The 53,658-nt window shown below is 68.4% G+C and carries 69 protein-coding genes and 2 pseudogenes (1 of these 71 only partly in view); 16 read left to right on the top strand and 55 right to left on the bottom strand.

Features of this window, described 5'->3' with window-relative positions:
* From ABZX61_RS00355 to ABZX61_RS00335, 5 genes are all read right to left on the bottom strand, one after another.
* Window positions 1-840, bottom strand: partial view of an alpha/beta hydrolase gene (locus tag ABZX61_RS00355; RefSeq protein WP_355190270.1) — the 5' portion only. The gene continues 213 nt to the left of window position 1, outside the view; 840 of the gene's 1,053 nt are visible here — the first part of the coding sequence; it begins with the start codon at window positions 838-840; its stop codon lies beyond the left edge, outside the window.
* Window positions 841-885: 45 nt separating this feature from the next.
* A complete protein-coding gene (gene alr / locus ABZX61_RS00350) occupies window positions 886-2,019 on the bottom strand; it encodes an alanine racemase (protein ID WP_350731453.1) in 1,134 nt (377 codons plus the stop codon).
* A gap of 82 nt (window positions 2,020-2,101) precedes the next feature.
* Window positions 2,102-3,559, bottom strand: coding sequence for an NAD(P)H-hydrate dehydratase (locus ABZX61_RS00345; protein ID WP_355190268.1), 1,458 nt, complete (start codon window positions 3,557-3,559; stop codon window positions 2,102-2,104).
* 9 nt (window positions 3,560-3,568) lie between these two features.
* Entirely contained in the window at window positions 3,569-3,919 is a 351-nt protein-coding gene (locus ABZX61_RS00340; RefSeq protein ID WP_350731030.1) for a holo-ACP synthase, read from the bottom strand.
* Between the two features lie 13 nt (window positions 3,920-3,932).
* Window positions 3,933-5,339, bottom strand: coding sequence for an alkaline phosphatase PhoX (locus ABZX61_RS00335; protein WP_350731028.1), 1,407 nt, complete (start codon window positions 5,337-5,339; stop codon window positions 3,933-3,935).
* 194 nt (window positions 5,340-5,533) lie between these two features.
* Between ABZX61_RS00335 and coaA the strand changes: the two genes are divergently transcribed.
* From coaA to ABZX61_RS00305, 6 genes are all read left to right on the top strand, one after another.
* Window positions 5,534-6,436, top strand: coding sequence for a type I pantothenate kinase (coaA, locus tag ABZX61_RS00330; protein ID WP_350731451.1), 903 nt, complete (start codon window positions 5,534-5,536; stop codon window positions 6,434-6,436).
* A gap of 170 nt (window positions 6,437-6,606) precedes the next feature.
* The gene (locus ABZX61_RS00325; RefSeq protein WP_355190265.1) at window positions 6,607-7,533 is read left to right on the top strand and encodes a DUF389 domain-containing protein; all 927 of its coding nucleotides are present in this window, start codon (window positions 6,607-6,609) and stop codon (window positions 7,531-7,533) included.
* A gap of 40 nt (window positions 7,534-7,573) precedes the next feature.
* Complete coding sequence (locus ABZX61_RS00320) at window positions 7,574-8,482, top strand: ABC transporter ATP-binding protein (protein ID WP_350731025.1); 909 nt, start codon at window positions 7,574-7,576, stop codon at window positions 8,480-8,482.
* A complete protein-coding gene (locus tag ABZX61_RS00315) occupies window positions 8,475-9,332 on the top strand; it encodes an ABC transporter permease (protein WP_355190263.1) in 858 nt (285 codons plus the stop codon). Before ABZX61_RS00320 ends, ABZX61_RS00315 begins: the two co-directional genes overlap by 8 nt.
* Window positions 9,329-10,243, top strand: coding sequence for an ABC transporter ATP-binding protein (locus ABZX61_RS00310; RefSeq protein ID WP_350731021.1), 915 nt, complete (start codon window positions 9,329-9,331; stop codon window positions 10,241-10,243). The genes ABZX61_RS00315 and ABZX61_RS00310 overlap by 4 nt, the downstream gene beginning before the upstream one ends.
* 115 nt (window positions 10,244-10,358) lie before the next feature.
* Window positions 10,359-11,075 carry an ABC transporter permease subunit gene (locus ABZX61_RS00305; protein ID WP_355190261.1) on the top strand — a complete coding sequence of 239 codons (717 nt, stop codon included), beginning with the start codon at window positions 10,359-10,361 and terminating at the stop codon, window positions 11,073-11,075.
* Between the two features lie 47 nt (window positions 11,076-11,122).
* On the opposite strand, the gene glmM is transcribed toward ABZX61_RS00305, so the two are convergent.
* From glmM to rplM, 3 genes are read right to left on the bottom strand one after another with little or no spacing between them, the layout of a single operon-like run.
* On the bottom strand, window positions 11,123-12,475 hold the full coding sequence (gene glmM, locus ABZX61_RS00300) for a phosphoglucosamine mutase (protein ID WP_350731018.1): 1,353 nt from the start codon (window positions 12,473-12,475) through the stop codon (window positions 11,123-11,125).
* Window position 12,476: 1 nt separating this feature from the next.
* Window positions 12,477-12,998, bottom strand: a complete 522-nt coding sequence (rpsI, locus tag ABZX61_RS00295) for a 30S ribosomal protein S9 (RefSeq protein WP_350731016.1) — start codon at window positions 12,996-12,998, stop codon at window positions 12,477-12,479.
* A 26-nt stretch (window positions 12,999-13,024) separates the two neighbouring features.
* Window positions 13,025-13,468, bottom strand: a complete 444-nt coding sequence (rplM, locus tag ABZX61_RS00290; protein WP_185070656.1) for a 50S ribosomal protein L13 — start codon at window positions 13,466-13,468, stop codon at window positions 13,025-13,027.
* Between the two features lie 386 nt (window positions 13,469-13,854).
* Here rplM and ABZX61_RS00285 point away from each other — a divergent pair, with 386 nt between their 5' ends.
* The 3 genes from ABZX61_RS00285 to ABZX61_RS00275 all read left to right on the top strand — a co-directional run bounded on the left by ABZX61_RS00285 (window position 13,855) and on the right by ABZX61_RS00275 (window position 17,915).
* On the top strand, window positions 13,855-14,535 hold the full coding sequence (locus ABZX61_RS00285; RefSeq protein ID WP_355190258.1) for a CAP domain-containing protein: 681 nt from the start codon (window positions 13,855-13,857) through the stop codon (window positions 14,533-14,535).
* Window positions 14,536-14,559: 24 nt separating this feature from the next.
* Window positions 14,560-15,843, top strand: a complete 1,284-nt coding sequence (locus tag ABZX61_RS00280) for a hypothetical protein (protein WP_355190256.1) — start codon at window positions 14,560-14,562, stop codon at window positions 15,841-15,843.
* A gap of 104 nt (window positions 15,844-15,947) precedes the next feature.
* The gene (locus tag ABZX61_RS00275; protein WP_355190254.1) at window positions 15,948-17,915 is read left to right on the top strand and encodes a hypothetical protein; all 1,968 of its coding nucleotides are present in this window, start codon (window positions 15,948-15,950) and stop codon (window positions 17,913-17,915) included.
* On the opposite strand, the gene truA is transcribed toward ABZX61_RS00275, so the two are convergent.
* The 45 genes and pseudogenes from truA to ABZX61_RS00050 all read right to left on the bottom strand — a co-directional run bounded on the left by truA (window position 17,880) and on the right by ABZX61_RS00050 (window position 45,684).
* Window positions 17,880-18,776, bottom strand: a complete 897-nt coding sequence (gene truA, locus ABZX61_RS00270; protein WP_355190252.1) for a tRNA pseudouridine(38-40) synthase TruA — start codon at window positions 18,774-18,776, stop codon at window positions 17,880-17,882. The genes ABZX61_RS00275 and truA overlap by 36 nt on opposite strands.
* Window positions 18,777-18,850: 74 nt before the next feature.
* Window positions 18,851-19,390, bottom strand: a complete 540-nt coding sequence (gene rplQ, locus ABZX61_RS00265; protein ID WP_355190250.1) for a 50S ribosomal protein L17 — start codon at window positions 19,388-19,390, stop codon at window positions 18,851-18,853.
* A 131-nt stretch (window positions 19,391-19,521) separates the two neighbouring features.
* Window positions 19,522-20,538, bottom strand: coding sequence for a DNA-directed RNA polymerase subunit alpha (locus ABZX61_RS00260; protein WP_350731004.1), 1,017 nt, complete (start codon window positions 20,536-20,538; stop codon window positions 19,522-19,524).
* A gap of 95 nt (window positions 20,539-20,633) precedes the next feature.
* On the bottom strand, window positions 20,634-21,260 hold the full coding sequence (gene rpsD, locus ABZX61_RS00255; RefSeq protein WP_185070645.1) for a 30S ribosomal protein S4: 627 nt from the start codon (window positions 21,258-21,260) through the stop codon (window positions 20,634-20,636).
* A 23-nt stretch (window positions 21,261-21,283) separates the two neighbouring features.
* Window positions 21,284-21,688, bottom strand: a complete 405-nt coding sequence (gene rpsK / locus ABZX61_RS00250; RefSeq protein ID WP_020542285.1) for a 30S ribosomal protein S11 — start codon at window positions 21,686-21,688, stop codon at window positions 21,284-21,286.
* 42 nt (window positions 21,689-21,730) lie between these two features.
* Window positions 21,731-22,111: a 30S ribosomal protein S13 gene (rpsM, locus tag ABZX61_RS00245; protein WP_125644650.1), complete on the bottom strand. Its 381-nt coding sequence runs from the start codon at window positions 22,109-22,111 to the stop codon at window positions 21,731-21,733.
* A gap of 222 nt (window positions 22,112-22,333) precedes the next feature.
* A complete protein-coding gene (gene rpmJ, locus ABZX61_RS00240) occupies window positions 22,334-22,447 on the bottom strand; it encodes a 50S ribosomal protein L36 (RefSeq protein WP_003956441.1) in 114 nt (37 codons plus the stop codon).
* A 25-nt stretch (window positions 22,448-22,472) separates the two neighbouring features.
* Window positions 22,473-22,694, bottom strand: coding sequence for a translation initiation factor IF-1 (gene infA, locus ABZX61_RS00235; protein ID WP_012887858.1), 222 nt, complete (start codon window positions 22,692-22,694; stop codon window positions 22,473-22,475).
* A gap of 292 nt (window positions 22,695-22,986) precedes the next feature.
* Window positions 22,987-23,388 carry a hypothetical protein gene (locus ABZX61_RS00230; protein WP_350731001.1) on the bottom strand — a complete coding sequence of 134 codons (402 nt, stop codon included), beginning with the start codon at window positions 23,386-23,388 and terminating at the stop codon, window positions 22,987-22,989.
* Window positions 23,389-23,491: 103 nt separating this feature from the next.
* Window positions 23,492-23,932, bottom strand: coding sequence for a DUF1707 domain-containing protein (locus tag ABZX61_RS00225; protein ID WP_355190247.1), 441 nt, complete (start codon window positions 23,930-23,932; stop codon window positions 23,492-23,494).
* A gap of 18 nt (window positions 23,933-23,950) precedes the next feature.
* Window positions 23,951-24,760, bottom strand: a complete 810-nt coding sequence (gene map, locus ABZX61_RS00220; protein ID WP_350730997.1) for a type I methionyl aminopeptidase — start codon at window positions 24,758-24,760, stop codon at window positions 23,951-23,953.
* 113 nt (window positions 24,761-24,873) lie between these two features.
* Complete coding sequence (locus ABZX61_RS00215; protein ID WP_185070637.1) at window positions 24,874-25,524, bottom strand: adenylate kinase; 651 nt, start codon at window positions 25,522-25,524, stop codon at window positions 24,874-24,876.
* Window positions 25,524-26,828, bottom strand: a complete 1,305-nt coding sequence (gene secY / locus ABZX61_RS00210) for a preprotein translocase subunit SecY (protein WP_355190245.1) — start codon at window positions 26,826-26,828, stop codon at window positions 25,524-25,526. Before secY ends, ABZX61_RS00215 begins: the two co-directional genes overlap by 1 nt.
* A gap of 166 nt (window positions 26,829-26,994) precedes the next feature.
* On the bottom strand, window positions 26,995-27,450 hold the full coding sequence (rplO, locus tag ABZX61_RS00205) for a 50S ribosomal protein L15 (protein WP_350730993.1): 456 nt from the start codon (window positions 27,448-27,450) through the stop codon (window positions 26,995-26,997).
* 2 nt (window positions 27,451-27,452) lie between these two features.
* Window positions 27,453-27,635, bottom strand: coding sequence for a 50S ribosomal protein L30 (rpmD, locus tag ABZX61_RS00200; RefSeq protein WP_080043226.1), 183 nt, complete (start codon window positions 27,633-27,635; stop codon window positions 27,453-27,455).
* A 2-nt stretch (window positions 27,636-27,637) separates the two neighbouring features.
* On the bottom strand, window positions 27,638-28,267 hold the full coding sequence (rpsE, locus tag ABZX61_RS00195; RefSeq protein WP_091090115.1) for a 30S ribosomal protein S5: 630 nt from the start codon (window positions 28,265-28,267) through the stop codon (window positions 27,638-27,640).
* 25 nt (window positions 28,268-28,292) lie between these two features.
* Window positions 28,293-28,676, bottom strand: a complete 384-nt coding sequence (gene rplR / locus ABZX61_RS00190; RefSeq protein WP_355190242.1) for a 50S ribosomal protein L18 — start codon at window positions 28,674-28,676, stop codon at window positions 28,293-28,295.
* Window positions 28,677-28,678: 2 nt separating this feature from the next.
* Complete coding sequence (rplF, locus tag ABZX61_RS00185; protein WP_350730990.1) at window positions 28,679-29,221, bottom strand: 50S ribosomal protein L6; 543 nt, start codon at window positions 29,219-29,221, stop codon at window positions 28,679-28,681.
* A gap of 16 nt (window positions 29,222-29,237) precedes the next feature.
* Window positions 29,238-29,636, bottom strand: coding sequence for a 30S ribosomal protein S8 (gene rpsH, locus ABZX61_RS00180; RefSeq protein ID WP_192789898.1), 399 nt, complete (start codon window positions 29,634-29,636; stop codon window positions 29,238-29,240).
* A gap of 155 nt (window positions 29,637-29,791) precedes the next feature.
* Window positions 29,792-29,977 (bottom strand): type Z 30S ribosomal protein S14, encoded by a 186-nt coding sequence (locus tag ABZX61_RS00175; RefSeq protein ID WP_020542298.1) that lies wholly within the window; start codon window positions 29,975-29,977, stop codon window positions 29,792-29,794.
* Between the two features lie 4 nt (window positions 29,978-29,981).
* Window positions 29,982-30,557, bottom strand: coding sequence for a 50S ribosomal protein L5 (gene rplE / locus ABZX61_RS00170; RefSeq protein WP_106253395.1), 576 nt, complete (start codon window positions 30,555-30,557; stop codon window positions 29,982-29,984).
* A complete protein-coding gene (gene rplX / locus ABZX61_RS00165) occupies window positions 30,557-30,850 on the bottom strand; it encodes a 50S ribosomal protein L24 (protein WP_350731450.1) in 294 nt (97 codons plus the stop codon). The genes rplE and rplX overlap by 1 nt, the downstream gene beginning before the upstream one ends.
* An 8-nt stretch (window positions 30,851-30,858) precedes the next feature.
* The gene (gene rplN / locus ABZX61_RS00160; protein ID WP_106253399.1) at window positions 30,859-31,230 is read right to left on the bottom strand and encodes a 50S ribosomal protein L14; all 372 of its coding nucleotides are present in this window, start codon (window positions 31,228-31,230) and stop codon (window positions 30,859-30,861) included.
* 196 nt (window positions 31,231-31,426) lie between these two features.
* Window positions 31,427-31,711 (bottom strand): 30S ribosomal protein S17, encoded by a 285-nt coding sequence (gene rpsQ / locus ABZX61_RS00155; protein ID WP_185070626.1) that lies wholly within the window; start codon window positions 31,709-31,711, stop codon window positions 31,427-31,429.
* Window positions 31,704-31,940 (bottom strand): 50S ribosomal protein L29, encoded by a 237-nt coding sequence (rpmC, locus tag ABZX61_RS00150; RefSeq protein ID WP_106253417.1) that lies wholly within the window; start codon window positions 31,938-31,940, stop codon window positions 31,704-31,706. The genes rpsQ and rpmC overlap by 8 nt, the downstream gene beginning before the upstream one ends.
* Window positions 31,940-32,359, bottom strand: coding sequence for a 50S ribosomal protein L16 (rplP, locus tag ABZX61_RS00145; protein WP_185070624.1), 420 nt, complete (start codon window positions 32,357-32,359; stop codon window positions 31,940-31,942). Before rplP ends, rpmC begins: the two co-directional genes overlap by 1 nt.
* Before the next feature lie 2 nt (window positions 32,360-32,361).
* Window positions 32,362-33,213, bottom strand: a complete 852-nt coding sequence (rpsC, locus tag ABZX61_RS00140; protein ID WP_355190237.1) for a 30S ribosomal protein S3 — start codon at window positions 33,211-33,213, stop codon at window positions 32,362-32,364.
* Window positions 33,213-33,566, bottom strand: a complete 354-nt coding sequence (gene rplV / locus ABZX61_RS00135) for a 50S ribosomal protein L22 (protein ID WP_020542306.1) — start codon at window positions 33,564-33,566, stop codon at window positions 33,213-33,215. The genes rpsC and rplV overlap by 1 nt, the downstream gene beginning before the upstream one ends.
* A 24-nt stretch (window positions 33,567-33,590) precedes the next feature.
* Window positions 33,591-33,869: a 30S ribosomal protein S19 gene (rpsS, locus tag ABZX61_RS00130; protein ID WP_192789896.1), complete on the bottom strand. Its 279-nt coding sequence runs from the start codon at window positions 33,867-33,869 to the stop codon at window positions 33,591-33,593.
* A gap of 11 nt (window positions 33,870-33,880) precedes the next feature.
* Entirely contained in the window at window positions 33,881-34,717 is an 837-nt protein-coding gene (gene rplB, locus ABZX61_RS00125) for a 50S ribosomal protein L2 (RefSeq protein ID WP_192789895.1), read from the bottom strand.
* A gap of 103 nt (window positions 34,718-34,820) precedes the next feature.
* On the bottom strand, window positions 34,821-35,123 hold the full coding sequence (gene rplW / locus ABZX61_RS00120; protein ID WP_350730984.1) for a 50S ribosomal protein L23: 303 nt from the start codon (window positions 35,121-35,123) through the stop codon (window positions 34,821-34,823).
* Complete coding sequence (rplD, locus tag ABZX61_RS00115) at window positions 35,123-35,773, bottom strand: 50S ribosomal protein L4 (protein WP_355190234.1); 651 nt, start codon at window positions 35,771-35,773, stop codon at window positions 35,123-35,125. The genes rplW and rplD overlap by 1 nt, the downstream gene beginning before the upstream one ends.
* Entirely contained in the window at window positions 35,770-36,423 is a 654-nt protein-coding gene (rplC, locus tag ABZX61_RS00110) for a 50S ribosomal protein L3 (protein WP_355190232.1), read from the bottom strand. Before rplC ends, rplD begins: the two co-directional genes overlap by 4 nt.
* Before the next feature lie 14 nt (window positions 36,424-36,437).
* The gene (rpsJ, locus tag ABZX61_RS00105) at window positions 36,438-36,746 is read right to left on the bottom strand and encodes a 30S ribosomal protein S10 (protein WP_012887830.1); all 309 of its coding nucleotides are present in this window, start codon (window positions 36,744-36,746) and stop codon (window positions 36,438-36,440) included.
* A 257-nt stretch (window positions 36,747-37,003) separates the two neighbouring features.
* A complete protein-coding gene (gene tuf, locus ABZX61_RS00100) occupies window positions 37,004-38,197 on the bottom strand; it encodes an elongation factor Tu (protein WP_350730980.1) in 1,194 nt (397 codons plus the stop codon).
* 111 nt (window positions 38,198-38,308) lie between these two features.
* Window positions 38,309-40,408 (bottom strand): elongation factor G, encoded by a 2,100-nt coding sequence (gene fusA, locus ABZX61_RS00095; protein WP_355190230.1) that lies wholly within the window; start codon window positions 40,406-40,408, stop codon window positions 38,309-38,311.
* A gap of 39 nt (window positions 40,409-40,447) precedes the next feature.
* Window positions 40,448-40,918 (bottom strand): 30S ribosomal protein S7, encoded by a 471-nt coding sequence (gene rpsG / locus ABZX61_RS00090; RefSeq protein ID WP_043623423.1) that lies wholly within the window; start codon window positions 40,916-40,918, stop codon window positions 40,448-40,450.
* Window positions 40,919-40,920: 2 nt separating this feature from the next.
* Window positions 40,921-41,295 carry a 30S ribosomal protein S12 gene (gene rpsL / locus ABZX61_RS00085; RefSeq protein ID WP_020542315.1) on the bottom strand — a complete coding sequence of 125 codons (375 nt, stop codon included), beginning with the start codon at window positions 41,293-41,295 and terminating at the stop codon, window positions 40,921-40,923.
* A gap of 202 nt (window positions 41,296-41,497) precedes the next feature.
* On the bottom strand, window positions 41,498-42,625 hold the full coding sequence (locus ABZX61_RS00080; protein ID WP_355191434.1) for a M20/M25/M40 family metallo-hydrolase: 1,128 nt from the start codon (window positions 42,623-42,625) through the stop codon (window positions 41,498-41,500).
* A 377-nt stretch (window positions 42,626-43,002) separates the two neighbouring features.
* Window positions 43,003-43,134 (bottom strand): hypothetical protein, encoded by a 132-nt coding sequence (locus ABZX61_RS00075; protein WP_355190228.1) that lies wholly within the window; start codon window positions 43,132-43,134, stop codon window positions 43,003-43,005.
* Window positions 43,131-43,631, bottom strand: a complete 501-nt coding sequence (locus tag ABZX61_RS00070) for a YcaO-like family protein (RefSeq protein WP_355191432.1) — start codon at window positions 43,629-43,631, stop codon at window positions 43,131-43,133. The genes ABZX61_RS00075 and ABZX61_RS00070 overlap by 4 nt, the downstream gene beginning before the upstream one ends.
* Window positions 43,624-43,866, bottom strand: coding sequence for a YcaO-like family protein (locus ABZX61_RS00065; RefSeq protein ID WP_355191430.1), 243 nt, complete (start codon window positions 43,864-43,866; stop codon window positions 43,624-43,626). The genes ABZX61_RS00070 and ABZX61_RS00065 overlap by 8 nt, the downstream gene beginning before the upstream one ends.
* A 232-nt stretch (window positions 43,867-44,098) precedes the next feature.
* Window positions 44,099-44,317: pseudogene (locus ABZX61_RS00060) on the bottom strand (TOMM precursor leader peptide-binding protein); the annotation flags it as partial.
* Window positions 44,274-44,753 (bottom strand): hypothetical protein, encoded by a 480-nt coding sequence (locus ABZX61_RS00055; RefSeq protein WP_355190226.1) that lies wholly within the window; start codon window positions 44,751-44,753, stop codon window positions 44,274-44,276. The gene ABZX61_RS00055 and the pseudogene ABZX61_RS00060, both read right to left, overlap by 44 nt.
* Before the next feature lie 811 nt (window positions 44,754-45,564).
* Window positions 45,565-45,684, bottom strand: a complete 120-nt coding sequence (locus tag ABZX61_RS00050) for a thiomuracin/GE37468 family thiazolyl RiPP peptide (RefSeq protein WP_355191428.1) — start codon at window positions 45,682-45,684, stop codon at window positions 45,565-45,567.
* On the opposite strand from ABZX61_RS00050, the gene ABZX61_RS00045 reads away from it, so the two are divergent.
* The 7 genes from ABZX61_RS00045 to ABZX61_RS00015 all read left to right on the top strand — a co-directional run bounded on the left by ABZX61_RS00045 (window position 45,625) and on the right by ABZX61_RS00015 (window position 48,703).
* Complete coding sequence (locus tag ABZX61_RS00045) at window positions 45,625-45,768, top strand: hypothetical protein (protein WP_355191469.1); 144 nt, start codon at window positions 45,625-45,627, stop codon at window positions 45,766-45,768. The two genes, ABZX61_RS00050 and ABZX61_RS00045, sit on opposite strands and share 60 nt — an antisense overlap.
* Before the next feature lie 97 nt (window positions 45,769-45,865).
* Complete coding sequence (locus ABZX61_RS00040) at window positions 45,866-46,231, top strand: helix-turn-helix domain-containing protein (RefSeq protein ID WP_355190224.1); 366 nt, start codon at window positions 45,866-45,868, stop codon at window positions 46,229-46,231.
* 75 nt (window positions 46,232-46,306) lie between these two features.
* A complete protein-coding gene (locus ABZX61_RS00035) occupies window positions 46,307-46,597 on the top strand; it encodes a hypothetical protein (RefSeq protein WP_355190222.1) in 291 nt (96 codons plus the stop codon).
* Between the two features lie 12 nt (window positions 46,598-46,609).
* Window positions 46,610-46,753: a hypothetical protein gene (locus ABZX61_RS00030; protein ID WP_355190220.1), complete on the top strand. Its 144-nt coding sequence runs from the start codon at window positions 46,610-46,612 to the stop codon at window positions 46,751-46,753.
* A 103-nt stretch (window positions 46,754-46,856) separates the two neighbouring features.
* Window positions 46,857-47,912: a cytochrome P450 gene (locus tag ABZX61_RS00025; RefSeq protein ID WP_355190218.1), complete on the top strand. Its 1,056-nt coding sequence runs from the start codon at window positions 46,857-46,859 to the stop codon at window positions 47,910-47,912.
* Window positions 47,909-48,136, top strand: coding sequence for a hypothetical protein (locus ABZX61_RS00020; RefSeq protein ID WP_355190216.1), 228 nt, complete (start codon window positions 47,909-47,911; stop codon window positions 48,134-48,136). Before ABZX61_RS00025 ends, ABZX61_RS00020 begins: the two co-directional genes overlap by 4 nt.
* A 144-nt stretch (window positions 48,137-48,280) precedes the next feature.
* Complete coding sequence (locus tag ABZX61_RS00015; protein WP_355190214.1) at window positions 48,281-48,703, top strand: hypothetical protein; 423 nt, start codon at window positions 48,281-48,283, stop codon at window positions 48,701-48,703.
* A 396-nt stretch (window positions 48,704-49,099) separates the two neighbouring features.
* Here ABZX61_RS00015 and ABZX61_RS00010 read toward each other — a convergent pair whose 3' ends face one another.
* Window positions 49,100-52,975, bottom strand: coding sequence for a DNA-directed RNA polymerase subunit beta' (locus ABZX61_RS00010; protein ID WP_350730968.1), 3,876 nt, complete (start codon window positions 52,973-52,975; stop codon window positions 49,100-49,102).
* A 17-nt stretch (window positions 52,976-52,992) separates the two neighbouring features.
* Window positions 52,993-53,658 (bottom strand): annotated as a pseudogene (locus ABZX61_RS00005) (DNA-directed RNA polymerase subunit beta); the annotation flags it as partial.

The raw sequence follows: 53,658 nt of genomic DNA, 5'->3' as shown, positions 1-53,658 counted from the left end.
GGAGAGCTTGTCGTGGTTCATCAGCGCCGGGTAGAAGTCGGCGAACACCTCGGTCGGCGTGGCCCTGATCATCGACTCGGCGAAGTCGACCACGGTCGGGCTGACGTTCTTGGAGTCGCCGAAGCCCATGTAGCGGGTCATCAGGAACGCGATGTCGCTGCCCGCGTGGCGGGTGCGGTCGACAAAGGCGCCGCCCTTGCCCAGGATCGAGATCGTGGACGGGGCGATCTTGTGCACCGCCTTGGACACCATCGCCGGCATGCCCAGCGTGAGCTCGGCCAGCTTGCCCGCCGAGGTCGCGATGAGCGCGACGCCGCGGATCTTGTCCGCGAACAGCTCGGGGTGGCTGTCGGCCAGCGCCATGATCGTCATGCCGCCCATGGAGTGGCCCACCAGCACGCACGGGCCCGGCACGAACTTCTCGATCACCTCGGCCAGGTCGGCGCCCAGCCGGTCGATGGTGCTGCCGTCGGCGCCCGCGCGCTGCGAGCGCCCGTGCGAGCGCTGGTCCCACAGCACCATGCGGTAGTTTTCGCGCAGGTCCTTGCGCTGGTAGTGCCAGGACTCCAGGTTGAGGCAGTAGCCGTGGCAGAAGACGACGGTCAGCTCGGCGTCCTCAGGTCCGTCGATCTCAAGGTGCAGCGCCTTGCCGTCGGAGGTGACGAGCGTGCGCTCCCTGCCCCGCAGCTCGCCGAACGGCTCGCTGGCCTCGGTGTCGGGGCGCAGCCTGATCCTGCCGACCGCGTACCGCTTGGCCAGCGCCGCCGCCGCGACGCCGGCGGAAGCCGCACCGACGAGCGCGCCGGCGATGCCTACCCTGCGCCGTGTTGTCGTCGTCATCTCCCCGATCCTTCTCCGCTCATGCCCGCCGCGAAGTACCCGTCGTCACTCCGAGCGCCTGTGCTCGTAGACCCGCGGCACGCGCGACCCGATCCTGGTCACGATCTCATGCGTGATCGTGCCGAGATTATCCGCCCACTCCTGAGCGGTCGGCTCGCCCCCGTCACCGGGCCCGAACAGCACGACCTCGTCGCCCGCCGACAGGGGGTCGTCGCCCATGTCGATCATGAACTGGTCCATGCACACCCGGCCCGCGATCAGTCTGCGCCGCCCGCCGGCCAGCACCTCGACCCGCCCTGTGGCGTGCCTGAGGATCCCGTCGGCGTATCCGAGCGGCACGAGGCCGAGGGTGGTCTCGCGGTCGGTGACGTACAGGTGAGCGTATGACACGCCCGAGCCCTCCGGAACCCGCTTGACCAGCCCGGCCTGCGCCACGAGCGTCATCGCCGGCCTGAGCCCGAAGTCGCCCAGCTCGGGGATGGGGCTCAGACCGTACATCGCGATGCCGGGCCTGACCAGGTCGTAGCGGGCCTCAGGAAGCGTCACGGTGGCCGCGGAGTTGGCGAGGTGCCGGATCACGTGGGAACCCGCCGCGCCGGCCCGCTCGGCCAGCTTCAGCGCCGTTCCGAACGCCTCCTGCTGCTGCTCGATCGACGGGTGGCCGGGGATGTCGGCGCAGGCGAAGTGGGACCAGAGGCCGACGATCTCGACGACGCCCTCGGCCTGGAGCTTCAGCGCCCCGTCGAGGAGCCCCTGCCAGGCGGCCAGCGGAGAGCCGCCCCTGCTCATGCCGGTGTCGGCCTCCAGGTGAAGCCTGGCCGTGCGCCCCGTGCGGCGGGCCGCGGCCTCGATCTCGCCGAGCAGCCCCGCGTCGGAGGCCGACAGCTCGATGTCCTTGTCGAGGGCCTCGTCCAGCGGCTCGCCGGGGGTGATGAGCCACGACAGGATCGGCGCGGTCACCCCGCCCGCGCGCAGCTCGAGCGCCTCCCGGACGAACGCGGTGCCCAGCCGGCTCGCGCCTCCCTCGATGACGGCCTCGGACGCCGGCACCAGCCCGTGCCCGTATGCGTCGGCCTTGACGGCGCCCATCAGCTCCGCGCCGCCGGCCCGCTCCTTGAGCAGGGCCACGTTGTGCCTGATCGCGGCCAGATCGACCCGCGCCTGGGCCGGTGTGGCCATCGAGGAGTACATCCTTCTAGTGTGGCAGCTCACGCGGGTGGTCGAGCGCGATTTCCGCCCCCGCCCCGACGACCCGCCACCCCTACGACGAGCGGCCCCCGCCGGTCACCGCGCGGATGGCCGCCGGCACCGCAGCGGCCACGTCGGCCGCGGTCAGCGGCGCGCCCTCGGCGGCCCGCCACCCGGCGAGCCCGTGCAGGAACGCCCCGCAGGACGCCGCGTCGTAGCAGCTCAGCCCCTGGGCGAGCAGCGCCCCGGCCACCCCCGCCAGCACGTCGCCGGTCCCCCCGGTGGCCAGCCAGGACGTGCCCGTGACGTTCGCCCGGACCGGCCGCGACTCCTCGGCCACCACCGTGGTGGAGCCCTTGAGCAGCACGGTCACGCCCAGCTCGGCCGCGGCCCGGCGGACGTGCTCCAGCCGGGCGGCCTCGATGGCGTCCCGGTCGGCGCGGATGAGCCGCGCCAGCTCTCCGGCGTGCGGCGTGATCAGGACGGGCGCCGACCGCCGCAGCAGCCCGCGGTCCCGGGCCACCAGCGTCAGTGCGTCGGCGTCGATCAGCACGGGCACGTCGGACGCCAGCACCTGGGCGGCCACCTCGTGGGCCCACTCCCCGGTGCCCAGCCCCGGCCCGAGCACCCACGCCTGCACCCGGCCCACGTCTTCGAGGGAGGGCCGGTCCAGCTCGGTGACCACGGCCTCCGGCCAGTGCGCGCGCACCTGGGCGACCGGCGCGCCGGGGCCCGCGTACCGCACCATGCCGGCCCCCGCCCGCAACGCGCCGCCCACGGCCAGCACGGCCGCGCCGGTGAACAGGTCGCTCCCCGCGGCGACGCCCAGCACGCCCCTGCGGTACTTGTCGGACTCGTTGCCGGGCCGCGGCAGCAGGACGTCCACGTCGCCGCCGGTCAGCGCCGCGACGTCGGGATCGGGCAGATGGGCCCCGAGCCCGATGTCCACCAGCTCGACCGTGCCCGCGTGCTCGGCGCCGGGATCGACGAGCAGGCCCGTCTTGTACGCCCCCATGGTCACGGTCACCCGGGCCCGCACCGCGAGGCCCTCCACCCGGCCGCTGCTCGCGTCCACACCGCTCGGCACGTCCACCGCGACGATCGGCCCGCGGGCCGCGTTCGCCTCCTCGACGAGTGTCCGGTACGGCTCCCGCAGCGCCCCTGAGGCCCCGATCCCGACAAGCCCGTCGATGGTCAGGTCCGCGCGCTCCAGGGCGTCCCGCTCGACGACCCGCCCGCCGGCCTGCCTGAGCGCGGCGAGCCCGGCCTCGTGCGTCTTGGACCCGGCAAGGACCGCGCCCACCCACGCCCCGCGCCTGGCCAGCCGCTCGCCCGCGTAGAGCGCGTCACCGCCGTTGTCGCCGCTGCCGACGAGGAGCACGACGCGTTTGCCGTAGACCCTGCCCAGGAGGTCGGCGCAGACGGCGGCGAGCCCGGTGGCGGCCCGTTGCATGAGCGTGCCCTCGGGCAGCCGCGCCATCAGCTCGTGCTCGGCGCCCCGGATCTGGTCGGCGGTGTAGGCAGTCTTCACGATCCGAAGCTATCCCTCCGCGATCACGTAGGCCACGGCCACGCCCGCGTCGTGGCTGAGCGAGACGTGCCAGCGCTTGACCCCGAGGTCGTAGGCGACCTCCGCGGCCTTGCCGGTGATCCGCAGCTCGGGCTTGCCGTGCTCGTCGCGGCGCACCTCGGCCTCCAGGTGGGCCATCCCCCTGGGCGCGCCGAGCGCCTTGGCCACGGCCTCCTTGGCGGCGAACCTGGCGGCCAGCGACCGCACCGGCAGCTCTATCTCGGCCTCGGTGAACAGCCGCTCCTTGAGCTGCGGTGTGCGCTCCAGCGCCGCCTCGAAGCGGTCGATGTCCACGACGTCAACGCCGATGCCAAGGATCATGACCCCAGCGTACTCAGAACAGCCCGCGCTCCCACGGACCCCAGATCGCGAATGACCTGCCCTGTTTCGCCTGGACGTTGACGTAGAGGGTGTGACCGCCGGGTCCGAACGTCGAGCCCGCGAACTCCGCCCCCGGGTCGTCGGGGATCGGCTCCAGGCGGCAGAAGTCGAAGATCTGCCCCGCCTTCGTGAGCCCGCGCAGGTAGTTGTCGCCGTCGCCGTCCTCGCACAGCACGAGCGTGCCGCGCCTGCTGGCCGTCACGTTGTCGGGCAGGTCGAGCACCGCCGAGCGCGGCGACTCGTAGGCGAGCCTGAGCCGCCCGCTCCACGTCTCGTACGCCCACACCTGTCCCCGCCCCTTGCCGAACCCGGAGGGCGGCGTGTCGCCGGCCGCCGTGGCCCCGCCCTGGGTGGAGACGAAGTACACGACCCCCTGGTGGAAGACGGCCCCCTCCAGCCGGGAGAAGATCGCCGCGCCCTGCTCCCGCCCTTGGCTGCCCACGGCCTGGACGGCCTGGTCGTAGGCGGGCCTGCCGGTGAAGGTCGGGTCGGGGTCCTCGATGTCCACCCAGACGGTCTCGTACGTGGCCGCGGGCTGCTGCCCCACGGACAGGTCCTTGCGCTTGGCGCCCTTGACGGCCAGCATCTGCAGCCGCCCGCCGTCGAGCAGCCGCCCCGCCTGGACGGGGTGCTTCGGCGGCAGGTAGCGGTAGAAGCCGGAAGGGTAGGAGAAGTTGTCCTCGGTCATGTAGAGCGCGCCCGTGGAGGGGTCGAACGCCACCGACTCGTGCGGGAACCGGCCGGCCGACTTGATCGGCCTTGCGGTGGCGGCGCGGTTGACCGGCACCTCGAAGATGTAGCCGTGCTTGCGGGTGAGCTTGGCGTTGTCGCCACCGGAGAAGTCGTCGGCCACGTCGGGCCCGTTGACCGTCTCCTCGCAGCTCACCCAGGCCCGCCACGCCATGGGGCCGCCCGAGCAGTTCATCATGGTGCCGTTGAGCGAGGGGGCGGCCTGGATCACCTCTCCGTAGCGCGTGACGCGCAGCGTGGAGGTGCCGCCCCCGGCCATCGGGTCGTACGCCCTGGCCTTGTCGCCGAACGCGCCGACGGGGCCGTTGACCTCGTGGTTGCGGATCAGGATCGCGCTGTCCTTGGGGCCGGAGAACGCCGCCATGCCGTCGTGCCTGCCCGGCACGGCCGACCCGTCGCTGAACTTCTCGCCGGCGGCGCTGAACGAGCGATATTTGAACCCTTCGGGCAGGTGCAGCCGCACCTTCCCGTCACGCAGGTCCGGCACGGGCTTCAGCCGCCCGTAACCCCCCTGCACCGGCTTGACGCCCCCTTGCACTCCCGCGCACGCGACTCCGGCGAAGGGGCCGGCGACGGCGATCACGTTCGTGATGAAGCGACGACGGTCCATCAGACCTCCCAGCCCTGCACAGTAGCCGCCGACACATGTTCATACGCGTGATTCGGCAAGACGGATCTTCCTTCCCCGAACTGAGTCTCGGTAATCCCACGTGTTTATCCACAGGCTGTGGATCTCGCTGCGCACACCCGGCCATGATCCGGTTCACCGCTCATCGCTACGCTGCCAAGGTGAACAACGGCTACGTGGAACTGAGCAGGGAGCAGTGGAGCGAGCTCCGCAAGAACACGCCCTTGACTCTCACCGCAGACGAGCTGGAAGAGCTTCGCGGCCTCGACGACCCCATCGACCTCACTGAAGTCACGGACATCTATCTCCCCCTGACCCGGCTGCTGAACCTGCACTTCACCGGATCCAAAGAGCGCAGCAGCGTGCTGAGCGCGTTCCTCGGTCACCCCGAGCAGCGCGTGCCGTACATCCTGGGCATCGCGGGCAGCGTCGCGGTCGGCAAGTCGACGACGGCGCGGCTCCTGCACACCCTGCTGGCCCGCTGGCCCGAGCACCCGCACGTGGAGCTGATCACCACCGACAGCTTCCTCTACCCGAACGCGGTGCTGGAGGCCAAGGGGATCATGCACCGCAAGGGCTTCCCGGAGAGCTATGACCGCAGGGCGCTGGTCAGGTTCGTGGCGGAGGTGAAGGCCGGGGCGCCGGAGGTGCGCGCGCCGATCTACAGCCACCTGGAGTACGACATCGTGCCCAAGGCAAGCCAAGTCGTGAAAAGTCCGGATATCTTGATCATCGAGGGGCTCAACGTCCTCCAGCCGGCCCCGCCCACGTCCCTCGCGGTCAACGACTACTTCGACTTCTCCATCTACGTGGACGCCAAGGTCGAGGACATCCGCACCTGGTACGTCGACCGCTTCCACAAACTCCGCCGCACCGCCTTCGAGGACCCGAAGTCGTACTTCCGGTACATCGCGGAGCTCTCGTACGAGGAGGCCACGGCCTTCGCGGTCAACGTCTGGCGCGACATCAACGAGCGCAACCTGGTCGAGAACATCGCCCCCACAAGGGGCCGGGCCGACCTCGTGCTCAAGAAGGGCGCCGACCACTCGGTACGGCGGGTACGGCTCCGCCAGACCTGAGCACCTCCTCGAACAGGTAGAGGGCCAACCTGCCCCCGCACTCCTGGTCGTCCACCGCGGCGAACCAGCACTCCTCACCATGGTCGTGACATCGGTATCGGATCATGCACGTCAGCCTCACGCAGATGTGTCAAAACGCCATCAACGTCCGATAGACGACAATGGCCCCTGTGCTACATCTGCGACTGATCAGCCCGGCCGCGCGGACCGACGAGGCGACGACGGTGTTGGAGGACTGCCCGGGCGTCACCAACATCGTCGTCCTGCCGGGCGCGGCCCGCGAGCCGGCGGGCGACGTGATCCTCTGCGACGCGGCGCGCGAGTCGGCCAACGAGGTGCTGAACCGGCTCAAATGGCTGGAGACCGAGGGCTCCATCGCCATCGAGCAGGTCGATCTGTCGCTGTCCAGGGTCGCGACCGACGCGGTCGAGGAGGCGCCCGGCGATCCCGACGACGCCGTGGTGTGGGAGGAGCTCGCGCACCGGGTGCACGCCGACTCCCGCATGACGTGGGCGTACCTGGCCTTCCTGGCCATCGCCACGCAGCTCGCGGGCATCGGCATCCTGCAGAACTCCCCCATCCTGATCGTCGGCGCGATGGTGCTCGGGCCGGAGTTCGGCCCGGTCGCGGGCATCTGCTTCGGCCTGCTGCGCGGCGGCTGGCACCTGGTCACCGCGGCGCTGAAGACGCTGGTCGTCGGGTTCACGGTGGCGATCGCGATCACGTTCGCCTGCGCGCTCGTCTCGAACTGGCTGGGCTGGATCGGCATCGAACACCTCCTCCGGAACGCGGAGGTCCAGTTCATCGTCAAGCCGGACCGGTGGTCGTTCATCGTGGCGCTGCTCGCCGGCGCGGCCGGGGTGCTGTCGGTCACGGCGGGCAAGTCGTCGGCCCTGGTCGGCGTCTTCATCTCGGTCACCACCGTGCCCGCGGCCGGCTACGTGGCCGTCGCGCTGGCGCTGGGCGACTGGAACGAGGTCTACGGCTCGGTCTCGCAACTCGCCGTCAACATCCTCGGCATGATCATCGCGGGCACGGGCACGTTGCTGGTCCAGCGGAAATTCTGGCCTCAAGTAGGACGGCGTTCATCCGTCTGAACGAGGCGGCGGCCCTCGCCCGCCCGGTACGGTCGGGCACATGCACATCCTCGCCACCGAGGGGCTGACCAAACGCTTCCCCACCGTCACCGCGGTCGACCAGCTCACGGTCACCGTGGGGCCCGGCGTCACCGGTCTGGTGGGGGCGAACGGCGCGGGCAAGTCGACGCTGCTCAAGATCCTGCTCGGCCTGCTGCCGCCCACCGGCGGCGCGGCCAAGGTGCTCGATCTGGACGTGACCGCGCAGGGCGCCGAGATCCGCCGGCTCGTCGGTTACATGCCCGAGCACGAATGCCTCCCGCCCGACGTCTCCGCCACCGAACTGGTCGTCCACCTCGCACAGATGTCCGGCCTGCCGCGCACCGCCGCCCGCGAGCGCGCCGCCGACGTGCTGCGCCACGTGGGCCTGGCCGAAGAGCGCTATCGTGCCGTCGGGGGCTACTCCACGGGCATGAAGCAGCGCGTCAAGCTGGCCCAGGCTTTGGTGCACGACCCCAAGCTGGTCTTCCTGGACGAGCCCACCAACGGCCTCGACCCGCGCGGCCGCGACGAGATGCTGACGCTGATCAGGCGCATCGGCACCGAGTTCGGCATCAGCGTGCTGGTCACCTCCCACCTGCTGGGCGAGCTGGAGCGCATCTGCGACCACGTGATCGTCATCGACTCCGGGCGGCTGCTGCGCTCGTCCGCGATCGGCGAGTTCACCCAGGCCACGCAGACCGTCACGGTCGAGGTCGAGGAGGGGCTGGAGCCGCTGGCCGCCCGGCTGACCGAGGCCGGCCAGACGGTCTCGCAGCAGGGCCGCCTGCTGGTGGTCAAGGTCCTCGGGCCCGAGACGTTCGACGCGATCCGGGACGCCGCCGTCGACCTGGACCTCTGCCTCATCCGCCTCGAACAGGGACGTCACCGCATCGAGGACGTCTTCAGGGAGGAGGTGGCGGGTGTCTGAGATCTACGACATCGGCTACCGCCACTACGACGGGCCCCGGCTCGGCCGCGCCTACGCGACCCGGGCGCTGACCGTCCACAGCCTGCGCGGCATCTTCGGCCTCGGGCGCACGGCCCGCAGCAAGATCATGCCGTTCTCCCTCTTCGCCATCATGCTCCTGCCGGCCGTGGTGGCCGTCGCGGCGATGGCCCTGGCCCAGCAGCGCATCCTCCCCTACAGCGGCTTCGCCGTCATCATGCAGGCCGTCGTCGCGGTCTTCCTGGCCGCGCAGGCGCCCACCGTGGTCGCGCCCGACCTGCGCTACCGCGTGCTGCCGCTCTACCTGTCGCGTCCCGTCTCGATCGCCGAGTACGTGGGCGCCAAGGTCACGGCGATGACCGCGGCGCTCTTCCTGCTGGTGGCGGTGCCCCTGACGTTGATCTACGCGGGCGAGCTGGTGGTGGACATGCCCGGGCCACCGGCCACCGGCGAATACCTCGGCTCCGTCCTCATGGCGCTGCTGCTGGCCGTGCTGATGGCGTCGTTCGGGCTGGCGCTGGCCTCGTTCACGCCGCGGCGCGGGCTCGGGGTGGCCTCCGTGATCGCCGTCTACCTGCTGTCGTCGGCGTCGGTCCCGTTGATCTACGGGTCCCTGTACGCCTCGGGCAACGAGGCCGCGGCCTCCTGGGCCTGGCTGGCCAACCCGTTCTGGCTGGTGGACTCCGTACAGTCCTGGCTGTTCGCCACCCCGCCGCACATCCCCGAAGGGGACTACCCGAGCGGGCCCGCCTCGGCCGCGGCCCTCGTGGTGCTGGTGGCGCTCGCCGTGGGCGCCCTCGCGCTGCGCTACAGGAAGGCGGCCGCACGGTGAAGATCGAGCTGTCTCAGGTTTCCCGCTGGTACGGCAACGTGGTGGCGGTCAACGACGTCACCATGACGATCGGCCCCGGCGTCACGGGCCTGCTCGGCCCCAACGGGGCGGGCAAGTCCACACTCCTGCACATGATGGCGGGCTTCCTGTCGCCGTCCAACGGCTCGGTCACGCTGGACGGCCAGCAGGTCTGGAAGAACCACCACATTTACCGAAATATCGGCCTAGTCCCGGAACGGGAGGGCGTGTATGGCTTCCTCACCGGCTGGCAGTTCGTCCTCTCGGCCGCCCGCCTCCACGGGATGGGCGACCCGGTCGAGGCGGCCCGCAAGGCCCTGGCCACGGTCGAGATGGAGGAGCCCAAGGACCGGCGCGTGGAGACGTACTCCAAGGGCATGCGCCAGCGGGTCAAGGTGGCCGCGGCGCTCGTCCACGACCCGCCCGTGCTCCTGCTCGACGAGCCGTTCAACGGCATGGACCCCCGCCAGCGCCTCCACCTCATGGACCTGATCCGCGCCATGGGCACGGCGGGCAAGACGATCCTGTTCAGCTCCCACATCCTGGAGGAGGTCGAACGGGTCGCCCAGCACATCGAGGTGCTGGTGGCGGGCCGGCACGCGGCGTCGGGCAACTTCCGCGAGATCCGGCGCCTGATGACCGACCGGCCCCACCTGTTCGTGATCCGTTCGAGCGACGACAGGAAGCTCGCCGCCGCCCTCATCCGCGACCACTCGACGGGCGGCATCACCCTCCGTCCCGACGGCCTGGAGGTCCAGGCCGCCGAGTTTCGCCGCTTCGCCTGGCTCCTCCCCCGGGTGGCCCAGGCGGAGGGCGTACACCTGCACCAGGTCTCCCCTGCGGACGAGGACCTGGAGAGCGTCTTCTCCTACCTCATCAACAGGAGCACCTGATGAATCCGCGAGGGAGCGCCGCCGCCTGGACTGAGGAGCGGCGGGAGCGCAGCGACCAGAGCGACGAGGGAAGGCGGCGGACTCCAGCGACCGAGCCGCCGAACGGAGTGAGGCCATGAACACAGTTGTCGCGGGCATCACCTATCGGGCTCTGCTCGGGCGGCGCCGCATCATCCTGCTTTTGCTGCTGCCGCTCGCCCTGATCGGCCTGGCCATGCTCTTCCGCGTGCTCGGCGGAGGCGACCAGAAGAACGCCGTGGACCTGATGCAGACGTTCGCCATCGGCACCATGCTCCCCCTGCTGGGCCTGATCGCCGGCACGGGCGTCATCGCCCCGGAGATCGACGACGGCACGATCATCCACCTGATGTCCAAGCCGATCTCCCGCCCGGTCATCATCCAGACGAAGTTCCTGGTGGCGGCCTCGCTGATGGCCCTGTTCGGCGCCGTGCCCACCTACGTGGCGGCCTGGATCCTGGCCGGCAACGAGGACGGCATCGCCCCGGGGTTCGCGCTGGGAGCCCTGGTGGCCGGCATCGCGTACGCCGCCGTCTTCCTCCTGCTGGGCGTCGTCACCCGGCACGCGGTCACGATCGGCATCATCTACGCCCTCGTCTGGGAGAGCGCGGTGGGCAACTTCATGCCGGGCGCCCACAAGTTCTCGATCCAGCAGTGGGGTCAGACGATAGCCAAGCAGATCTCCGACTCGGCCTTCGTCAAGGCGGACGTCGCGCTGAGCTTCGCCCTACCCGCGCTGATCGTCGTCACGGTGGTCGGCGTCTTCTGGGCGGGGCAGCGGCTGCGGGTCTTCTCGCTCACCGGGGACGAATGAACGAACGGCCCGCGGGGGTCACCCCCGCGGGCCGTTCGGACAGTCGCTCAGACGCAGGCCGTGCGCACCACGTCGGCGAGGCGGCCGGCCACCTGGGTGGCGTGCTCCTCCGACGCGGCCTCGACCATGACCCGGATCATCGGCTCGGTGCCGCTCGGCCTGATCAGGACCCGGCCCGTCTCCCCCAGCTCGCCCTCCGCCTCGGCGACGGCGGCCAGCAGCTCGGGGGCGGCGGCCTTGCCCTTGTCCACGTCCTTGACGTTGATCAGGATCTGCGGCAGCGGCGTCATCACCGCGGCCAGCTCCTTCAGCGACAGGCCCGACTTGGCCACCACGCCCAGCAGATGGAGCGAGGTGAGCAGGCCGTCGCCGGTGGTGGCGTGGTCGAGCATGATGACGTGGCCCGACTGCTCCCCGCCCAGGTTGTAGCCGTCGGACTTCATCCGCTCCAGCACGTAGCGGTCACCGACCGCGGTCTCCACCACGGTGATGCCCGCGTCGCGCATGGCCAGCTTGAAGCCCAGGTTGGACATCACGGTCGCCACCACGGTGTCCTTGGCCAGCAGGCCCTCGCCGTGCATGGCGGCGGCGAGGATGGCCATGATGCGGTCGCCGTCGACGATCGCGCCCGTGTGGTCGATCGCCAGGCAGCGGTCGGCGTCGCCGTCGTAGGCCACGCCCAGGTCCGCCCCGCGCGACACGACGATCTGCGCGAGCTTGTCCAGGTGGGTGGAGCCGTGGCCGGCGTTGATGTTGAGGCCGTCGGGCCTGGCGCCGATGGCCTCGACCCTGGCGCCCGCCCGCACCAGCGCCTCCGGGGCCACCATGTGGGCGGCGCCGTGAGCGCAGTCGACCACGATGTTCAGCCCGTCGAGCGCGGCGTTCATCGTGGTCAGCAGGTGGGAGACGTACCGGTTGGCCTCACCGTACGCTTCCCGCACCCGGCCCACGGCCGAGCCGACGGGAAAGCTCCAGTCCTCGCCCAGCCGCCGTTCGATCTCGTCCTCGACCGCGTCCGACAGCTTGAAGCCGCCGCGGGCCAGGAACTTGATGCCGTTGTCCGGCGCCGGATTGTGCGAGGCCGACAGCATGACGCCGAGATCGGCGCCGAGCGCGGCGGTGAGGTGGGCGACGGCCGGGGTGGGAAGTACGCCGAGGCGCAGCACGTCCACACCGGACGCCGCGAGGCCGGCGACCACCGCGGCCTCGAGAAACTCTCCCGAGGCGCGAGGGTCCCGGCCCACGACCGCCACCGGCCTGCTCTTGCGGCCGGCAGCGGCAAACGCGCCCGCATCGCCGAGGACGTGAGCCGCCGCGACCGAAAGGTCCATGGCGAGCTGCGCCGTGAGGTCGCGACCCGCGACCCCACGTACCCCGTCGGTGCCGAAAAGGCGCGCCAATTTAGCGCTTGCTGTACTGCGGAGCCTTGCGGGCCTTCTTGAGGCCGTACTTCTTCCGCTCCGTGGCGCGGGCGTCACGGGTGAGGAAGCCGGCCTTCTTCAGCGGCGGCCGGTTGATCTCGACGTCCAGGATCGCCAGGGCGCGGGACAGGCCCATGCGCAGCGCGCCGGCCTGACCGGTCACGCCGCCGCCGTCGATGCGCGCGATGACGTCGAACGCCTCCTCGGCGCCGAGCACCACGAAGGGCTCGTTGACGATCTGCTGGTGGACCTTGTTCGGGAAGTAGACGTCCAGCGAACGACCGTTGATCGTCCACTTGCCGGTGCCGGGGACGATGCGCACGCGGGCGATCGCCTCCTTGCGGCGGCCGGTGCCGTACGAGTTGCCCGTGGTGACGGGCTTGCGCACGGGCGCGTCGGCGCTGGCGGCGGACTCGGTGGTGTACTCGGACGGGAATTCCTCGCTGGAGATTTCCTCCAGCTCGGGCTCGACGGCCGTCTCGACACCGGTGGGCTCAGCCACGGTTCTCCTCTAACTCTTTCGAACTACTACTGGGCGATCTGGGTGATCTGGAACGGCACCGGCTGCTGAGCCTGGTGCGGGTGCTCGGAACCCGCGTAGACCTTCAGCTTCTTCGCCATCTTCCGGCCGAGGGAGTTCTTCGGAAGCATGCCCTTGACGGCCTTCTCGACGGCCTTGTCCGGCCGCTTCTCCATGAGCTCGCCATAGCTGACGGAACGCAGACCGCCCGGGTAGCCCGAGTGGCGGTACGCCTTCTTCTGCTCAAGCTTGTTACCACTGAGCGCGATCTTGTCCGCGTTGATCACGATGACGAAGTCACCGGTGTCGACGTGGGGAGCGAAGATCGGCTTGTGCTTGCCGCGGAGCAGGGTCGCGACGTGGCTGGCCAGCCGGCCCAGCACGACATCGGTCGCGTCGATGACGTACCACTGACGCTGGACGTCGGCGGGCTTCGGTGAGTACGTGCGCACGGTCGTAGCCTTCTTTATGCTCGCGTCTTCGGCGCTGTCGGATGCGACAGCTACATTTGGTCGGTCGGTGCGGGCACACGACGGCCCGGACCTTCCGTCTCCTCATTGCGGGAGATGACGCCGGACGCGCCGCGCATTGGTCACGCGGGACCTATGCACACAACGAACCTAAGCTACTCGCCCAAAGGCGCGCAGGTCAAAACGACCAGTAGCCCTGAGCGAGTCTACCCGAACGCAGAACGGTTAGGTTTCGTTTCCCTGGGACCTCTTCTTTCCCAGGACCAGACATCCCTATCGTTAGCGGCGGTATGTGGCAGAACTCTCACTCCCGGCCAACCCAGCGGGGCGCTCGGCGCCGGAATCACCTGGGGGTGCTGGCCTGCCTCATGACCGTGCTCTTCACGGGGGTGCTGCTCGGCCGGCTCACCGACGACGCCGAGCCGACCCCCCATGTCTATCTCAACGAGACCGCCCCGCCCGCCGCTGCCACCGCGAACCCCGCTCCGACGACGGCCAGGAAGGCGCAGCAGCAGGTCGAGATGATCCCCAGGGAGATCACGACCAAGGCCATGCCCCGCGGCCGGGCCACCCCCAAGGCCACCAGATCGCCCGACGGCCAGATCGCCGGGTTCAACTCCCAGGACAACCCCGCGATGCTCAGCGACGGCAGCGGCGGCGTGCAGATCATGCCCGGACTGGCGGCCAAGGTCGTCTCGCTGACCAACTCCGCCCGGTCCCGCCACGGCTGCGGGGCGCTCAGGGTGGACTCCGGCCTCTCCAGCTCCGCGCGTACGCACTCGCTGGAGATGGCCCAGGCCGGGCAGCTCGCGCACACCTCCCCAGACGGGTCGTCGCCGTGGGACCGGATGGAGCGCGCGGGATACCGCTGGGGCGCCGCCGAGAACATCGGCGCCGGGTACAGCACCCCCGACGAGGCGGTACGCGGCTGGCTCGACAGCCCCGACCATCGCAAGAACATCCTCGACTGCGGACTGAAGGCCATCGGGGTGGGCGTCGCGTCCGGCCCGGACGGGCCATGGTGGACCCAGGACTTCGGAACCCGATGACGCGCATCACGGTAATGTCGCCGCATGGCTTTTCCCGAAGGACGTGAAAACAGCGCCCCCTATGGCATGGGGAGTGTCTTCCAGCCTGCGGGCAGACGCCGCGCTCCGAACGGTCCCGGCGGTCCGGCCGGCCCCGATGGTCCCGGCGGCCCCGGCCCTGGCGGACCCGGCGGCCCTGGCGGACCGGGCTTTTTCGGCGCCCCCAACGGCCCCGGCGCTCCTGGCGGCCCCGGCCCCGGCGGCCCGGGCCCTGGCGGTCCCGGCGGTCGCGGTCCCGGCGGCCCCGGTCCCGGTGGTCCTGGTCCCGGTGGTCCTGGCCCTGGCGGCCCCGGCGGTCCTGGCGGCCCTGGCCCTGGTGGACCCGGCGGCCCCGGCTTCTTCGGCGGCCCGGGCGGACCGGAAGGCCCTGGTGGACCCGGTGGCCCTGACGGCCCGGACTCTTCCGGCGACGGCGACGACACCCCGCGCCGCTCCCGCCGTTCCCGCAAGCAACGCGCCGCCGACGACGCCGAGCAGGAGAGCAAGGCCGACAGCGCGCCGCAGGACGGCGACAGAGCACCGCAGAGCAGGGTCGGCTGGAGCCCGTACGACGAGGGCCCGCGCTCGCGCGCCCCGCTGTGGTTCGCCATCGGCGGCATAACGGTGCTCGGCCTGCTCGGCGGCGGCCTCGCGATGATGTGGAACGCCGACAAGCCCGTCACGGCCCAGACCACGACCCCTCGCATGACCGCGCCGCCACTCCCGTCGGCCCCGCCCGGCAAGTACGGCTTCGCGGCCGAACGGTCCACGGACCCCGAGCCGATCACGGTCAAGGAGATCTTCGGCAAGACGAAGAAGATCACGGTCGCGGGCCGGTCGTACGAAATGACGGTCACCAGCAAGGACAAGAAGTGCGCTGACGGCGCCCTGGGCGACGTCTTGAAGAAGGCGCTCAAGGACGGCAAGTGCAACCAGCTCGTACGCGCCAGCTTCCGCGACAAGGCCGGCAAGATCATCGGCACGGTCGGCGTGGCCAACCTCAAGACCAGCAAACTGGCTGCCAAGGTGGCCAAGGCCGGCAGCACGGCCAACTACGTGAAGCCGCTGGCGGGCAAGGACAGTGTCACCAAGCAGCTCGGCTCGGGCGCGGGCGGCGCCAGGATCTGGACGCACGGCCACTACGCGATCATGGTCTGGTTCCAGAACAAGGACGGCACGAAGCCGGACAAGAAGGGCTCCAAGCAGATCTTCGGCGCCATCAACGACATCACCCAGGCGACGGTCTTCAAGGCTCTGGACAACCGCTCGGTCACCGGAAGCCCTCTTTAGCGAAAACGGCTTCTTATTCGATAAGCACCCAAACGGGATGCCGGATCCCACTGGGAACGCTCATACCGACATAACGATCTCGCTACTCTCGCTAGGCTCGCCCTATGCGTGGCCAGGAACCCGGGTCTGAGCACGATCGCAGGGAAGCCGACGGATCGGCCGCACCAGCGACGCCACCGCCGAGCTTCGGCCAGACCAGCGGGCGAGACGTACCACCGGCGTTCGCCCCCGCCGACGAGGAACTGCGCGGCTCCTCCGACGACGCGGCGCACAGCCCTGACGACGACGCGCCGCCGGGCGAGGCGGCGGACGTTCCCGTCTTCAGGGGAGCGCCGTACGAGTCGCCCGACTCCGGGACGCGACCCGCCGTCCCCGTCTTCGGGGGGCCGCCGCCCGACCCCGAGACGCGGCCCGCCGTTCCCGACTTCCGGGGGCCGCCCGACTCCGACGAGCCGCCCGGCGTCCAGCCGTGGGAGGTGGCGGGCGACGACGCAGCGCCGTACGACTGGTACGACGACGAGTCCGAGCCCACCCGCCCGGGCGGCCTGCGCCCGCCGCACCCCGCCGCCGAGGCGGAGGACCCCGACCAGACGCTCATCGGCCGGTCGCGCCCCACGCTGGGCGAGCAGATACGAGCCGAACAGGTGCGGGCCGTCCGCCCCTGGGACGACCCGGAGCCCGGCGCCTGGCCCGCCGAGCAGGCCGCGCCCGGCGGCCCGTCGTGGGAGCCGCCACCGGCGTTCACCGCCGCCGCGGCGGGCATGCCGGTGTGGCCCGCGCCGCCCAGCGACCCGCACGCCAAGCCGCCCTGGCCCGCCGCCACGGGCGAACTGGTGGCCGAGCCCGACAACGACGAGCCGGGCTACGACCCCAACGCCACCCAACCGGAGGGCCTCGCCCGCCCGGCCCACTACTTCGACCCGGACGCGGCCCGCAGGGAGGCCGCCCAGCAGGCGGAGGGCAGGGCCCAGCTCCCGTCCATCGCCGACCAGGACACCCCTCCCGACGGTTTCCTGCCGGCCCCGATCGCCTCGCCGGAGGAGGACCTCACCGACCCGGTGCTGTCCTCCTTCACCCCGAACCCCGCCGAACACGGCACCCCGCCGCTCTCCCTGTCCGATCCGGCCAACCTGTCGGCCCACCCGCCCGAGCCCGGCGACGTGCCCGTCTGGCCCCCCAACCCACCATCCGAGGCCAAGCTGCCCGATCTCCCGTTCCCCAGGGACACCTGGGGACAGAAGCCCGCCGCCCCGCTCAGCCGGCCCCAGGGCGGCAGCCCGGCGTTCCCGCCTGGAGCGTTCAAACAGCCACCGTTCCAGACCCCGCCCCCGCCTCCCGCCCCACCCGGCAAGAGCAAGCGGGCCCTGCTCGTCACGCTGGGCGCGCTGGCCCTGGCCGGGGTCGCGACCGGCGGATTCTTCGCCTACCAGGCGGTCACCTCCCCCACGCCGACCACGGCCGCCACCCGGCCCACCGCGTCAAGCGAGCCCAGCACCGAGACGCCCGCCGCCGCGGCGCCCTCCGACGCCCCCGACGGCACGTCCATCCTCAACTCCGATCAGACCGACCCGCAGAAGCTGTCGCTCTCGGAGGCGTTCCCGAAGAAGAAGGTCAGCGCGGCGGGCACCACGTTCACCAGGGTCAAGGCGGCCGTCGAGACGAGCTGCGACAAGGCCGCCACAGGAGACTTCGCGGACGCGCTCAAAGAGCAGAAGTGCAGCCGCGTGCTCAGGGCCACCTACGTCGACAGCAAGCACCGCTACGCGGTCACCACGGGCATAGCGGTCCTGCCCGACAAGGACGCGGCCATCATCGCCGACCAGTCCAAGAACCTCTCACGCAATGTCTGGTTCCGCCCGCTCCCCGGCGCCGACGGCTCGGGCGGCGAGCGCGTGAACATCGCCGGCGGCTACGCGGCCGGGCTGGTGTGGGGCCGCTACATCATCTTCAGCTACGCCACCTACGCCGACGGCCACACCCCCGAGTCCAAGGAGAAGACGCTGCCCAAGGTCAGCGGGGCGTTCCGGGACCAGACCTCACTCGTCCTCGAGCGCCGCGTCACCAAGGGCTGACGGCGTCCGCTGGAGGGCGGTGGTGCGCACTCGCCGCGTGGCCCGAGCCCGCGCGGCGAGCTCCGGCTCCGCCGGGTAGCCCACCTCCTCCAGGCACAGCCCGTGCGCGGGCGCGACGTGCACCCCCGAGTCCCGTACGGCCCGCGCCAGCACCTGGCGGGGCCACTCCACCGGCCGGCTGCCGTCACCGGCCGCCAGCAGCGACCCGACCAGCGCCCGCACCATCGAGTGGCAGAACGCGTCCGCCACGACGGTCGCCACCAGCACCCCGTCGGGCTCGCGCGCCCAGTCCAGCCGCTGCAGCTCCCTGATCGTGGTCGCGCCCTCGCGCTTCTTGCAGAACGCCGCGAAGTCGTGCTCCCCGAGCAGCCGCGCCGCCGCCGCGTTGAGCGCGCCGGCGTCCAGCGACCGGTTGTGCCAGACCACCTCGCGCCGCCGCAGCGGGTCGACGCCGCCCACCGCGTCGCTCACCCGGTACGCGTACCGCCGGAACATCGCCGAGAAACGCGCGTCGAAGCCCTCAGGAGCCACGGAGACCCGATGAACACGTACATCTGGAGGCAGGACCCCGCCGAGGCGCCTGACAAGCGCAGCGAGCCGCTCATGGACGTCCAGGGGCCCTCTGTTGCCGTCGAGCTCGGCCAGAGACCCGTCGGGCACGTCCACGTGGGCCACCTGGCCGCGCGCGTGCACGCCGGCGTCGGTGCGGCCGGCCACGGTCAGCATCGCGGGCTCGCCGAGGCGCAGGATCCTGCCGAGCGCCTGCTCGATCTCGCCCTGGACGGTCCGGCGTCCCGGCTGCCTGGCCCATCCGGAGAAGTCGGTCCCGTCGTACGCGAGGTCGAGGCGGAGCCGTACCACGATGATCCTCCTTCAACTGAAAACGGGCCCGCACCCCGTAGGGGGTCCGGGCCCGTCTCGTCCGACCTGAAAGATCAGGCCTCGTCCTTCTTCGCCTCAGCCTCGGCGGCCGGGGCCTCCTCCGCAGCGGGAGCCTCCGCGGCGGGGGTCTCCTCGGCGGCGGCCTCGGGGGCCTCCGGAGCCTCGGTCTCCTCCGCGGCGGGCGCCGGAGCCGCGGCGGCCGGGGCCTCGGTGCGGCGGGTCGTGACGCCGTTCAGCGGCTCGGCCACCAGCTCGATGACCGCCATCGGGGCGTTGTCGCCCTTGCGCGGACCGACCTTGGTGATCCGGGTGTAGCCACCGGGACGCTCGGCGAACGTCGTCGCGATCTCGGTGAAGAGGTGGTGTACGACGCCCTTGTCCTTGACGACGGTCAGGACCTGGCGACGGTTGTGGATGTCGCCCTTCTTCGCCTTGGTGATCAGGCGCTCCGCCAGCGGGCGCAGGCGCTTGGCCTTGGCGACCGTCGTGCGGATCTTGCCGTGGCGGAACAGATCGGTGGCCAGGTTGGCCAGGATCAGCCGCTCGTGCGCCGGGCTGCCGCCAAGACGTGCACCCTTGGTGGGCTTGGGCATGGTCTTTCTCCTCCTGGATTAACCCGCCCCGGCCGTACCAGGTACCGGAGTCGGGCCGGATCGCAGTCGCTCATGCGATCCGTTGCTGTGGCCCCGCGCCATGACACCGCGCGGGGCCTTCGAAAAGCGGATCAGTACTGCTCGGTCTCGACGTACGCGCTGTCGTCGTCGTCGTAGCCGCCGCCGGCCACCGCGCTCGGGTCGAACCCGGGCGGGGAGTCCTTGAGCGCCAGCGACATCTCGTGCAGCTTCTGCTTGACCTCTTCGATCGACTTGGCGCCGAAGTTGCGGATGTCCAGCAGGTCCTGCTCGCTGCGCGCGACGAGCTCACCCACGGTGTGGATGCCCTCGCGCTTGAGGCAGTTGTAGGAGCGAACGGTGAGGTTGAGCTCCTCGATCGGCAGCGCCAGATCGGCGGCCAGGGCGGCGTCGGTCGGCGACGGGCCGATGTCGATGCCCTCGGCCTCGACGTTGAGCTCGCGGGCCAGGCCGAAGAGCTCGACGAGGGTCTTACCGGCGGAGGCCACCGCGTCGCGGGGCTTCATGGCCGGCTTGGTCTCGACGTCGAGGATGAGACGGTCGAAGTCGGTGCGCTGCTCGACTCGGGTCGCCTCGACCTTGTAGGTGACCTTGAGCACCGGGGAGTAGATCGAGTCGATCGGAATGCGACCGATCTCCTGGCCCGGCTGCTTGTTCTGGGCGGCGGAGACGTAGCCGCGACCGCGCTCGACGGTCAGCTCCATCTCCAGCTTCGCCTTGCCGTTGAGCGTGGCGATGCGCAGCTCGGGGTTGTGCACCTCGACACCGGCCGGCGGCGCGATGTCGGCGGCGGTGACCTCACCCGGGCCCTGCTTGCGCAGGTACATCACGACCGGCTCGTCGTGCTCGGAGGAGACGACCAGCTCCTTGAGGTTGAGGATGATGTCAGTGACGTCTTCCTTGACCCCGGGAACGGTCGAGAACTCGTGCAGGACGCCCTCGATCCGGATGCTCGTCACGGCCGCGCCCGGAATGGACGACAGCAGCGTGCGGCGGAGCGAGTTGCCGATGGTGTAACCGAAGCCCGGCTCCAGCGGTTCGATGACGAACCGGGACCGGGTGTCGTCGAGCGACTCTTCGAGAAGAGTCGGGCGCTGAGCGATCAGCATGCGGGGTCTCCCCTTTTTCGTGTGGCGCCCGCTATATGACGCCACTCCGATAAACAGCGTAGTTGAGGTGCGGAAATCCGCACCTCAACTCAGGCTCACTTCGAGTAGTACTCGACGATGAGCTGCTCCTGGACCTGAGTGTCGATCTGCTGGCGAACCGGCAGCTGGTGAACCAGGACGCGGAGCTTCTCGGGCACGACGCCGAGCCACGCGGGAACGGTGCGCTCGCCCGCGGTCGCCCGGGCGACCTCGTAGGGCAGAAGGTTGCGCTTGTTCTCGCGGACCTCGATGATGTCGTGCTCGCGAATGCGGTAGGACGGGATGTCGACCTTCTTGCCGTTCACCAGGATGTGGCCGTGGCGCACCTGCTGGCGGGCGGCGTCACGCGACTGGGCGAACCCGGCGCGGTAGACGACGTTGTCGAGACGGCTCTCCAGGATCTGGAGCAGCGCCTCACCGGTCTTGCCGGTCTTGCGGGTGGCTTCCTCGTAGTAGTTGTGGAACTGCTTCTCGAGGACGCCGTAGATGCGGCGGGTCTTCTGCTTCTCACGAAGCTGAAGCTGGTACTCGGACTCCTTGGGACGTCCGCGGCCGTGCTCACCCGGCGGGTAAGGACGGATCTCGATGGGGCACTTGGCAGACTCGCACTTGCTGCCCTTGAGGAAGAGCTTGGTCTTCTCGCGACGGCAGAGCTTGCAGTCGGCGCCCGTGTAACGAGCCATTTCTCAATATCTCCTGGGCTTGTTCAGACGCGGCGGCGCTTCGGCGGCCGGCAACCGTTGTGCGGGACCGGGGTGACGTCCTGGATCGAACCCACCTCGAGGCCGGTGGCCTGGAGGGAGCGGATCGCGGTCTCACGGCCGGAGCCGGGACCCTTGACGAAGACGTCAACCTTGCGCATGCCGTGCTCCATGGCGCGGCGAGCGGCGTTTTCCGCGGCCATCTGAGCGGCGAACGGGGTGGACTTACGGGAGCCCTTGAAACCCACGTGCCCGGCGCTGGCCCAGGAGATCACGTTCCCGTTGGGGTCCGTGATCGAGACGATGGTGTTGTTGAACGTGCTCTTGATGTGGGCGTGCCCGTGAGCGACGTTCTTCTTTTCCTTGCGGCGCACCTTCTTCGGGGCGCCCTGACGGCTCTTAGGAGGCATTGTTTGCCATTACTCCTGAGGTCTTCGGTCCGCGGCTGTGGACTACTTCTTACCGGGCTTCTTCTTACCGGCCACGGTCTTCTTCTTGCCCTTGCGGGTGCGCGCGTTGGTCTGCGTGCGCTGGCCGTGGACGGGCAGGCCCTTGCGGTGCCGGATGCCCTGGTAGCAACCGATTTCGATCTTGCGACGAATGTCGGCCTGGACCTCGCGGCGCAGGTCACCCTCGATCTTGAAGTTCGCCTCGATGTAGTCACGCATCGGGACGAGCTCGGTGTCGGAGAGCTGGTGCACACGGAGGTCGCCGCTGACACCGGTGGCCTGGAGGATCTCCTGGGCGCGGGTGCGGCCGATTCCGTAGATGTAGGTGAGAGCGATCTCCAGCCGCTTCTCGCGGGGGAGGTCGACGCCAACCAGGCGAGCCATGGTCGGGCATTCTCCTTCTTTGTGGCGGAGGTCTTGCGTCGCACTACCCCTCCCCATGCCCGGGGTGAGGGCCCCGGCCTCCGACCGGGGGTCTCCAGAGCGGTTCGAGCCTTTCGAAAAGGGCCCGCCTGCTCAGGTGTGAGACGCGATTACTGACTCAGGCTCCTCATGCGTCGAGCCCGCTCCCTCAATCGGGGCGGACTCGGAGGAGCCTTGCGGCGACTAACCCTGGCGCTGCTTGTGGCGCAGGTTGTCGCAGATCACCATGACGCGACCGTGCCGGCGGATCACCTTGCACTTGTCGCAGATCTTCTTGACGCTCGGCTTTACCTTCATTGTCCTTCGTGATTCCTCAGACGTCTTACTTGTATCGGTAGACGATCCGCCCACGACTCAGGTCGTAGGGGCTCAGTTCAACGACTACCCGGTCATCCGGCAGGATCCGGATGTAGTGCATCCGCATCCGCCCGCTGATATGGGCCAGGACCTTATGGCCGTTGTCGAGCTGCACCCGGAACATGGCGTTCGGGAGCGACTCGACCACAGTGCCCTCGATCTCGATGGCGCCGTCTTTCTTGGCCAAGATTCCTCGCGTTTCACTGATCGATCGTCTGAGGCTCGGGTTCACTAAGCAGCCGCGACTTCACGCTTCGAAGAGAGCGGCGACCGGCAAAGGCCGCCGACGCGTGATAGTCATAGTGAGCCGACTAAGGAGTGTACGACACCTGAGACTAAAACGCGAAACGCGTGCCAGGTGTCCTGACACAACCACGGATGAGTCTACCCCACGTTCACCGGCCTTCAGACCTTCCGGGGAAAGCGGAAGGCCCGCCGAGGGAGAGATCCCGGCGGGCCCTGTTCCCGTGGGCGAGGTCCTAGTAGATGCGGTGCGTCGGACCGCAGTACTTGAACGGGCCGCCCCAGCAGGTGTAGGTGTACAGCTTCTGGATGCCGAACTTCGACCAGGTCGCCTGGTACGAGCCGTCCCAGCCCTGGACGAACTTGTGCCAGCTGCCGCCGGAGTAGTACTTGAACCACACGTACCCCTTCTTCGGGGTGAACTCCTTGCCGTACCAGTGGGTGTAGACCTTGCCGTTCTGCTTCCAGGTCTTGCCGTAGGTGAAGGCCTTGTGGTTGCTGGAGTAGTACTTGCCCCAGCTGCTGATCGACGTGACCGACGACTGGGTGGCGGTGGCCGCCTGGGCGGCGGGGGCGACGGCGAGCCCGGTGAGGGCGATCGAGCCGGCGAGAGCGGTGGCCGCAAGGATCTTGCGCATTTCGGTTCCTCCGTGAGTCGTGCTTCCCGACACAGCTCACGTTAGGAATCCAGACATATCCGTACTGCGCACGAATGCACACAGTGCACTAGTGCACACAGCCCTACTTGAGCTTCTTGGGCTTGTCGGGCGGCGGGCTGCCGAAGACGGTGCTGATCAGCAGGATGACGCCCCACGGGCCCATGACCCACAGCGGCCAGGGGTAGATCAGGTGCTCGGACGTGAGGCTCACGATCAGCCAGATCACCCAGTTGATGCCGCTGGCCGACGCCCAGGCGCCCCAGGCCGCCCGCATGCCGGGATGCATGCCGGGGCGCCGTGCGGGGCTCTGCGGCACCGTGGCGGGCCGGTTGCGCAGGTCCACGTCCGGCAGGTCGACCGTGAGCTTGGCCAGCTCTCCGTACGTCCTGCTCTGGTAGAGCTGCTCGAGCCGTTCGTTGAACTCGTCCATCGTGATGCGGCCCTGCGCGGTGTGCTCGCGGAGGATGGCGGCGACGCGGTCGCGGTCGGCGTCGGAGGCTCGCATCTCGGGGCTGTTCGCCATCCCACCCACTCCCGGGGGTCAGTTCTGCGGTTGGGTAAGGCGCTCTTGCCCGCCGTCCAGGGCGGTCAGCACCCAAGGACCATTATGTGTCACGGCGACACTGTGCTCGAAGTGTGCGGACTGCTTGCCGTCGACCGTCACGACGGTCCACTCGTCGGCCAGCACGCGGGTGCGCTCGGTGCCCAGGTTCACCATGGGCTCGATGGCCAGGCACATGCCCTCTTCCAGCACCGGGCCCCGGCCGGGCCGGCCGTGGTTGGCGATCCACGGGTCCATGTGCATCTCGGTGCCGATGCCGTGGCCGCCGTACTCCGGGGGGATGCCGAAGCGGCCCTGCGACTTGACGTACCGCTCCACCTCGTAGCCGATGTCGGACAGGTGGCGGCCGACCCGCAGCGCCGCGATGCCGCGCCACATGGCCTCCTCGGTGATCCGCATCAGCTCGGTCAGCTTCGGATCCACCTCGCCGACCGGGACCGTCACGGCCGAGTCGCCGTGCCAGCCGTCCAGGATCGCGCCGCAGTCGATGGAGATGACGTCGCCCTCGCGCAGCTTCCTGGCGTCGGTCGGGATGCCGTGCACCACCTCGTCGTTCACCGACGCGCAGATCGTCGCCGGGAAGCCCTGGTAGCCCTTGAACGACGGGATCGCGCCCTCGTCCCTGATCGCCTTCTCGGCGATGACGTCGAGGTCGAGCGGCGTCATACCGGGCTCGACCGAGCGCTTCAGCAGGTCGAGCGTGCGCCCGACCACCAGGCCCGCCGCCCGCATCTTCTCCAGCTGCTCCGGCGACTTGATCTGGATGCCGTGTCTGTTCCTTTTGAACATCTTCTGCCCCCCTGGGTCTTCAACGGGCCACAATGGGGGCCCAATTCCCCCCACAATAGCCGCGAGGTGGCACGGAAACCCGTGCCACCTCCGCAAATCGCTCGTAGCTGGAGCTATCCCATGAACGGACGGATCGCCTCCATGGCCCGCTGGGTGACCTCCTCGACCGGGCCCGTGGCGTCGACCCCCACGAGAATGCCCTCGTCGGCGTAGTAGGAGACCAGCGGCGCCGTCTGCTCCTGGTAGACCTCCAGGCGGTGCCTGACGGTCTCCTCCTTGTCGTCGTCACGCTGGAAGAGCGCGCCCCCGCACGCGTCGCACTTGTCGTCCTTCTTGTCGTCGAACTCGACGTGCCAGATGCGGCCGCACTGGCTGCAGGTGCGCCGGCCGGCCAGCCGCCTGACCACCTCGTCGTCGTCGACGACGAGCTCGAGTACGAGGTCGAGCGCCTGGCCCCAGTCCTTGAGCATGTCGCGCAGGATCTCCGCCTGTGCGACGTTCCTCGGGAAGCCGTCGAGCAGGAACCCGTCCTGCGCGTCGTCCTCGGACAGACGGTCACGGACCATGGCGATGGTGACCTCGTCGGGCACCAGATCACCACGGTCCATGTACGTCTTGGCCAGCTTGCCAAGATCCGTGCCCCCCGAGACGTTGGCACGGAAGATGTCACCTGTCGAGATCTTCGGGATGGACAGGTTCGATGCGATGTACTGGGCCTGTGTCCCCTTACCCGCTCCGGGGGGCCCGACCAGAACGAGACGCACTACCGCAGGAAACCTTCGTAGTTACGCTGCTGGAGCTGGCTCTCGATCTGCTTAACGGTGTCAAGGCCGACGCCTACCATGATCAGAATACTCGTCCCTCCGAACGGGAAGTTCTGGCTCGCACCGGACACCGCCAGCGCGACGATCGGGACCATGGCGATCAGACCCAGATAGAGCGAGCCCGGCGCGGTCAGACGAGTGAGCACGAAGTTCAGGTATTCAGCCGTCGGCCTGCCAGGACGGATGCCCGGAATGAACCCACCGTACTTCTTCATGTTGTCGGCGACTTCAGTGGGGTTGAACGTGATGGACACGTAGAAGTACGTGAAGAAGATGATCAACACGAAGAACGTGGTCATGTAGATCGGCGTGTCACCGGTGGCCAGGTTCTGCGAGATCCAGCGGATGAACGCGTTGTCCGTGCTCTGGAAGAGCGACGTCAGCAGCTGCGGCAGGTAGAGCAGCGAGGACGCGAAGATGACCGGGATGATGCCGGCCTGGTTGACCTTCAGCGGAATGTAGGTGGACGTGCCGCCGTACATCCTGCGCCCGACCATCCGCTTGGCGTACTGGACCGGGATGCGACGCTGCGCCTGCTCGACGAAGACCACCGCGGCGATCATGAAGATACCGACGACCATGACGACCGTGAAGGTGAACTTGTTCGCCTGGAAGATGTTGGCCAGCTCGGACGGGAAGACCGCGACGACCTGAGTGAAGATCAGGATGGACATGCCGTTGCCGACACCGCGGTCGGTGATGAGCTCACCGAGCCACATGATCACGGACGTACCGGCGGTCATGATGACCACCATCGTCACGATCTGGAAGATGTTGTCGGGGTCGAGGAGCACGTCCTGCTGGCAGTTCGGGAACAGCTGCCCGGTACGGGCCAGAGCGATGAAGGCGGTGGACTGCAGGACGGCAAGACCGATGGTCAGATAACGCGTATACTGCGTAATCTTGGTCTGACCGGCCTGTCCCTCCTTCTTCAGCGCCTCGAGACGCGGGATCACGACGACGAGTAGCTGGAGAATGATGCTCGCGGTGATGTACGGCATGATGCCCAGCGCGAACACCGACAGCTTCAGGAGCGCACCACCACTGAAAAGCTGCACCATCCCGTAGATGTTGCCGGCGGCTCCGTTACGGGCCTGCTCGAAACAGGCGGCGAGGTTCTGGACGTGAACTCCCGGAGTCGGAAGAACCGAGCCGAGACGGAAAAGCGCGATGATGCCCAGGGTGAAGAGCAACTTTTTGCGCAGGTCCGGTGTCCGGAACGCCCGGGTAAACGCGGTCAGCACGGTCCCTCCTGCGCGCCTTTACGGCGGTGTGAGTATGCGATGGTGCGGGGATCTGCCATGTCTGTCTTAGGTCAGACGAGACGGTCAGAAGCCTGCCGTCTCGCGAACTCTAACGCACTACGGGCGTGGGGGCATTTGTCAAAGCCCCCACGCCTCGTAATAGCTCTTACAGCTCGGTAACGGAGCCACCCGCAGCGGCGATCTTCTCCTTCGCGGCGGACGAGAAGGCGTGAGCCTGAACGTTCACAGCGACGGAGATCTCGCCGGTGCCGAGCACCTTCACGAGCTGGTTCTTGCGGACAGCGCCCTTGGCGACCAGCGACTCGACGGTGACCTCGCCACCGTCGGGGAACAGCTCGCCGAGCTTGTCCAGGTTGACGACCTGGTAGGTCGTCTTGAACAGCGCGTTGGAGAAGCCCTTGAGCTTCGGCAGACGCCTCTGCAGCGGCACCTGGCCACCCTCGAAGCCGAGGGGGACCGTCGTACGGGCGTGGCTGCCCTTGGTGCCGCGACCGGACGTCTTGCCCTTCGACGCCTCGCCGCGACCCTTGCGGATCTTGGCCTTGTTGGCGCCGGGGGCGGGACGCAGGTCGTGAATCTTGAGCGGAGCCTTGTCAGTCATGACTAGTCGACCTCTTCCACCTCGACGAGGTGCGTCACCACGGAGACCATCCCGCGAATCTCGGGCCGGTCCTCCTTGACGACGACGTCGCCGATTCGCTTCAGGCCAAGCGAACGCAGCGAGTCACGCTGGTTCTGCTTGCCACCGATCTTCGAGCGAACCTGAGTGATCTTCAGGCGTGCCATGACTAGCTCACCGCCTTCGCGGCCGCCGCCTCGGCGAGACCCTCACGCTGAGCCTTCAGCATGCGGGCCGGAGCGACGTCCTCGATCGGCAGGCCACGGCGGGCGGCGATCTCCTCGGGGCGCGAGAGGCCCTTCAGAGCCGCCACGGTGGCGTGCACGATGTTGATCGGGTTGTCGGAGCCGAGCGACTTCGACAGCACGTCGTGGATGCCGGCGCACTCCAGCACCGCACGCACCGGGCCACCGGCGATGACGCCGGTACCGGCCGAGGCCGGACGCAGGAAGACGACACCGGCCGCCTCCTCGCCCTGCACGGTGTGCGGGATGGTGCCCTGGATCCGAGGCACCTTGAAGAAGTGCTTCTTCGCCTCTTCGACGCCCTTGGCGATGGCCGCGGGCACTTCCTTGGCCTTGCCGTAGCCGACGCCGACCAGGCCGTTGCCGTCACCGACGACGACGAGGGCGGTGAAGCTGAAGCGACGACCACCCTTCACGACCTTGGCCACTCGGTTGATCTTCACTACGCGCTCGATGTACGAGACGCCCTTGTCGGCGGCGCCACCGCGGCGATCGTCACGACGGTCCCGCCGCTCGCCACCGGTGCCGCCACCGCGACGCGGAGCTGCAGCCATCAGTGGTTCCTCTTCTCAGTTGCCATCAGAATTCGAGCCCGCCTTCGCGGGCGCTGTCCGCCAGAGCCGCGATGCGGCCGGCGTAGCGGTTGCCACCGCGGTCGAACACGACAGCGGAGATCCCGGCTTCCTTGGCCCGCTGAGCGAGGAGCTCGCCGACCTTCTTCGCCTTCTCGGTCTTGTCCGCCTCGAGCACGCGCAGCGAGGGGTCCATGGTGGACGCGCTCACCAGCGTGTGGCCGACGGTGTCGTCCACGATCTGGACGAACATGTGACGGGTCGAACGGTTGACGACCAGGCGCGGACGCGCGGTCGTGCCGACGACGTTCTTGCGGACGCGGCGGTGACGGCGGGCCCGCGAGACGGTGCGGGCAGCCGTGTGCTTGCTGAACGCAGTCTTCGGAGCCATGCCTACTTACCAGCCTTTCCGACCTTGCGGCGGATCTGTTCTCCCTGGTAGCGCACGCCCTTGCCCTTGTACGGGTCAGGCTTGCGCAGCTTGCGGATGTTGGCCGCGACCTCGCCGACCTTCTGCTTGTCGATGCCGTCCACGTGGAACAGGGTCGGCTTCTCGACGCGGAAGGTGACGCCCTCGGGCGCGTCCACGATGACCGGGTGACTGAAGCCCAGCGAGAACTCCAGCTGCGTCGGGCCCTTGGCCTGGACGCGGTAACCGACGCCGACGATCTCCAGGGACTTGGAGTAACCCTGGGTGACGCCCTGCACCATGTTGGCGATCAGCGTCCGGGACAGGCCGTGCAGCGCACGGACCTTGTTCTCGTCGTTGGGCCGGGCGACGGCGATGGCGCCGTCCTCGTCGCGAGCGACCGTGATGGGCTCGGCGACCTTGTGACTGAGCGTGCCCTTCGGGCCCTTGACCTGGACATCCTGGCCGGCGATCGTGATGTCTACGCCGCTGGGCACAGGGATGGGCAGCCGTCCGATTCTCGACATGCTGTGTTCCTCCCCTCTACCAGACGTAGGCGAGGACTTCCCCGCCCACGCCACGCTTGCCGGCCTGCTTGTCGGTCATGAGACCGGCGGACGTCGAGATGATCGCGACGCCCAGTCCGCCCAGGACTCGAGGCAGGTTGTCCTTCTTTGCATAAACCCGCAGACCGGGCTTGGAAACCCGGCGCAGGCCCGCGAGCGACCGCTCACGGGTGGGCCCGAACTTGAGCTCCACCACGAGGTTCTTGCCAACCTTGGCGTCTTCGACGGTCCAAGCCTGGATGTAACCCTCCTGCTGGAGGATCTCGGCGATGTGCGCCTTGATCTTCGAGTACGGCATCGTCACGCTGTCGTGGTACGCCGAATTCGCGTTACGCAGACGTGTGAGCATGTCTGCGATCGGGTCGGTCATCGTCATGGCCAGTGGCCTTCCTCGCCGCGGTTTCCAGTCGGCCAAGCAGCGCTCTGCCGGTGGACCTTCGGCGCGGTCATGGACGCTCTTCGAGAGCGCCCGGGTCTTCTTCTGAAAATATGATCACCCAGGGGCGGCACGGAGGCCGCCCCTAAGGTTATCTACCAGCTCGACTTGGTGATGCCGGGCAGCTCGCCCCGGTGCGCCATCTCGCGGAAGCACACGCGGCAGAGCCCGAACTTGCGGTAGACGGCGCGCGGCCGGCCACAACGCGAGCAACGGGTGTACGCCCGGACCTCGAACTTCTGCTTGCGCCCCGCCTTGGCGATCAGCGACTTCTTCGCCATTGGATCAGGCCTCCTTGAACGGGAAGCCGAGGAGCTTCAGCAGCGCCCGGCCCTGGTCGTCGTTCTTCGCCGTGGTCACGATCGTGATGTCCATGCCCCGCGGCCGGTCGACCTTGTCCTGGTCGACCTCGTGGAACATGACCTGCTCGGTCAGACCGAACGTGTAGTTGCCGTTGCCGTCGAACTGCTTGGGCGACAGGCCGCGGAAGTCCCGGATACGGGGCAGGGCCAGCGCCAGCAGGCGGTCGAGGAACTCCCACATGCGGTCGCCGCGCAGCGTGACGTGCGCGCCGATCGGCATGCCCTCGCGCAGCTTGAACTGGGCGATGGACTTGCGCGCCCGGACGACGGCCGGCTTCTGGCCGGTGATCACGGTGAGGTCGCGGACGGCGCCCTCGATGAGCTTCGAGTCGCGAGCCGCCTCGCCGACGCCCATGTTGACCTTGATCTTGGTCAGCGCGGGGATCTGCATGACGTTCTCGATGCCGAACTGCTCGCGAAGCTGGGCCGCGATCTCCTCGCGGTACTTCGTCTTGAGTCGCGGCGTCGGGCGCTCGGTCTCAGTGGTCGTGGCAGTCATCAGCTGTCCTCACCCGTCTCGTCGGCCTTCTTCTCGTCGGCCTTCTTCTCGGCGGGCTTCTCGTCCTTGAGCTTCTTCACGTTCGAGACGTGGATGGGGCCCTCCATGGTCTGCACGCCGCCGGTCTTGGCGCCGCGCGGACCCTGGTGGGTCTCCTTCGAGTGCTTCTTGATCATGTTGACGCCCTCGACCACCACACGGTCCTCGTGCGGGAGCGTGGCGATGACGTGACCCTTGGCACCCTTGTCCTTGCCGGCGATGACCTTGACCAGGTCACCCTTCTTCACATGCAGCTTCGGCATTACAGCACCTCCGGGGCGAGCGAGATGATGCGCATGAACTTCTTGTCGCGCAGCTCGCGGCCGACCGGGCCGAAGATACGAGTGCCACGAGGGTCACCGCTGTCCTTGATGATGACGGCGGCGTTCTCGTCGAAGCGGATGTAGGAGCCGTCGGGCCGGCGGCGCTCCTTGACCGTGCGGACGATGACGGCCTTGACCACGTCGCCCTTCTTGACGCCCGTGCTGCCCGGCAGCGCGTCCTTGACAGTGGCGACGATGATGTCGCCGATACCGGCGTAGCGTCGGCCCGAGCCACCGAGAACACGGATGCAAAGGATCTCCTTCGCGCCCGTGTTGTCGGCGACCTTGAGCCGCGACTCCTGCTGGATCACGTTGAACTCCTGTTAGTCGCGCCGGTTCTCATTTCTGAGCCTGGCGGAACCGTCGTTGTCTTGTTCCCACGGCCACAACGCCCGTAGGCGCCGCACCGCAGGCGACGCGAGGCCCGCATGTGGCCCCGCGTCCTTGGACGCCGTCATGGGGGCTCTCAGAGCCCCCACGAGGCGCGGTATATGTCGAGAAGGAGAGTTACTTCGCCTTCTCGAGGATCTCCACGACCCTCCACCGCTTGGTGGCGGAGAGGGGGCGGGTCTCCATGAGCAGCACGCGGTCGCCGACGCCGCAGGCGTTGGCCTCGTCGTGTGCCTTGTACTTGGTCGTACGGCGGATGACCTTGCCGTACAGACGGTGCTTGACGCGGTCCTCAACGGCGACGACGACGGTCTTGTCCATCTTGTCGCTCACCACGAGGCCCTCGCGGACCTTGCGGAAGTTCCGCTGCTCGTTCGTCTCAGTGGTCTCGGTCTCAGCCATCGCTCGTCTCCTTCTCGACCGTGACGATGCCCAGCTCGCGCTCGCGCATCACGGTGTAGATACGGGCGATCTCGCGGCGGACGGCGCGCAGCCGCCCGTGGCTCTCCAACTGACCGGTCGCCGCCTGGAAGCGGAGGTTGAACAGCTCCTCCTTGGCCTCCTTCAGCTTCTGGACGAGAGTGTCCTCGTCCTCGAGCCGCAGCTCGCCGGCGGTCAGGCCCTTAGCCATCACGCCTCACCCACTTCACGCTTAACGATCTTGCACTTCATCGGGAGCTTGTGGATCGCGCGCTGAAGCGCTTCGCGGGCGATCGGCTCCGCCACGCCGGACAGCTCGAACATCACGCGTCCGGGCTTGACGTTGGCGATCCACCACTCCGGCGAACCCTTACCGGAACCCATGCGGGTCTCGGCAGGCTTCTTGGTGAGCGGACGGTCGGGGTAGATGTTGATCCACACCTTGCCGCCACGGCGGATGTGACGGGTCATGGCGATACGAGCGGACTCGATCTGACGGTTGGTCACGTAGGAGTGCTCAACCGCCTGAATGCCGAACTCGCCGAACGTGACCCTGGTGCCGCCCTTGGCGGCTCCGCTGCGGTCAGGCCGGTGCTGCTTGCGGTGCTTGACCCTGCGCGGGATCAGCATGGTCAGCTCCCTTCAGCACCCGGCTGCGCAGCCGGGCCGGTCTCGGGGGCGGCCTGCGAGGCCGCCTCAGTGCGGGGGGCGCGGTCGCCACGGCCACCGCCACCGCGACGGGGGCGGTCGCCGCCACCACGACGCGGACGGTCGCCGCCGCCACCACCACGACGGTCATCACGCTCGCGACGCTGGCCGGCACGAGCGCCGGCGGCAGCCGCCTCGCGCTCGGCGCGGCTGGTCGGAGCCTCGCCCTTGTAGATCCAGACCTTCACGCCGATGCGGCCGAAGGTCGTACGGGCCTCGTAGAAGCCGTAGTCGATGTCCGCGCGGAGGGTGTGCAGCGGCACGCGGCCCTCACGGTAGAACTCCGACCGCGACATCTCGGCGCCGCCCAGACGACCGGAGCACTGGACACGGATGCCCTTGGCGCCGGACTTCATGGCCGACTGCATCGCCTTGCGCATGGCGCGGCGGAACGAGACACGGCTGGACAGCTGCTCGGCAACGCCCTGCGCGACGAGCTGCGCGTCGATCTCCGGGTTCTTGACCTCGAGGATGTTGAGCTGAACCTGCTTCTTGGTCAGCTTCTCCAGGTCGCCACGGATACGGTCCGCCTCGGCGCCGCGGCGGCCGATCACGATGCCGGGACGCGCGGTGTGGATGTCCACCTGCACGCGGTCCGTCGTGCGCTCGATCTCGACCTTGGAGATGCCGGCCCGCTCCATGCCCTTCTGCAGCATGCGGCGGATCGCCACGTCCTCGGCGACATAGGCCTTGTACAGCTTGTCGGCGTACCACCGGCTCTTGAAGTCGGTCGTGATGCCGAGGCGGAACCCGTGCGGGTTAACCTTCTGGCCCACTATCGGGTCCTTCCCTTCGGCTCGCGGGACTCCACGATCACAGTGATGTGGCTCGTCCGCTTGTTGATCCGATAGGCACGACCCTGGGCACGCGGGCGGAACCGCTTCAGCGTCGGGCCCTCGTCGACCCACGCCCGGCTGACGACGAGCGTCTGCGGGTCGAGGTCGAAGTTGTGCTCAGCGTTCGCCATGGCGCTGCTGAGCACCTTGTAGATCGGCTCGCTCGCCGACTGGGGAGCGAACTGCAGCACGGCCTGCGCCTCCGAAGCGGGCAGCCCGCGAATGAGGTCCACCACACGGCGGGCCTTCTGGGGCGTGACACGGACGAACCGCGCCTGAGCCCTGGCTTCCATCGCTTTCTCCTACTTCCGGGACGCTTACCGCCGGCTGCGGCGGTCTTCCTTGACGTGGCTGCGGAAGGTCCGCGTGGGGGCGAACTCTCCCAGCTTGTGGCCGATCATCGACTCGGTGACGAAAACCGGGACGTGCTTGCGGCCGTCGTGCACGGCGATCGTGTGCCCGAGCATGTCGGGAACGATCATGGAGCGCCGCGACCACGTCTTGATGACGTTCTTGGTGCCCTTCTCGTTCTGGACGTCGACCTTCTTCTGAAGGTGACCGTCCACGAAGGGACCCTTCTTAAGGCTACGTGGCATTTCGGCTGCTCCTACCGCTTCTTCCTCTTGCTCCGACGACGGATGATCAGTCGGTCGCTGGCCTTGTTGGCCTGGCGGGTGCGCCCCTCGGGCTTGCCCTTCGGGTTCACCGGGTGGCGACCACCGGAGGTCTTGCCCTCACCACCACCGTGCGGGTGGTCGACGGGGTTCATCGCGACACCGCGGACGGTGGGGCGCTTGCCCTTCCACCGCATACGGCCGGCCTTGCCCCAGTTGATGTTGGCCTGCTCGGCGTTGCCGACCTGGCCCACCGTCGCCCGGCAGCGCACGTCGACCATGCGCATTTCGCCGGACGGCATACGCAGCGTGGCGTACTGACCTTCCTTGGCGAGCAGCTGGATCTGTGCGCCCGCGGAGCGGCCGAGCTTGGCGCCGCCGCCCGGACGGAGCTCCACCGCGTGGATGAAGGTACCGGTCGGGATGTTGCGCAGCGGCAGGCAGTTGCCCGGCTTGATGTCGGCAGCGGGGCCGTTCTCGATACGGTCGCCCTGCTTGATGCCGGTCGGCGCGATGATGTAGCGCTTCTCGCCATCGGCGTAGTGGAGCAGAGCGATGTTGGCGGTGCGGTTGGGGTCGTACTCGATGTGAGCGACCTTGGCCGGAATGCCGTCCTTGTCATGCCTACGGAAGTCGATGATCCGGTAGGCGCGCTTGTGACCGCCGCCCTGGTGGCGGGCGGTGACCCGGCCGTGTACGTTACGGCCGCCCTTGCTGTGAAGGGGCGCAAGCAGCGACTTCTCGGGCGTGCTGCGGGTGATCTCGGAGAAGTCCGAGACACTCGACCCGCGGCGACCCGGGGTCGTCGGCTTGTACTTACGGATGCCCATCTTTTTCGTTCATCCTTCGTCGGTTACATGGGTGAGCCCGCCGCGCGAAAGCGCGACGGTCTCGACCCCGCACAGGCCCTGCGGCCCGCACTCATTTCTGCTGCTAGCCGATCTGACCGAAGATGTCGATCCGATCGCCCTCGACCAGGCTCACGATCGCGCGCTTGGTGTCGGGACGCTTGCCGAAACCGGTACGGGTGCGCTTGCGCTTGCCCTGCCGGTTGATCGTGTTCACGCTGGTGACCTTGACCCCGAAGATCTGCTCAACGGCGATCTTGACCTGGGTCTTGTTCGCGGTGTTCTTCACCAGGAACGTGTACTTGTTGTTCTCATCGATCAGGCCGTAGCTCTTCTCAGAGACGACCGGCTTGATGATGATGTCGCGCGGGTCGGCGATCTTCTCCATCAGGCCTCTTCCTTCCCGCTGTCGCTCAGGCGAGCGACGACCTGGTCATACGCCTCCTGCGTGAAGACCACGTCGTCCGCCACGAGCACGTCGTACGTGTTGAGCTGCCCCGCGTCCAGCAGGTGGACCTCGGGAGCGTTACGCAGGCTCAGCCACGTCAGCTCGTCGGCCTCGTCGACCACGACGAGGACGCGCGGAGCCTGGGTGACCTTGCGCAGCGCCTCGAGGGCGGCCTTGGTCTTGGGCGTCTCGCCGGAGACCAGCGTGCTGACCACGTGGACGCGACCGCCGCCGGCCCGGTCGGAGAGGGCGCCACGCAGGGCGGCGGCCTTCATCTTCTTGGGCGTGCGCTGCGAGTAGTCGCGCGGCACGGGGCCGTGGACGGTGCCACCGCCGGTGAACTGCGGCGCACGGGTCGAGCCCTGACGGGCGCGGCCGGTGCCCTTCTGGCGGTACGGCTTCTTGCCGCCGCCGGAGACCTCACCGCGGGTCTTGGCCTTGTGGGTGCCCTGCCGGCGAGCGGCGAGCTGGGCCACGACCACCTGGTGGATCAGCGGCACGTTGACCTTGGCGCCGAAGATGTTCTCGGGCAGGTCGACGCTGCCGGCCTTCGCGCCGCTGGCGTCGAGGACGTCAATAGTGGTGCTCACTTGGCAGCCCCCTTCTTGGCAGAGGTGCGAACGAGGACCAGGCTTCCGTTGGCGCCGGGGATCGCACCCTTGATCAGGATGAGGCCCTTCTCGGCGTCCACGGAGTGAACCTTGAGGCTCTGCACGGTGGTGCGGACGTTACCCATCCGACCAGCCATGCGCAGACCCTTGAAAACGCGGCCCGGGGTGGCGCAGCCACCGATGGAACCCGGCGAACGGTGCTTGCGCTGCGTACCGTGCGACGCGCCCAGACCAGCGAAGCCGTGCCGCTTCATGACACCGGCGAAGCCCTTGCCCTTGCTCTTGCCCGTCACGTCGACGAACTGGCCGGCCTCGAAGGTGTCGGCCAGCAGCTCCTGGCCCAGGGTGTAGTCGCTCGCGTCGTCGGTGCGGATCTCCGCGAAGTAACGGCGCGGGGTGATGTCGTGCTTACGCAGGTAGTCGCCGAGCGGCTTGTTGACCTTCCGGGGGTCGACCTGCCCGAAGCCGAGCTGGATGGCGGAGTAGCCGTCCTTGTCAGCAGTGCGGACGCGGGTCACCACGCACGGACCGGCCTCGACCACGGTCACCGGCACCAGCCGGTTGTCCGCGTCGAAGACCTGGGTCATGCCGAGCTTCTTGCCCAGGACGCCCTTGATCGTCTTAGCCATGTCAGTGCGTTCCCTCAGAGCTTGATCGAAATGTCGACACCCGCGGGGAGGTCGAGCCGCATGAGCGAGTCAACCGTCTTGGGGGTCGGGTCGATGATGTCAATCAGCCGCTTGTGCGTGCGCATCTCGAAGTGCTCGCGGCTGTCCTTGTACTTGTGCGGCGAGCGGATGACGCAGTACACGTTCTTCTCGGTCGGCAGCGGCACCGGGCCCGCGACCTTCGCGCCAGTCCGCGTCACCGTCTCGACGATCTTCTTGGCCGAGCTATCGATGACCTCGTGGTCATAGGCCTTAAGCCGGATGCGGATCTTCTGTCCCGCCATAGTGGCCTCGGTGTCCTTCGCTGTCGTCTGAAAAAGTATCGTGCGGCCTGATGCCGCTGTGTTGGTGCAGGTCGAAGCCTGCTAGACCCCACGAGGCAGACGCAGTGGATCTGCCTTTTCTTCCGTGATCCGGCAGTGACTTCGGTCATATCTCTTCGGCCGAAGCAACTGCTGGATCACGGCCTTCACATGAGGTCCCTAACGTGGTTCGGCGGTCGGCTCCGAGTCCGGGGCCGACCGCCGCCCCGACGGTCTAGCTACTTGATGATCTTCACGACCCGGCCGGCGCCGACGGTGCGGCCACCCTCACGGATCGCGAACTTGAGGCCTTCCTCCATGGCGATGGGCTGGATCAGCTCAACGCGCATTTCGGTGTTGTCGCCCGGCATGACCATCTCCGTGCCCTCGGGGAGGTTCACGACACCGGTCACGTCAGTCGTACGGAAGTAGAACTGCGGGCGGTAGTTGTTGAAGAACGGCGTGTGGCGGCCGCCCTCGTCCTTGGACAGGATGTAGACCTGGCCGTTGAACTCGGTGTGCGGGGTGGTCGTGCCCGGCTTGATGATGCACTGGCCGCGCTCGACGTCGTCGCGCTTGATGCCGCGGAGCAGCAGGGCGGCGTTGTCACCGGCGTGACCCTCGTCGAGCATCTTGTTGAACATCTCGATGCTGGTGACGGTGGTGGTCGTCTTCTCCGGCTTGATGCCGATGATGTCGACCTGCTCGTTGACCTTGACGATGCCGCGCTCGATACGACCGGTGACGACGGTGCCACGACCGGTGATCGAGAAGACGTCCTCGACCGGCATGAGGAACGGCTTGTCCGTCTCACGCGGGGGCTCGGGCACGTTCTCGTCGACGGCGTTCATCAGCTCGATGATGCTGTCGGCCCACTTCTGGTCGCCCTCGAGAGCCTTGAGAGCGGAGACGCGGACGACGGGCAGGTCGTCGCCGGGGAACTCCTGAGCGGACAGGAGCTCACGGACCTCCAGCTCGACGAGCTCGAGGATCTCCTCGTCGTCGACCATGTCGGCCTTGTTGAGGGCCACGACGATGTAGGGGACGCCGACCTGGCGGGCCAGGAGGACGTGCTCCTTCGTCTGCGGCATCGGGCCGTCGGTGGCGGCGACCACGAGGATGGCGCCGTCCATCTGGGCAGCACCGGTGATCATGTTCTTCACGTAGTCGGCGTGACCGGGGCAGTCAACGTGAGCGTAGTGACGCTTCTCGGTCTGGTACTCGACGTGCGCGATCGAGATCGTAATGCCGCGAGCCTTCTCCTCGGGCGCCTTGTCGATCTTGTCGAACGGGGTCGCCTTGTTGAGCTCGGGGAAACGGTCGTGAAGCACCTTGGTGATCGCCGCGGTCAGCGTGGTCTTGCCGTGGTCGATGTGTCCAATGGTGCCGATGTTCATGTGCGGCTTAGTCCGCTCGAACTTGGCCTTGCCCACTGGTTCTCTCCTTGAGAATCTGACTGACTTTCGTCTACACACTCGGGCCCGGGAACTCCCGAACCCCTTGGCGGCGGGGTGGCTCTCACCACCCCACCAGGGACCAGGACTTTATTCGCCCCGGGCCTTCGCGACGATCTCCTTGGCGATGCCCGGGGGCACCTCCGAGTAGGAGTCGAACTGCATGCTGTAGCTCGCGCGCCCCTGCGTCTTGCTACGCAGGTCACCCACGTAGCCGAACATCTCAGACAGCGGCACGAGCGCCGTGACGACACGGGCGCCGGCCCGCTCGTCCATAGACTGGATCTGTCCGCGGCGACCGTTGAGGTCACCGATGACATCACCCATGTAGTCCTCGGGCGTGGTGACCTCGACGGCCATCATCGGCTCGAGAAGCACTGCGTCCGCCTTGCGCGCGGCCTCCTTGAAGGCCATCGAGCCGGCGATCTTGAACGCCATTTCCGAGGAGTCGACGTCGTGCGCGGCACCGTCGACGAGCGTCACCTTCACGCCCACCATCGGGTAGCCGGCCAGCACGCCGAACTCGGCGGCCTCCTGGGCGCCCGCGTCGACCGACGGGATGTACTCCCTCGGGACACGACCACCCGTGACCTTGTTCTCGAACTCGTAGCCGTCGTTGCCTTCACCCAGCGGCTCGAGGTTGATGATCACCCGAGCGAACTGACCGGAACCACCGGTCTGCTTCTTGTGGGTGTAGTCGAGCTTCTCCACCTTGCGGCGGATGGTCTCGCGGTAGGCCACCTGCGGGCGGCCGACGTTGGCCTCGACCTTGAACTCGCGACGCATGCGGTCGACGAGGATCTCCAGGTGAAGCTCGCCCATGCCCCAGATGACCGTCTGACCGGTCTCCTCGTCGCGGCGAACCTGGAAGGACGGGTCCTCCTCGGCCAGCCGCTGGATGGCGGTCGACAGCTTCTCCTGGTCGCCCTTGGTCTTGGGCTCGATGGCGACGTTGATGACCGGAGCCGGGAACGTCATCGACTCGAGCACGACCTGGTTGGTCGGGTCGGACAGGGTGTCGCCGGTCGTGGTGTCCTTCAGACCCATGACCGCGACGATCTGGCCGGCAATCGCCGTCGGGCGCTCTTCGCGCTTGTTGGCGTGCATCTGGTAGATCTTGCCGATCCGCTCCTTCTTACCCTTCACAGAGTTGACGACCTGTGAACCGGTCTCGAGCGTGCCCGAGTAGATGCGGATGTAGGTGAGCTTGCCCAGGTGCGGGTCGCTCGCGATCTTGAAGGCCAGAGCGGAGAACGGCTCGGTCGGGTCGGCGTGACGCTCGATGACCTTGTCCTCGTGGCCGACCGCGTGGCCCTTGAAGGCCGGGATGTCGGTCGGGGCCGGGAGGAAGGCGACGATCGCGTCGAGCAGGGGCTGCACGCCCTTGTTCTTGAACGCGGTGCCGCAGAGCACCGGGTTGATGGCGCTGGCCAGCGTCGCGCGGCGGATGGCCGCGACCAGCTGCTCCTCGGTGGGCTCGACGCCCTCGAGGAAGAGCTCCATCAGCTCGTCGTCGTTCTCGGCGACCGTCTCGATGAGCCGGTCACGCCACTCGCGAGCGGCCTCGGCGTGGTCGGCCGGGATGTCGACGGTGTCGTACATCTCGCCCTTGGCCGCCTCGGCGCTCCAGATGTAACCCTTCATCTTGACGAGGTCGATGACGCCCTTGAAGTCGGCCTCAACGCCCCAGGGAAGCTGGATGACAGCCGGGGTCGCGCCCAGACGGCTGATCATCATGTCGACGCAGCGGTGGAACTCCGCGCCGACACGGTCCATCTTGTTGACGAAGCAGATCCGGGGGACGTCGTAGCGGTCAGCCTGGCGCCACACCGTCTCCGACTGCGGCTCGACACCCGCGACGCCGTCGAACACGGCGACGGCACCGTCGAGGACGCGGAGCGAACGCTCCACCTCGATGGTGAAGTCGACGTGACCCGGGGTGTCGATGATGTTGATGGTGTGACCGATCCACTCACAGGTGGTCGCGGCAGACGTGATCGTGATGCCGCGCTCCTGCTCCTGCTCCATCCAGTCCATCGTGGCAGCGCCCTCGTGGACCTCACCGATCTTGTAGTTGATACCGGTGTAGAACAGGATGCGCTCGGTCGTGGTGGTCTTGCCCGCGTCGATATGGGCCATGATCCCGATGTTTCGGACCTTGGCCAGGTCAAGAGCGGTCGTGGTGGCCACTTCTCTCGCGTCCTCGTCGTCTCGTCGAACCCGCCGGGGTTACCAGCGGTAGTGGGCGAAGGCCTTGTTGGACTCGGCCATCTTGTGGGTGTCCTCGCGCTTCTTGACACTCGCCCCAAGGCCGTTGCTGGCGTCGAGGAGCTCGTTCATGAGGCGCTCGGTCATGGTCTTCTCGCGGCGGGCGCGGGAGTACTGCACAAGCCAGCGCAGGGCCAGGGTGGTGCTGCGCGCGGCGCGCACCTCGACCGGCACCTGGTACGTGGCACCACCGACGCGGCGGCTGCGGACCTCGAGGGTCGGCTTGACGTTGTCGAGCGCGCGCTTCAGGGTGACGACCGGGTCGTTGCCGGTCTTCTCCCTGCAGCCCTCGAGGGCGCCGTACACGATGGACTGCGCGATGGAGCGCTTGCCGTCGAGAAGCACCTTGTTGATCAGGGCGGTCACCAGGGGCGAGCTGTAAACCGGGTCAGACATGAGCTGACGACGGCCAGGAGAACCCTTGCGAGGCATAGTTAGCTCTTCTCCTTCTTGGCGCCGTAGCGGCTGCGGGCCTGCTTGCGGTTGCGGACACCCTGGGTGTCCAGCGAGCCACGGATGATCTTGTAGCGAACACCGGGCAGGTCCTTCACACGACCGCCACGCACGAGCACGATGGAGTGCTCCTGCAGGTTGTGGCCCACACCCGGGATGTAGGCCGTGACCTCGATGCCGTTCGTGAGTCGAACGCGGGCCACCTTGCGCAGTGCCGAGTTGGGCTTCTTCGGGGTCGTGGTGTACACGCGCTGGCACACGCCGCGCCGCTGCGGACTCCCCTTGAGGGCAGGAGTCTTGGTCTTCGAGACCTTGTCCTGCCGGCCCTTGCGGACCAACTGCTGAATAGTGGGCACTGCCACTCCGTTTCGTGCCTTGGCCGGTGTTTCGTCAGTTGTGATGCATTTCGCAGGTACTGCCGGTGTCATGACCTGCTGATTTTTCTTGTCTCGGTGCCCCCGCGCTCGGGCGTGTCGCGCTATTCACGCAGACGTCCCGCGAGGTTTACGAGCCAGGAAGCCGTCCCGCGCTCGTAATGAGCGCACGGTCGAGGGCCCGCTAGAGACGGGCACGAAGCTCAAGAGTACCCAGGCCTCTGCGACACGTCAAAGCGGCGCGGCAAAGCGGACAAGCCTTGCCACTCCAGGACGCCGAGACCGTTTTCATCAGTGCTCGGCTACTGCTCCGGGTCCATGATATCGGGATGGAGGGGCGAACTGTGACGGGTTCGCAAGGACTGCCAGGGCAGCCGTTTGCATGGCGGTGACCCCTGCCCTCAACGTAGGCGCGGGATCGGGGCGGAAAGTCCCGGTATGCGGGCGTCCGACCAGGCCAGCGCTTACGTACCAGTAGACGGAAGGGGCGCCGTAGAGGGGGAAGTCCTCGCAGGCCGTGCCGCCTGGGGCGGTGACGACCGTGCCGAGCGCGGCCTCGTGGGCCCGGCGTACCAGGGCGGTGGCGGCGGGGTCGTTCACGCCGGGCGGCACCCTGGAGACCACGATGACGCCGGCTCCCGCCGTCTCCTCCGCCGGCCGCGCGACGCGGGCGACGGCCCGGGTCACCGCGTCCTCCGTCGCGGCCCTGACCGTGATCCCCGCCTCGGCGAGGGTGGGGACGACGTTCGCGCGCCCGCCCGCGTGCAGCGTCCCTCACGGTGACGACCGCCTGGTCGAATGCCGTCTGATCGAGCCGGTGGACGAGCGCGGCAACGGCCGCGACCGGATTGCACCCGACGGCTTGGCCCACGTCTCCAACGTGCCCACCGTCTCCCGTGACGACGACGCGGAGTTCGGCGCCGACCGCGGTGGGCGGCTCCGGGCAGGCGATCAGACCCGCGGTGGGCGGCTCCAGGTAGGCGATCAGGCCCGCGGGGAACGGCGAGACGTGCTGGGCCGGCGCCACGTCCGGGACGCCGAACCGCTCGTACAGGCCATCGGCCGGCATCGCCGCGGCGCCCTCCAGCGTCTCCTCCGCGGGCTGGCCGATCACGAGCACCGTACCCCGCCAGTCGTCGGAGGCGGCCAGCCGCCGGGCGGCGCCGGCCAGGCAGGCGAGGTGGAGGTCGTGACCGCAGGCGTGGGAGACCGGGACCGTCCTGCCGTCGGGGGTCGTCGCGGTGGCGGTGCTCGCGTACGACAGACCGGTCTCCTCCTTGACGGGGAGCGCGTCCAGCTCGGCCCTGAGCATGACCGTGATCCCGTCGCCGCAGCACAGCCTCCCGACCACCCCATGACCGCCCACCCCGGTCGTCACCTCGTACCCGGCCGCGACCAGCCGCCCCGCCAGGCGATCGGCCGTCCTGTCCTCCTGCCAGGACAGCTCGGGGTGGGCGTGCAGGTCGGCCCGGAAGATCGCCAGGTCACGCAGCACGGCGGTCACAGGAGACGACCCGGGCCGAGCGGGGGGTGGTAGTGGCGGCGCGGGAGCAAGCTCGGGTGGCGCGGGAGGCGGTCCCGGCGACGTGGGGGACGGTTCGGGCGACGTGGGGGACGGTTCGGGCGGCGCGGGGGACGGTTCGGGCGGCGCGGGGGACGGTTCGGGCGGCGCGGGCGACGGTTCGGAGGTCATGGGAAGGGGTGCGGGTCGGGGTTCAGGTCGGCCGGGGTCAGGGGCGCGGTGCGGTGGCCGAGCCGGTACGGCAGCTCCAGCGGACGCGTCAGACCGCGCACCCTGCGGTTGCGGTGGCCGAAGGTCATCGGGAGCGTGCCGGGGACCAGCACCTTGACGCAGGAGAAGCCGCAGGCCCGGCCCGGTGCTCCGGCGTGGTCTGGTCGATGACGACGACGTCCATGCCCTCGGCGAGGAAGCGGTCCACCACCCGCGTGACGGCGAGATCGCCGGGCACGGTGAACGCCTCCATGTCGGGCAGGCGTCGCATGGCCGTGCCCTCGGTCAGGAACGAGAGCCGGTCGAAGGCGGCGTCGGCGCCGTACAGGGTGGAGTGGTCGTGCATCGTGGCCACCAGATCAGGATTTGTCACCATCCCCTGGGCTCGGTGAACCTCGTCCGGATATCGCCGGATCAGGTCGGCCAACAGCGACCCGAGCTCGCTCAACGCGCCGAGCACGGCCTTCTCCGGCACCAGATAGGCCCCGGCGGCGCAGACCATGCGCGGCCTGCCCGGGTCGCCGTCCTGCCGCACGCCCATCGCCCACACGCTGGGGACGCCGTGCTCCATCGTCGTGTCATACAGCTCGACCCGGTAGCCGCTCTCCGCGGTGATCGCGGCGGCCTGGAGCGGGATGGTGCGGTCCCGTGCCGTGCTCGATCCGCGGCACCGGGAGCCGCCCGTACCAGGTCATGAGGAAGGCGTCCCGCTCGACCGTCTCCAACAGCCCGTAGAGCAGGGCCTCGGCCATGCTGCCGCCGAGCGCGCACCGTTCGAGATCTCGAACAGGAACGGCCGCTCCCGCCCCGTACGTAGTAATAGGCCAGGCTCTCCGGCACGAGGATCGGCGCCCGCCGGCCGACGGCGGTGACCTCGCTGGCCCGGTAGCCGCGGGTACGGCCCACGCCGGGCTCCGAACCGCCCTCGAACCGCAGCGGCAGCATCGCCCCGGCGATCACCAAGCCGCCGAGCGTGTCCCGAACGAGGGGTCTGATCAGCCCGCATTCGCCGTCCACGTACGTGTCGAGCAGCGCGCCGTGCTCAGCCGGCACGTCCCTGACCCGGTAGCCGGGAGGTCGCGGGGCGGCGCCGGGATCGAACACGGCGGACGCGCGGTCGTCGTCCGGCAGGCCGCCGCAGTCGGGGTAGTGGGGTTCCGGCAGGAACGTGTGGCGTTCGGCGGTGAGCGTGCGCAGGTCGACGTACCAGACGGCGCACCCGGGACCCTCAGCGGCGTGCGCGGCCAGGGCCGCGATCGTGCGGGCGGCCAAGGTACGGGGAGGCCCGCTCGGCGAGTTCGGGGCCGTGGACGGCCAGGACGGCGGCCCGATCGGCGCTGACGGTCCTGACCCGGTCCCGACGGGTCTCGAAGCAGGTCAGGCAGCCGGGTTCGCCGGTCCGTTGCGGCAGCACCTGGTACGGCAGCCCGGTCGCGTCCAGCAGCGCCGCCGAACGCGCGGTCTCGTCGTCGGCCGCCCGCGCGCCGCCCACGTCCACGGGCGGCAGCGGCCCGCCGAACCCGGCCAGCGCCGCGCAGTGGCCCAGCAATCCCACAACCAGTGCCTCCTCGGCCGAGTAACCCGCGGCGGCCCCGGTGGCGTGCGGATCCAGGAACACCGCGTGGGCGGGCAACAACACCTCACCGCCCTCGACGAGGTCACGGCCGCGCACGAATGCCTCGACCCGTCCCGCGGCGACGTCGTCCACCAGCGGGTCGGCCAGGAGGTCACCAACCTGGCGTTCCCTGGGCCGATCAGTGACGTCCCCCCGGCCGTGACCAGGCGGCGGGGGTCGAGGGCCAGCAGCCCGTGCACGGTGATCGCCTTCAGCGCCGCCCGGTATCGCGCGGCGGCGAAGTCCGCCCCCACGCCGATCATCCGCGGTCGCGACCCTCCGAGGATCCCCATCGGATCGGCCACTGTGGTCACCGAAACGTGCAGCGGGAGCTGCCCGTACTTCCCCTCCTCGATCTCGGCGAACACCCCCGTCTGCGAGTCCATCAACCTGGCCGCCCGCCGCGAGAACTCCTCCTCGCCGAGCGGCCCCGCGCTCACCCCCGTCCCGGGCGGCAGCGCCGCCAGGTGCGGCAGGAAGGAGTGCGTACGCGTGCCGAACCCGGTCCAGGTCCACCACGCGCAGACGCGAACCGCCAGACACGCGGGGCGTTCCGGACAGGCAGCGCCCCAGGTCCGCCACCACCTGTCCGGCGACCACGGCAGCGGCGACGGGCGACACGGAGACGTGCCCGGCGGTACGCGGGAAGGCCTCCATGGCCGCCAGCCGCCGCCCGTCCGCCCCCACTCGGGCGGTCTGGGCGAGCAGCCGGGTCACCCAGCGCATAGGACTCGTCCCAACGCAGGGATTCCAGCTCCGTGGCCGCGACCCCGCATGTGCGGACAGCGACCGGCGGGCCGTCGTTTTCCCGCTCAATAACCGTCATTACATGAGCCCCATTCGCTTTATTGGCGCCAAAAGGCAACAGGCGCGGGCGCCGCAACAGCGGCGCCCGCGTAACGCGTCAGGCGCTCGAGCAGGAGCAGCAGAAGCAGTTACACGAAGCTCCTGCTTCGGTCATGCCGTGACCAGCAGTAAGCGACTCGACCGCAACACCGTCATCGGCGAGTTCGAAGACGTCCATGGGCAGATCGCCGAGGCCCATGCGGACTATCCTTCCGGGGGTAAACGCCCCATCGACATTTATCTTCGAAACCTCCAGCTCTGACGGACCCAGAGCACATCCCAAACGAAAATCCCCCCTAGCCAGTAGGGGAATACCGGCTTAATGCGCACCAACTCTTACGGGGAAGGGTCATCGAGTCATGAGCGTTGTCTCAACGCGCAGCACGGGTGCCAGGACCAGCGACGATCGCGTACGCCGGACGATGGACGTCACCAGGAGCCTGCTCCTGCGATCCGGCTACAAGCGGACCACGATGGACGAGATCGCCCGCCGGGCGGACATCGGCAAGGGCACCATCTATCTCAACTGGGACACGAAAGACGATCTCATAAGAACGCTCGTCATTCAGGAAATTGTCGGAGCCTGCCAGGACATTTCGCGAATAGCGATGCTTCGTCCTGCCGTCGCGCGGCTCTCGGATTTCTCTCGCGAGCTGTTCACGCTCGTGTTCAAGTATCCACTCTTCCGAGCACTCTACACCTATGACAAAGAAACGATCGGATGAGCCTGCGACGATCCGCAGCTCGGCTTTCAGCGTTATCGCTTCACCACGTTAACGCCATTTCACGATTATCTCCGGATGCTGCACGAGAGCGGAATGTGGGATCCGTCCCACAGTTTCGCGCTCGACGCCCTGCTTTCCGGCTTCATCAAACTTCATCTGCACGCCGAGATCGCCGGCGCGCGACCCGATCTTGCGGCCCACGCCGACAGTCTGGCCGGTCTCATCAAGAGCTCTTTCGAACCTGCTGACCAGGTCCCGGCCGCAGAGCTGACCAATCCCGCCCGCCGTACCGTCGAGATCTTCGACGGCGCCGCGGCGAAATACCGGGCGAAACTCATCCCCCAGCCCCTGGCCGCCTCCGTCTGAGGAGTCAATTGTGTGGAGGGGAAGGTGGCGCTGGAGCTGATGTTCGACCGGTTCGAGCAGGTCGAGATCGACCCGGACGTGGAGCTGTCGTACTACGAGGACCCCATGTTCGGCGTCAAGAGCCTGCCGGTACGCGTCAAGCGGGCACCCCGATGACCGCCCCCGAGGGACCGCCTTTGGTCACCGACGGCGGCGCGTCCCTGTTCGCCTGGCTGCGCCAGATGCGCGACAGGCATCCGGTCTGGCGGCGTTCCTATGGATGTACCACGTCTTCCGCTACGACGACGTACGCGCCGTTCTGGCGGACCACGAGCGGTTCTCCTCCGACCGGACCAGGCTGATGGGACGGCAGCCGTTCGGCCAGGGCGGCATCACGATGATCGACCCGCCCGAACACCGCCAACAGCGCCAGCCGAACACCGCGGCCTTCACCCCGGGCTCCATCGCAGCCATCGAACCACGCATCGCCGCGATCACTGACGAACTCCTCGACTCGCTGCCCGGCCCCGACTTCGACCTGGTCGAGAGCCTGGCCTATCCCCTGCCCGTCACCGTGGTCGCCGAGCTGCTCGGCGTCCCGCCGTCCGATCGCGACCTGTTCCGCACCTGGTCGGACCGGCTCATGTCGCTCCAGGTGTCCGACTTCGCCAACCCGTTGCCGGCCCAGCGGGTGGCGGCGGCCATGGCCGAGATGAACGACTACCTGCGCGAGCACTGCGCGGACCGCCATACCCGCCCCAGGGACGACCTGCTCACCCACCTCGTCCACGCCGAGATCGACGGCGAGCGGCTCGACGCGGAGCAGGTCGTCATCACCGCGAGCCTGCTCCTCCTGGCCGGACACGTCACCACCACCGTGCTGATCGGCAACACCGTGCTCTGCCTCGCGGACACCCCCGAGGCCGCCCACCGGACAAGAGCCGACATGTCGCTCATCCCCCAGGCGCTGGAGGAGAGCATGCGCCTGCGCTCGCCGTTCATGCAGGCGGGCAGGGTGACCACGCAGGACGTACGGGTGGCCGGCGAGACCATCCCGGCCGACAGGTTCGTCATGGCCTGGCTCCTGTCCGCCAACCACGACGAACGCCATTTCGCCGACCCCGAACACTTCGACCTGGACCGGCAGCTCACCGGCCAGCTCGCGTTCGGCCACGGCGTGCACTTCTGCCTGGGCGCCCAGCTCGGGCGCCTGGAGGGCCGCATCGCGCTGGAGCGCCTGCTGAGCCGCTTCACCGAGCTCCGCCCCGAAAAGCGTTCCTTCTACGAGAGCCAGATCTTCGGCGTCAGGGAGATGCACGTGAGAGGTTCCTCATGACCAAGCCCCTGCTGATCTACGCGAACGTCCCCTTCTGCAACTCCAAGTGCCACTTCTGCGACTGGGCGGTCCAGGTCCCCGTACGCGACCTGCGGCTGGGCGAGCAGAGCTCCTTCAACCGGATCAGCATCGGCGCCCAGTCCTTCGACGATGCGCGCCTGCGCCGCCTCGGCCGCGCCCACGCCGCCGACCAGGCCCTCACCGCCGTCCAGGACGCCCACTAGGCCGGCTTCACCAACATCAACATCGACCTGATCGTCGGTTTCCCCGGGCAGACCGGCCAGGGGGTCGCCGACTCGGCCCGTACGGCCCTGACCCTGCCCATCAACCACTTCTCGATCTACCCCTACTGGGCCAGCCCCGGCACGGTGCTGCGCAAGCAGGTCCACCGGGGCGCCCGGCTGGACCTGAACCTCCGGCTCCAGGCGTACGGCATCGCCAGGGAGCTGCTGGAAGGGGCAGGCTTCCCCGAATACGCCATGTCCTACTTCGGCCACCCACGCTGCCAGTCGGACGAGGCGTACTACCAGCTCCGGACGGACTGGATCGGCTTCGGCTCGGGCGCCAACTCCCTGATCGGCCGCCGCTACCTGAGCCACGAGAAGGGCAAGCTGGCCCACTACAACGCCAACCCGCTGGCCTTCGACGTCAACGCCCCCGCCCACTCCCCACAGCTCACCCTCCACTTCCTGTCCCAGGCGCTGACGACCGCCAAGGGCCTGGACGCCCGCCTCTACCGGGAACGCACCGGCGTCCCCCACCGCACCGCCTGCTCCGCGACCCCGAGGTGATGGCGTACCTGGAACGCATGAACGAGCACGGCCGGGTCATCGTCGACCGCGACGACATCGCCCAGATCTTCATCGCCCTCAACTGGATCATCACCACCAACGAGGTGATCCCCCTGACCCACATACCCCCCCACGAGCGCAGCCGGTGCGGGACGTGCGGTGAGGCGGGGTGGGAGCCACGGAGCCGGTCAAGCGGGCGCCGTTGCGGCGGTCAGCCGGTGAAGGGTCAGAGGCCGTCTCCTGGAGGGCCATCAGCCCCGTACGGCGAGTGGCGCCCACCGTGCACCGCCGTACCAGATGATCTTGAGCCCGCCACACCAAACGGGCACGGAAAGCAGCGCGCCCGGGCCCCCGTAATCGGGAGCCCGGGCGCGTCACCCGGCGACTAGAAGAACATCACCGGTTGTACTGACCGAAGTCGTACTCCTCCAGCGGAACCGCCTCGCCACTGCCAGTCCCGAAGGTGTAGTCGGCGGCGGAGCCGTCGTAGCCACCCACGGTGTACATGGCCGCCTTGGCCTCCTCGGTCGGCTCCACCCGGATGTTCCGGTACTGGGGCATGCCCGTGCCGGCCGGGATGAGCTTACCGATGATGACGTTCTCCTTCAGGCCCAGCAGCGAGTCGGACTTGGCGTGGATCGCCGCGTCCGTCAGCACCCTGGTCGTCTCCTGGAAGGAGGCCGCCGACAGCCACGACTCGGTGGCCAGCGACGCCTTGGTGATGCCCATGAGGACCGGACGGCCGGCGGCCGGCGAGCCGCCCTCCGCCACCGTCTCGCGGTTCATCAGCTCGAAGCGCGGCCGCTCCACGAGCTCGCCGGGCAGCAGGTCGGTGTCACCGGACTCGAGCACGTTCACGCGCTTGAGCATCTGCCGCACGATGATCTCGATGTGCTTGTCGTGGATGGACACACCCTGCGACCGGTAGACCTGCTGGACCTCCGCCACCAGGTGCAGCTGTACGGCCCGCGGGCCGAGGATGCGCAGCACCTCGTTGGGGTTGACCGCACCGGCGACAAGCTGCTGCCCGACCGTGATCCGCTGACCGTCCTGCACGAGCAGGCGCGAACGCATCGACACCGGGTAGGCGATCTCTTCCGAGCCGTCGTCCGGAGTGATGACGATCTTCCTGGTCTTGTCGGTCTCGTCGATGCGAGCCCGGCCCTCGGCCTCGGAGATCGGGGCGACACCCTTGGGGATGCGCGCCTCGAACAGCTCCGTGACACGGGGCAGACCGTGGGTGATGTCGGCGCCGGCCACACCACCGGTGTGGAACGTACGCATGGTCAGCTGCGTGCCAGGCTCACCGATCGACTGGGCGGCGATGATGCCGACCGCCTCGCCGACGTCCACGAGCTTGCCGGTGGCCAGCGAGCGGCCGTAGCAGGTCGCGCAGACACCGATCTTGGCCTCGCAGACGAGCGCGCTCCGGGTGCGGACGGTCTCGATGCCGGCCTGGACCAGCGCGGTGACGTGGTTGTCGTTGATGTCGACACCAGCCGCCGCGATGACCTTGCCGTCGACCTCGACGTCCTCGGCCAGGATGCGGCCGTGCACGTTGGACTCGGCGTTCTCGGCCTTGACCAGGTTGCCCGACGCGTCGCGCTCGCCGACGTGCAGCGGGACGGCGCGGTCGGTGCCGCAGTCGATCTCGCGCACGATGACGTCCTGCGCCACGTCCACCAGACGACGGGTCAGGTAGCCCGAGTCGGCGGTACGCAGGGCGGTGTCGGCCAGACCCTTCCGCTGACCGTGGGTGGAGATGAAGTACTCCAGCACCGACAGGCCCTCGCGGAACGAGGCCTTGATCGGCCGCGGGATCGTCTCACCCTTGGTGTTGGACACCAGGCCGCGGATGCCGGCGATCTGCCGGACCTGCATCTTGTTACCACGGGCGCCGGAGTTGACCATCATCCAGACCGGGTTGGTCGCCGGGAAGGCGTTGACCATGTCGGTCTCGACGTCGGCCGTCGCGTGCGTCCAGATCTCGATGAGCTCCTGACGGCGCTCCTCGTCGGTGATCAGACCGCGCTCGTACTCCCGCTGGACCTTGTCGGCCCGGCGCTCGTAGTTTTCCATGATGTCGGTCTTGTTCGGCGGCGCGACGACGTCCTCGATCGAGATCGTGACACCGGAACGCGTCGCCCAGCGGAAGCCGGCGTCCTTGAGCGCGTCGAGCGAAGCGGCGACCTCGATCTTGGGGTAGGTCTCCGCCAGCTCGTTCACGATCGTGGACAGCTGCTTCTTGCCGACCTGGAAGTCGACGAACGGGTAGCTGTCGGGCAGCGTCAGGTTGAACAGGCACCGGCCGAACGTGGTCTCCAGCCGGATCGGGTCACCCTGCTCCCAGCCCTCGGGCGCAACCCAGTCGCGCGGCGGCAGGATGTCCTTCATCCGGAGCTGGATCTTCGCCTGAATCTCCAGCTCGCGGCGGTCGAAGGCCATCTGCGCCTCGGCGATCGAGCCGAACACGCGGCCCTCGCCGATCGCGCCTTCCTTCTGGGTGGTCAGCCAGTAGAGGCCGATGACCATGTCCTGGGTGGGCATCGTCACGGGCTTGCCGTCGGCCGGCTTGAGGATGTTGTTGGTCGAGAGCATCAGGATGCGTGCCTCGGCCTGGGCCTCAGCCGACAGCGGCAGGTGCACGGCCATCTGGTCACCGTCGAAGTCCGCGTTGAACGCGGTGCAGACGAGCGGGTGGATCTGGATGGCCTTGCCCTCGACCAGCTGCGGCTCGAACGCCTGGATGCCCAGACGGTGGAGCGTCGGAGCGCGGTTGAGCAGCACCGGGTGCTCGGTGATGACCTCTTCGAGCACGTCCCACACCACGGGGCGGGCGCGCTCGACCATCCGCTTGGCCGACTTGATGTTCTGCGCGTGGTTGAGGTCCACGAGCCGCTTCATCACGAACGGCTTGAACAGCTCCAGCGCCATCTGCTTGGGCAGACCGCACTGGTGCAGCTTGAGCTGCGGGCCGACGACGATGACCGAACGGCCGGAGTAGTCGACTCGCTTGCCCAGCAGGTTCTGACGGAAACGACCCTGCTTACCCTTGAGCATGTCGCTCAGGGACTTCAGCGGCCTGTTGCCGGGACCGGTGACCGGGCGACCGCGACGGCCGTTGTCGAACAGCGCGTCGACGGCCTCCTGCAGCATCCGCTTCTCGTTGTTCACGATGATCTCGGGCGCGCCGAGGTCGAGCAGACGCTTGAGGCGGTTGTTCCGGTTGATGACCCGGCGGTAGAGGTCGTTGAGGTCGGAGGTCGCGAACCGGCCACCGTCGAGCTGCACCATCGGGCGCAGGTCCGGCGGGATGACCGGGATGCAGTCGAGCACCATGCCGCGCGGCGAGTTGGTGGTGTTGAGGAACGCCGACACCACCTTGAGCCGCTTGAGCGCGCGGGCCTTCTTCTGGCCCTTGCCGCTGCGGATCGTCTCGCGCAGGTTCTCAGACTCGACGTCGAGGTCGAAGCTGATCAGGCGGTCCTGGATCGCCTGCGCGCCCATGCCGCCCTTGAAGTAGCGGCCGAAGCGGTCGCGCATCTCGCGGTAGAGCAGCTCGTCGCCCTCGAGGTCCTGGACCTTGAGGTTCTTGAAGCGGCTCCAGACCTCGTCGAGCCGGTCCAGCTCGCGCTGGGCCCGGTCGCGGAGCTGACGCATCTCGCGCTCGGCGCCCTCGCGGACCTTGCGGCGCTGGTCGCCCTTGGCCCCGGCGGCCTCGAGCTCGGCCAGGTCGGCCTCGAGCTTCTTCTGCCGGGTCTCGACGTCGGCGTCACGGCGCTGCTCGATGTGCTGCCGCTCGACGGAGATCTTCGCCTCCAGCGAGGGCAGGTCACGCTCACGCATCTCGGTGTCGACATGCGTGATCATGTAGGCCGCGAAGTAGATGACCTTCTCCAGGTCCTTCGGGGCCAGGTCGAGCAGGTAGCCGAGGCGCGACGGGACGCCCTTGAAGTACCAGATGTGCGTGACCGGCGCGGCCAGCTCGATGTGGCCCATCCGCTCACGACGCACCTTGGCGCGAGTCACCTCGACGCCACAGCGCTCACAGATGATGCCCTTGAAGCGGACGCGCTTGTACTTGCCGCAGTAGCACTCCCAGTCGCGGGTCGGACCGAAGATCTTCTCGCAGAAGAGCCCGTCCTTTTCCGGCTTGAGGGTGCGGTAGTTGATGGTCTCGGGCTTCTTGACCTCGCCGTGCGACCACTGACGGATGTCGTCGGCCGTCGCGAGGCCGATCCTGAGCTCGTCGAAGAAGTTGACGTCCAGCATTTTGTGCGATCTCCCCCTCAGACTTCTTCCACGCTGCTCGGCTCACGCCGGGACAGATCGATGCCGAGCTCTTCCGCCGCGCGGAAGACGTCCTCGTCCGTGTCGCGCATCTCGATGGACATGCCGTCGCTGGAGAGCACCTCGACGTTGAGGCACAGCGACTGCATTTCCTTGATGAGGACCTTGAAGGACTCCGGAATGCCCGGCTCGGGAATGTTCTCGCCCTTGACGATGGCCTCGTAGACCTTCACCCGGCCGAGAACGTCGTCGGACTTGATGGTCAGCAGCTCCTGCAGGGCGTAGGCGGCGCCGTACGCCTCCAGCGCCCACACCTCCATCTCACCGAATCGCTGACCACCGAACTGCGCCTTACCACCCAGCGGCTGCTGGGTGATCATCGAGTACGGACCCGTCGAACGCGCGTGGATCTTGTCGTCGACCAGGTGCAGCAGCTTGAGGATGTAGATGTAGCCGACCGAGATGGGATACGGGAACGGCTCACCGGAACGGCCGTCGAACAGCTGCGCCTTGCCGCTGCGCTGCACCATCCGGTCACCGTCGCGGTTGGCGATGGTGTTGTCGAGGAGACCGACGATCTCCTCCTCGTGGGCGCCGTCGAAGACCGGCGTGGCCATGTTGGTGCGCGGGGCCACCTTCTCGAAGCCCTTGTCACGCAGCCGCTC

Source organism: Nonomuraea sp. NPDC003709, from assembly GCF_040610775.1.
GTDB lineage: Bacteria > Actinomycetota > Actinomycetes > Streptosporangiales > Streptosporangiaceae > Nonomuraea > Nonomuraea angiospora_A.
Note: the sequence above shows the minus strand (reverse complement) of the source record. Positions and strands in the feature narration are given on the sequence as shown.

Bases quoted from the DNA above. Each gene is read 5' to 3' on its own strand.
- rplQ (WP_355190250.1), bottom strand. From the start codon at position 19,390: ATGCCCAAGCCCACCAAGGGTGCACGTCTTGGCGGCAGCCCGGCGCAC.
- ABZX61_RS00035 (WP_355190222.1), top strand. From the start codon at position 46,307: ATGCTGCACGAGAGCGGAATGTGGGATCCGTCCCACAGTTTCGCGCTC.
- rplE (WP_106253395.1), bottom strand. From the start codon at position 30,557: ATGACTGCCACGACCACTGAGACCGAGCGCCCGACGCCGCGACTCAAG.
- rpsM (WP_125644650.1), bottom strand. From the start codon at position 22,111: ATGGCTCGCCTGGTTGGCGTCGACCTCCCCCGCGAGAAGCGGCTGGAG.
- ABZX61_RS00335 (WP_350731028.1), bottom strand. From the start codon at position 5,339: ATGGACCGTCGTCGCTTCATCACGAACGTGATCGCCGTCGCCGGCCCC.
- ABZX61_RS00075 (WP_355190228.1), bottom strand. From the start codon at position 43,134: ATGACCTTCGGCCACCGCAACCGCAGGGTGCGCGGTCTGACGCGTCCG.
- rplB (WP_192789895.1), bottom strand. From the start codon at position 34,717: ATGGGCATCCGTAAGTACAAGCCGACGACCCCGGGTCGCCGCGGGTCG.
- ABZX61_RS00285 (WP_355190258.1), top strand. From the start codon at position 13,855: ATGACCGTGCTCTTCACGGGGGTGCTGCTCGGCCGGCTCACCGACGAC.
- rplW (WP_350730984.1), bottom strand. From the start codon at position 35,123: ATGGAGAAGATCGCCGACCCGCGCGACATCATCATCAAGCCGGTCGTC.
- rpsG (WP_043623423.1), bottom strand. From the start codon at position 40,918: ATGCCTCGCAAGGGTTCTCCTGGCCGTCGTCAGCTCATGTCTGACCCG.
- ABZX61_RS00230 (WP_350731001.1), bottom strand. From the start codon at position 23,388: ATGCGCAAGATCCTTGCGGCCACCGCTCTCGCCGGCTCGATCGCCCTC.
- ABZX61_RS00080 (WP_355191434.1), bottom strand. From the start codon at position 42,625: ATGCTCAGGGCCGAGCTGGACGCGCTCCCCGTCAAGGAGGAGACCGGT.
- ABZX61_RS00280 (WP_355190256.1), top strand. From the start codon at position 14,560: ATGGCTTTTCCCGAAGGACGTGAAAACAGCGCCCCCTATGGCATGGGG.
- ABZX61_RS00050 (WP_355191428.1), bottom strand. From the start codon at position 45,684: ATGGACGTCTTCGAACTCGCCGATGACGGTGTTGCGGTCGAGTCGCTT.
- rplO (WP_350730993.1), bottom strand. From the start codon at position 27,450: ATGACTGACAAGGCTCCGCTCAAGATTCACGACCTGCGTCCCGCCCCC.
- rpsH (WP_192789898.1), bottom strand. From the start codon at position 29,636: ATGACGATGACCGACCCGATCGCAGACATGCTCACACGTCTGCGTAAC.
- map (WP_350730997.1), bottom strand. From the start codon at position 24,760: ATGTTCAAAAGGAACAGACACGGCATCCAGATCAAGTCGCCGGAGCAG.
- rpsQ (WP_185070626.1), bottom strand. From the start codon at position 31,711: ATGGCTGAGACCGAGACCACTGAGACGAACGAGCAGCGGAACTTCCGC.
- ABZX61_RS00260 (WP_350731004.1), bottom strand. From the start codon at position 20,538: ATGCTGATCGCTCAGCGCCCGACTCTTCTCGAAGAGTCGCTCGACGAC.
- rplV (WP_020542306.1), bottom strand. From the start codon at position 33,566: ATGGAAGCCAGGGCTCAGGCGCGGTTCGTCCGTGTCACGCCCCAGAAG.
- rpsE (WP_091090115.1), bottom strand. From the start codon at position 28,267: ATGGCTGCAGCTCCGCGTCGCGGTGGCGGCACCGGTGGCGAGCGGCGG.
- ABZX61_RS00025 (WP_355190218.1), top strand. From the start codon at position 46,857: ATGTACCACGTCTTCCGCTACGACGACGTACGCGCCGTTCTGGCGGAC.
- ABZX61_RS00010 (WP_350730968.1), bottom strand. From the start codon at position 52,975: ATGCTGGACGTCAACTTCTTCGACGAGCTCAGGATCGGCCTCGCGACG.
- rplP (WP_185070624.1), bottom strand. From the start codon at position 32,359: ATGCTGATCCCGCGCAGGGTCAAGCACCGCAAGCAGCACCGGCCTGAC.
- ABZX61_RS00340 (WP_350731030.1), bottom strand. From the start codon at position 3,919: ATGATCCTTGGCATCGGCGTTGACGTCGTGGACATCGACCGCTTCGAG.
- ABZX61_RS00040 (WP_355190224.1), top strand. From the start codon at position 45,866: ATGAGCGTTGTCTCAACGCGCAGCACGGGTGCCAGGACCAGCGACGAT.
- rpsK (WP_020542285.1), bottom strand. From the start codon at position 21,688: ATGCCTCCTAAGAGCCGTCAGGGCGCCCCGAAGAAGGTGCGCCGCAAG.
- rpsD (WP_185070645.1), bottom strand. From the start codon at position 21,260: ATGGCTCGTTACACGGGCGCCGACTGCAAGCTCTGCCGTCGCGAGAAG.
- ABZX61_RS00020 (WP_355190216.1), top strand. From the start codon at position 47,909: ATGACCAAGCCCCTGCTGATCTACGCGAACGTCCCCTTCTGCAACTCC.
- ABZX61_RS00320 (WP_350731025.1), top strand. From the start codon at position 7,574: ATGCACATCCTCGCCACCGAGGGGCTGACCAAACGCTTCCCCACCGTC.
- rpmJ (WP_003956441.1), bottom strand. From the start codon at position 22,447: ATGAAGGTAAAGCCGAGCGTCAAGAAGATCTGCGACAAGTGCAAGGTG.
- rplC (WP_355190232.1), bottom strand. From the start codon at position 36,423: ATGGCTAAGACGATCAAGGGCGTCCTGGGCAAGAAGCTCGGCATGACC.
- ABZX61_RS00225 (WP_355190247.1), bottom strand. From the start codon at position 23,932: ATGGCGAACAGCCCCGAGATGCGAGCCTCCGACGCCGACCGCGACCGC.
- rpsS (WP_192789896.1), bottom strand. From the start codon at position 33,869: ATGCCACGTAGCCTTAAGAAGGGTCCCTTCGTGGACGGTCACCTTCAG.
- ABZX61_RS00175 (WP_020542298.1), bottom strand. From the start codon at position 29,977: ATGGCGAAGAAGTCGCTGATCGCCAAGGCGGGGCGCAAGCAGAAGTTC.
- alr (WP_350731453.1), bottom strand. From the start codon at position 2,019: ATGGCCACACCGGCCCAGGCGCGGGTCGATCTGGCCGCGATCAGGCAC.
- ABZX61_RS00305 (WP_355190261.1), top strand. From the start codon at position 10,359: ATGAACACAGTTGTCGCGGGCATCACCTATCGGGCTCTGCTCGGGCGG.
- rpmD (WP_080043226.1), bottom strand. From the start codon at position 27,635: ATGGCACGCCTGAAGATCACTCAGGTTCGCTCGAAGATCGGTGGCAAG.
- rpmC (WP_106253417.1), bottom strand. From the start codon at position 31,940: ATGGCTAAGGGCCTGACCGCCGGCGAGCTGCGGCTCGAGGACGAGGAC.
- ABZX61_RS00275 (WP_355190254.1), top strand. From the start codon at position 15,948: ATGCGTGGCCAGGAACCCGGGTCTGAGCACGATCGCAGGGAAGCCGAC.
- rplF (WP_350730990.1), bottom strand. From the start codon at position 29,221: ATGTCGAGAATCGGACGGCTGCCCATCCCTGTGCCCAGCGGCGTAGAC.
- rplR (WP_355190242.1), bottom strand. From the start codon at position 28,676: ATGGCTCCGAAGACTGCGTTCAGCAAGCACACGGCTGCCCGCACCGTC.
- rpsJ (WP_012887830.1), bottom strand. From the start codon at position 36,746: ATGGCGGGACAGAAGATCCGCATCCGGCTTAAGGCCTATGACCACGAG.